We start from the raw sequence: 57671 nt of genomic DNA, 5'->3' as shown, positions 1-57671 counted from the left end.
GCCGTCCTGGGAATACGTCTTCATGGCGAAACCGCCGTCAGACTCCATATACTTCTTTAATGTCGGCGATGCGTAATCGTTGTAGGCCTCGGTCAGATCGGCAAGCATCCCCTGCTTCTTCAGCTTTTCGAAATTTTTACCGTCCAGCTCCAAAATATCCGGCAGGTCGCCAGAAGCCAAGGCAAGCGAGAACTTTTGACTAAATTGGCTGGATGGGACCGTCCATTTGTATTTCACTTCAATGTTCAGCATTTCTTTCAAATCTTTAAGATAAGCATTCTGCTCCGGCGTAATGCCCTTCGGCGTCCGGGGATCTTCGGGCGGATTGAAGCCCATTACCTCCGTTACGGTTACCGTCTCGGGATATTTCCCCAACGGATCAGGCGGAGCCGCCGCCGTGCCGCCCTCTTCTTTGGTCTCGGTTTGCGGCTGGGAACTTGCTGGCTCTTTACCTTGACCTGAACATGCAGATATGACAAATAACGACAATGTGGCAAGCAAAATCATTTTCCATGGCTTGATTCTTTTCATGTCGATGGCTTTCCCCCTTCGAATCGTTTGTAGACTGCTTTGGTCTTTACTTCTTGGGTCCAATTATATATGCCGGAAGAAAGCGCTATCAATTTTAAGATTTTTACATAGCTTTCAATTTATTTACTTGTTTTCAAGGCTGCGCGATAACCCGGCTCCGTCAACTGCGGTATTCCTGAGGAGACATGCCCATCTTCCGCTTAAAAAACGTCGTGAAATACGAATGCGAATCGAAACCGACCCGGGCAGCGATCTCCTGCAGCTTTAAGTCCGTGTTCCGCATGTAGTCGATTGCTGCTTCAAGGCGCTTGGCCTGAATATATTCCAGCAAATTCTGCCCCGTCATCTGCTTGTAGTAGCGGGACAGGTAGGATGGATTAAAATGCACCTCCTGCGCGATCGCGGTCAAGGAGACATCCCCGGCCAGATGATCCTGTATGTATTTCTGAATCTGGGCAATGACCAATGATTTCGTATCACCCTCGCGATGGCGCGCTTGTTCGCCCGTGTTCCCAATCGGTTCTCCGACTTTCGAAATGTCAGTGATCACCATGCTTTGACCCAACGCTTGCTTTTGCTTCAAGATCATCCGCAGTGTTGCGTATTGCTCCCGGATCGTCCCCCACGCTTCCTTCAGGTTCCCTGAAATTCCGAAGGATACCTGTACCCCGAGCAATTCGTCGCATTCATTTTGTATAGACTCCAGGATCCCTTTCATATAGCCCGTGACTCCGCTCCACGAAATCGTCCCCTCGCTCTCCCCTTCTTGGAAGCGGCCCAATAATTCTGCATCCGGTTGAAGAAGCCAAATGAGTGTTCGTTCATAAACCGCTTGCTCGCAGCTAAACGAGGACGGTAAATCATTCATAAATATCCCCTGTATGGATGAGATCATCTCCCTGGATGCCGAATGCGCCGATTCGTCTATGCACCCCATCACAAATAACGAAGGCAGGTCTGGACAAATGCGAAAGTCCAATCCTTCATAACGCGTATCGGTCAATAGTGCACGGATCGGCTCCCCGTCTAGGATTCGCTCCATCCGTTCGTTTTTCAGCAGGGGCCTGGCGATTTTTGCATGCTGCTTCAACTTGTCTTCCTGTACTCTGCGGCGATTCTCCTCATCAAGCCTCTGGCAAGCCTGTTGGACAGCAGTAAAGATCGGATCGATGCCTTCGGTTTTCAGGATGTAATTGTCCACATTTTTGCGCAGCGCTTCGTGCACGTATTCAAATTCGCTGTATCCCGTCAAAAAGATGATTCGGCACATCGGCCAATAATACATCAGCTCGTCCACCAGCTGAAGCCCGCTTTTTTGCGGCATCCGAATATCGCTGACAAGGATATCCAGCTTCATCTTTTTGGCAATCGCAAGCGCCTCCTTGGCCGAATACGCTTTAAGGACATCCAGCTCAAATTCCGGGTTTTCCTCAAATAACTGAACCAGACCGTTCGTGATCACCGGTTCATCATCTACGATCAACAGTCGATACATTACGAAGCCTCCTCACTTACGTCGATTATGATCAGCTCTACTTTAAGACCGCCATAGACACTGCGCGAAATGAACAGCCCGCTTTCGGGCCCGTATTTAAGGCGAAGTCGGTTATGCACATTCATTAAACCCGTCTTCTCCATTTGCTTGGAATCGTCTCCCAGCCTTTCGCCTAATTGCGCGATCAGCTCATCCGTTACCATCCTCCCATTATCCTCCACCGTTACCCGCAGCCTGCCATCCCGGTAATCCGCGTTGATATAGATCCTCCCATCGTCCATGCCGTCCACGAACGCATGCTCGAACACATTCTCCACGATCGGCTGAATGATGAGCCGAGGAACCGAAAAGGCTGGCGGAATTCCGGACGGCCCTCCATCCTCGTATGCAATCCGGTTGGAGAAACGGATGCACTGAATATCGCAATAATCAAGCGCATGGCGGTATTCCTTGACGAATGGAACATCGTCCGAACCGCTTCTCGTAATGTACTGATAATAGCTCCCCAGCTTCTGCGATAGCTCTGCTGCGCTTTCCGCGTCGTTTACTTTGCACATCATGTAAATATTAAAGAAGCTGTTGTATAGAAAATGCGGATTGATCTGGGATTGAAGCTGCTTAAGCTGGGAGAGCTGCAGCGCCATTTTTTGCTCATAATTTTCTTCGATGGAGTGTTTAAGCTTCAGGGTCATATTGTTGAAGCTGTTGAACACATAGTGGAACTCGTCCTTGGATTTGGATTCGATCGTAATATCCAAATTATCGGTCTCTATCATATGAAACGCCTTGACAAGCTTGGACAGCGGCCTGTGAATCATCAAATTGACGGAGAACGAATACAGGATCAGCACGATAAGTGCAATAATAAACAACGTGTAAAACCAAGTAATAAACTGGCTCAGCGGGCGCGTAATTTCATTCTGGTTTACGTACATGATCAGCTCCAATCCGAGGGAGCTGACGTCATTTTGAATAATAAAATAGTCAACGCCATGCATGCTGCCCTTGGTGGGCGTTTCCAGGCTATTCAAATCTCCACTGCCGGCGAGCGCCAGGATGCCTGTCGTCTGCGCTGGTTCCGCTTCGGTTGCCAGAATGGAGCCGAGCTCCTTATTTCCAAGCAGCACCTCGGATTCGGGATAGAGTTTGGCGATTTCTTTTAAAGCCTCAAGGAGCTTAGGCCTGGCTATTTCGATATAGGACCAGATCTTGCCGTTGTTCTCTGTTTCGATAAAAAAGATACGGTCGCCGCTTCGATAAAACGAAGGCTTGGATTTCACCGAAAGCAGCGATGAAATCAGCTCCATTTCAACATTCGGCGTATTGGTAACCCCGGAGAAGGTTGAGATGGTTTTTCCCACGGATTCCACATAAACGCCGGCATTCAGAACATATTCGCTCGATACCGTTAACGTGGCAAGCCGGTCCCGGATTTGGTCAATCAGCGCCACCTCTTCATAATTATCCAGGGTCCCGCCCCGAAAGCCCAGCTTCTGCAAATCTTGGTCATTGAGCAGCTCCAGCTGCAAATTCCGGATAAAATACATTTCTTTGTCCAGCTGTTTGGAGTAAAAAGAGGCCCCCGCGAATGAAGAATCCAAGATCGCATCCTTGGAAACGGACATTCCTTTGAAGTTGAGCCAGAGGCTCATGGTAATGAGAGGCAGCAATAATACGATAAATACGATCACGATTTTTTGATACACAAACCAAGTGGATGATTTCCCGGACGCCTGCAGCTTCATGAGCTCCCCCCTCTCGGCGTAAGTATAGATGGTTACTGATTCTGGAATTCATCTCCTGCTTAACCTCCCTCCACCTAATTTTTCTCTAAAGTATACATCCGGCACTTCTTGTCGTACAGCACAAAGAAAGCGCCTGACGTTGACAATGCATGTGTAGCTGTAGGCCCCCGATTGCTTTGCTGCTTGCATTCACGGATGTCCGCATCAGCTGCACCAACAAAAAAAGCTTTTATGTCCTAACGATTCCTATCATGAACCCGTATCCCTAATAAGCAGAGGAATGGCTCTTTTAGAGCCTTGCGATGATGAGCTTTACGGACCCATTATTGTATTGTGTATGGTAACAATATCTATGATTGGAAAGATTTGTAGCAAACGGACATTCAGGTGGACAAAGAGAAAACTCAATCTAAGAGGTACGGCATAATCGTTATCATCATCATTGCGATCATTGTTCTGTTTCGACTTTTTATATGGGATGTTTATCTGGTCCATTCAACGCGTGAGGCTGTTTTGGATGGGTTGAAGGAAAACCGGGTCTCGGATTATTCGTCGATGATGCTCGGAAGCAACATCTAACCGTCCGCCCTTTGGGCTATGGCCTCGCCAGCCAATTGATCCAAAGCTTATTCGGGAATTAAGTCCCGCTAATAACACGAGAAAGCCTCCCTGTCGAATGTGGGAGGCTTTCGTCATTATTGAACATTGATTTAGCGTTATTTCTCTTACACTTGGATAAAGAGGCTGAATTCCTGGCCGTTCTTGACCGGCTCTTGTGCCATGCTGTAGCCGTGCTTGACGACCTCTTCCGGCACATTCCGGAAAGCGGACGGGCAGTCGGAAATGACCTGAAGCGTCTGCCCTTTTTTCATATCGCGCAGTGTTTCGAGGGTGTAAATGACCGGGTAAGGACAAGATTCCCCCCGGAGATCCAGTGTGAAATCAACGGACATGAGTTGCATCTCCTTTCTTGAATCCAACGCCGTAGCGGTAGTTCTTCTGCCAATATGCGGCGACCGCGAACCCGGCCCCGAGTACTAGCAGTGTTACAAGTAATGCAGCCGCCGGACCCATCTCAGTGATCAGGTTGACTGGCGCGCCACTCTTCACAAGCAGGTTATATACCCCCATGTGATCCCAAGCAAACGCCAAAGCGGTAGCTCCGATAATGTTGCCGATAAACACTGGCAAAAACACGACCTGCCCTTCCATCAGGCGGTACATCATCCCGGTTTCACAGCCGCCGGCCATGACGATCCCCAGTCCGAACAGCAATCCGCCGATAAAGGTGCTAGGTGCCGCAATTTTCGTAATGGGGTCTAAACCGTATACAAGAATAATGATCAACGTAGCGACAGAGCTGACCGCCATGCCGACGGCAATCGCTTTGGTCATCGTAGCCCGGCCGCTGATCCACAGGTCGCGGAAAGCGGAAGTGAAGCAGATCTGCCCCCGCTCAATCAGGATTCCGAATGCCGCTCCGAAGAGTGCGGCTGTTCCAAGCATGGTGCGTCCAGTGGCATAGAAATATACGATGAGGGCTATGTACGCTAAACCGAGAACCGCTCCAAGAAGGGGCTGCCGGCTTTTCCCGGTCTTAGCTATCGGCGTTGTACCGCCCATCTTCAGAACTGGCTTGCCTTTCCACCACCTCGTATTGACCAGCTTGGCGCCCAGGAACGTGCCCGCAGCCGTAGCAACGATAAAGATCCAGGAATGCAGCGAAAACTGAGGTACACCGGTAAAAAATGCCGCGAGATTGCAGCCCAGCGCCAAACGGGCTCCAAAGCCCGCTATGATGCCGCCCACGAATCCCTGCACATACCGCCGCTTCTGTCTCGGCATCCGGATCTTGAAGTTGTTGCTAAGCAAAATCGTAATAAGGGCTCCAATAAACATCCCCCACACGATCCAACCATCGGTTCGGGTCCAAGTCGTTCCGTTCATATGGACAAGGTCGAAATAGGCCCAGTCCGATACGTCCACCCCGAAGAATTCAAGAATATGGCCTCCAAGACGGGTAAACTCTCCGGTTACGGCCCAAACCGTGTTGGTGATCCCAAAATAGACCGCACTGAGAATACCTGCCAAAGCCATGACCAGATAGGGGCTCCAGTAGCTTCCGAACCATGATGCATATAATTTTTTCACGTGCTTAATAACTCCTCACCCGATAGAGTCTTTGACTCTACTCTTAAATTGAACCGGCAAATTTTATTTTACTATAAAATATTCAATTCGGTAAGAAATTTGAGCACTGATCTAGACGAAGTAGGGGGAACGATCAAAATTCATTGCGATGCTTGACTAAAAACCTGGATATCTGTTCATTTACGGCATTCGGATTATCAAGATTCGTTGCATGGTGAGCTCTCGGAATGATGTGCAGCTCCGAGTTTCTTATTTTCGAGTGCATATATTTCTGCTGCCTTTTGATCATGGTGTCATGTTCGCCTTGAAGCAGTAAAACGGGACATTGTACATGGTCCAAATGCTCGCGGCTCTCCATCCGGGTGATCGCATCCCATAAGCGCAGCCATCTCTCTTGTGTCAGCATATTGAATGCTTCCTCAATGTATGCTCGGTTATCCGGATTATACTTCGAGAGCATGGCCGCCTGGATCCTACCGGTTAGCCGGATCGGGATCATCCGGGAAGACCAACGGTTAAAGGGGACAAAACATTTTTCGAACCAGTTAAATGCGTTGGTGAACGGAGTACCGATTAATACAAGAGCCTCTACCCTTTCAGGAAACCGAATCGCGGTTTGCAGGGAGATATGACCACCCATGGACAATCCGCATAGCACGGCTCGCTTTATCTCAAGGTGATCCATCAAAGCTATTAAGTCTTTGCTGAACGTTTCCGAGTCAACCTTTCCTTCCGGAAGTGAGGAGTAACCATGCCCTCTGACATCCCAAACAATCGTCTTATATCTCTCGGCAAAAAACTGAACTTGCGGCTCCCATTGCTTGTGATTCCAGGAAGCGCCATGGGTAAATATGACCGGATGACCCTCCCCGTGCACTTCGTAGTATAGATCTGCATGGTGGCTAGTCATCGTTGGCATCTTCTTTCCCCCCTATTCGTAGCGGTCCGATCACAACGCGAAAACAATCGTCGATTAGAGCGTCTAGCGACTTCCCGGCATCCCGAATCCAGATCAGGAGCGCACCGCTGATAGCGGACTGCAGCACGGTGCTGACCAGCTCGATATCGCAAGATTGAAGGAACTTGCCCTGAACAGCTTTACTCAGCAGCCTTCTCGTTCCAGCATCAATAATAGCCAGGCGCTGTTTCGACCTTTCCAGCAATTCAGGGTCGGTCGTGCTTTCCAGATAAAAACTGGTATGGCGCGCCAGGGAAACCGGGTCATTTCCTAACCGGACCGCCTCTTTATAAACGGATTTTAACGCTTCGATCGGCGGGGCGTCGCTCTGATCCGCTTCAGTAAACTTCGCTTCAGTCAATTGAATGACAAAATTGCTATAAGCGAGGAAGATGCCCTTCTTTGAGGAAAATCGTTTGATCAATGCTGCAGGAGATACACCGATCTCGTTCGCTATATCCGTGAGCGTAGTCTGTGCGAACCCCTTCTTGCATAGCGACTGATAAACGCCGTAATAGATGTTCTCATCGGTGAATTCACGTGGTCTGCCCATATTAACCCCCCCATTAGTAAATGGTCATTTACTAACAATTGTAGCATGTGCTTCTTTTAGCAACAAGCCGTCGTATTCGTGAATCCCATTTATTTTTCGATTGATGAATCAACGTGAACAGCCCTCGCTTCCTGATATAAGAAGATGGGAGGGCTATATTCCGAGAACAAAATAAAGAGCCAGCATTCTTGTTAAGGAATTCGGCTCTTTGGAGTAAGTTATAATAACTAAAAGTGCGGTGCTAGGAAATGTCTGAATCAATCGAGGTAATTGTAATATTCGACGATATCTGCTATCGCTTTCTTCTGCTTCTCGGTTAACGTGTAGTCCGTTGCTTTATTGGAAATGTCCTCAAAACGAACAATGGTCTCATCGTTTGCTGGAATGACATTGCTAATTAGATCTTCAATTTTCTTATCTACGTCAATATCTACTAGCTCGGTCATGCCGGAACCAAAAAGATCAACATCATTCAATTTGTTCATTGGATTAAACTTAAGCTCCTGTAATTGCTCTCCGGCACGTACCTTCACACTGGTAAACACAAACAATGCCTTAGAAGCATCCTCTTGAAACCCAACTCGCAGGATCATGTATTTGTTAGAATCCTTTATACCGATGTATGGATAAAATACGAGACCCTTGGTAACACCGGAGGAAGGCGAAATAAAGGTAATATTCTCGACCTTGTCTTCTTTAATCTCGAAATTGGCCTCAAGCTCGGTTTTCCGCTTTTTGATCTTAGCCTCTATATCCGCTTTCAGTTTGGTATACTCTTCTTTTGGCTCAGCTTTAATAGCATCATCCACGACCGCATTTGCTTGAACATAGTTTCCATTTTTAAATAAATCCTGTGCTTCGGCATATTTTGCTTCATGATCCTTGGACTTGCTTGCGTCCGTTCCACTCGCTGCTGTCTTGTTATCCGAATTGGATGTGGAATCGTCGGACAGTGTCCCAATTACGAATAGGACCACAATAACCCCCACAATAATAAGCAAAAATGGTTTAAACTTCGACTTTTTCTTCTCCACGTTTACACATATCCCCCTTAAAACTAGTAAGCAATCAAGATATATAGTAACATCGAACCATTCCAACATCAACCTTTTGAGAGATAATAAACCAAAAGTAATAGGAAAATACGACGATTCGTTACTAGTCTTCCAGTACTTTTTCGATACATCTTTGATTCGGATTCCAGGGATCATCAGGCTTCTAGCAGTCCCCATTTCGTTGCTTGGGTTTTAACCTGAGAAAATTACATTTAAGTGGATGTCTCTAAAATAGTTATATTTTACTAGTATTAAAATTAGGTTAAAGCGCAAAATACTAGTTCTTTATTCTTATAGTTTTTATCCAATCTTCTGCCATTCCATCCTCTAGGGCTACGGAAAATATTTCGCCATTATTTACTCCCCCTGGGTCAAAGCGTCGTCAAACGCTTCCCCCATACGATCCGCTTCTTTGGAAACCACAATGAAAACAAATGGCCCTTTCACCTTTAACACATGATTTTCAACTAAAAAATACTCGTCCGGGCGATAGTCCCTGAATTTCGCTGTCTGTTCGTTGATGCGCGCTTCCACTTTCTCTTTGACAGCTTCCGCTTCTTGCGGGTCCTTAAGCTTGATGACAGCCCATTCATCCGCTTTCACGTTCGATGTTGATGTGTAAAGAATGAAATCCTCCACGCCGTCCAGATCGAGCTTGTACAATTTTTGAAGCTTCTCCTGATCCCCTTCACGCATCGCCTCAAGGTCCACCGCTTGCATAATCTGCTCGCCTACTTCGCTGGCCGTAAGCTGAGCCGCCATTTTATCATCCTTCCCCGAGCAACCGGATAGCACGCAAATCGCAACGACAATCGCCAAGATCAGGGGGGATATCCTTCTTCTACAATTCAATTGATTTATCATATATCTCACTCCAATAGATTCTTTATAGATGGGTCTTCACGAAATGTATTCGCGTTATAAAGCATCAGCATGTCGCGGATGTCATGCTCTTGCACGAGAGCGGCCAGATCATCAGCATAATAACGCAAGTCCACCACGAAGATTTCGCTGTAATGCTCGACTAAAAAAGGAATGAAGCTGTTGGCGTACGAGTCTTTGACCACCAGCAGCTTTTTCTCGTTCGTTTGAGCTGTTGCGATGTGGACAAGTCCATGGTTGCCGTTGAGAAAGACCTCATACTTATCCTTTTTCTGCAGATTGTCCATCGCATATAGCGAATCCGTGGTTTCTCCTTCGTCGGCATAGGTAACCTTAATCTTTGGCGGATCGCTCCGCAGGAACAACTCGATGCTGTCAGGCTGCACATGTCGATAACCGCTTCTCGAATAGAGCGAACCGTAAAATTCGTCGGTGATCTTCTGAATATCAAAGCCGCTTTCTTCGTTCGGGACCAGCCCCATATGCTTGCACAGCTCCAGGTAAGCCAGATAAGCGCCTTTCGTTGTCCAGTGATGGTCCGTTTTATAAAAAACATGCTGCTCCCGCTTGCCATATAATGCAGGCAATACGTCGACGTAATGGATACCCTGAGGCAGCGAGCGCCGGACATCGCTTAAATATGCTGCCTCCACGCCAGTTCCCGCAAACCTTGGAAGCTTGTCTTGCAGCACCGTCGCTGCTGTGGGAACGATCATTACGTATTTGCGAAGATCAGGTGTGGCTTCATCGAACGCAAGAATGGCAGCCATTTTCTCTTGCAAATCCCCTTCAATCGGAGGAACAAATTTTTGAATCAGATAGCCGTCTTTTCCGAGATAAACGCCGTTGCTTTCCTTTTTCCCCTGGATGCGGTCCGCGTCCGTTTTAAGCCCGATCCATCGATCCCGAAAGACGAATTGATCGGAAACGTAAGCCTCGAAATCGGACGTAAAGGTCCCTGACAACACGGCTTTTAAGGAGAAAGGCGGCAGCTGCTTCAGCACCCGGTTCTCCGATTCCGAGAAGGTCCGGTCCGCCATTGCGAGATTCAGAGCGCCGAACACGCCGATAAACGAGAGCAGCAGAAGGGCTATGCATGTCCCGTTGATTTTGTCGTTCTTGTCCATTGCCCCCTCCTCAAAATCGAAAATATAAAAATGGATTGTACGTTTCGTTGACCAGATAGGCCGTTGTCAGCAGAAGGAACAACAAGTAGATAACCGGAACTGCAGCAGTGCTGGTTGTGCTCCATCTTGTCTTCACATACGATAGAGCTTTACGTGGCAGAGGCGTCGCACAGATGGCCAATACAACTAACAATACGGCATTGGTGGACAACCTATAGAGTGCCTGACGATCGACGAATCCTTCCCCGCCGAAACCGAAAAGGACACGAATGAAATGTCCCGCCGCACCCAAATCTTCCATTTCGAACAACACCCAGCCAACCATTACAATCATGAGCGTATACAAATGGGCAGCAACAACAGGAACGCGTCCAAGTATTTTTAGTAGAAACAGCTTCTCGAGCACAACGAACAAACCGAAATACAATCCCCACACGATAAAATTCCAGCTGGCGCCATGCCATAAACCCGTTAAACACCATACCACTAGTAAATTCCGCAACTGCTTCCGCAGCCCTGACCTGTTGCCGCCAAGCGGGATATAGATATACGCCCGAAACCAAGTACCAAGCGAGATATGCCATCTGCGCCAAAATTCCGTCACGCTTTTTGAAATATACGGGTAACGGAAATTCTCCATGAAATCGAATCCGAACATCCTGCCTAGCCCGCGAGCCATATCGGAATACCCGCTGAAATCGAAATAGATTTGCAGCGTAAATGCAATGATGCCAAGCCATGCGGATAAAACGGACAGCTCGGCGACCGGCTCCGCTTTGACGCTGGCCCACAGCAAACCGATATTGTTGGCAAGCAGCACTTTTTTGGCCAGTCCCCGGATAAACAGCTCCGCCCCTTCGCCGAAACGATGCAGACTCACCCTGCGTCCATCCAGTTGACCAGCGATATCGCCGTATTTAACAATGGGACCCGCTACAAGCTGCGGGAACATCGTCACGTATGCCCCGAAGGAGATGATATTCCTTTGCACCGCCACTTTATCCAGGTAAACGTCCACGACATAGGACATCGTTTGAAATGTATAAAAGGAGATGCCAAGCGGCAGCGGCAGATCAGCTGTTTGAAGTTGCAAATGGAATAGCTGATTGATGTTATCTATGATAAATCCGGCATATTTGAAAAATCCGAGAATTCCTAAGCTCCCGACCATCGAACCGATCAATATCGCTCTGGCGATCCGCTTTCGATGCCTGAACTTGTCGATAAGCAGTCCGTTATAATAATCGAACACCGTGGAGAACACCATTATCAGAATGTACACGGGCTCTCCCCAAGCATAAAAAATTAAACTAGCAACCAGCAAAACAGCATTGCGCAGCCTGCTCGGCGACACATAGTACATCAACAGGGTGACCGGGAGAAAAAGAAACAGAAAGATAAGACTGCTAAAAACCAAGATCCGTCACCCCCAACCTATGCCGGTGCAAGAACATCCTCTGCGCTGGGGACAAAACCGATGTTCTGCTGGCGTGCCAACGAGCGGTTCGCATGTTATTTCACGTGCTCCTTCAACAAATCCAGCATCCTTGCATAGAACTCGGGTTTGAAATGAATCCCGTCCGAATCATACATATCAGCCGCATCCTTAAAGATCGGGGCTAGATCAACGAAGCCGACTTGCTCATTGCCAGCAAGATTTTTTAGCGCCTGATTGAAATCCGGAATCGTGTTGTAACGGGGCTCCTTCTTTATTGCCTCCTCTGTCACCGGAGTAACCGTTAACAGCGTGATTTGGACCTCCGGAAGCTTATCCCTGATCATGCCGATCAGCTTGGCATAGTTGTTCATGGCGTACGTCAGCGGATCGTCCGTCGGCCATAAAATATCGTCTGAGCCCAGCTGGATAAACACCTGCTTCGGATTTCGCTTGACCAACTCTTCGATATCTTCAAGGGCGAACTCCGCCGTTTTCCCGGCGCCTGCGAGAACATTCTTCTCGTCCAGTACATCGTGGAAGGACAGTCCCTCCGTAATGGAATCCCCCAGAAACACACTGTTCTCGAATGTCTGTTGATACACCTTAACTGTGGATCCCGATGCAGCTCCCTCCCGTCCCTGTGCTTGGGACTCAGGCTGCACTGCGGATTGGTCCGCTGATTGGTTTCCGCATGCGGCTAATGCCAGCACGATGCTCCCCATTAGAATAGTCAAGGTGATTTTTGTACGCATGTCCATCTTCCCCTCATTCATGTATTTGCAGGTATTCCTTGATTCCATCCAGAATGGAACCGGCTATTCGGTACTGAACCTCATCGGTCAGCATCTGTTGCTCCTCTTGCGGATTCGTTAAATAGCCTGTCTCGATTAGTACAGCCGGCATATTCGTATCCTTCACGACAAAATAATCCTCTTGCTTGACCCCCCGATCACGAAACCCGCTGCCTTGCACCATATGCTTCTGGATGATTTCAGCCAAAGGATAGGAATTTCTATGATAATAGTAGGTTTCTACTCCAGAAACGCTAGGATCCTCAAACGTATTGCCGTGAATCGAAATAAACAAGTCCGCTCCAAGTTCATTGGCGAAATTCGGCCTTTCCCGGTCAATCGAGGATATAAATTGGTCTTCAGCTCGAGTGAGATGCACCTCGATTTGCGGCTCCTGCATCGCCAGCTCCTCAACCTTGAGCGCCAGCTGCAGCGTAAAATCCTTCTCGAAGCCTCCGCTGGCCCCGGTCGCACCATGATCCTTCCCCCCATGCCCGGGATCGATCACCACTTTGAATGGTATCCCCGGCGGATGCGATGCAGTTCCATTCTTGCCTAAGAAGCCCGTCATTTGATGCTCGGCATCGCTTTTGCCGCGGTCTCCCGAGTAAACGTTGTACAGCAGCACGAACAGCATGGCAGACAAGATGAACAGCACCATAGGTATTCTCTTTCTCATTCTCTCTCCTCCTCACGAAAAGAGTTTACGAGGGTGAGATAAAGATAGAATGCAGATGAAATCAAAATGATTTATAGATTTTATAGAGGTAGGATCAGCTAAAGCCTTTTGAACAAAAAATAAGCACAGATCTAAAGATCTGCGCTCGGATGCATGAAGCCTATGTTTTTTTATTCAAATAAAAGTAGAACATAACCCCGCCCGACGTATTCGTAACGCCATAAGGCATGCCATGCATCTCCAATATCTTTTTGGAAATGGCGAGGCCAAGGCCCGTGCCTCCGGTTGAGCGCTGGCGGGACGGCTCCCCGCGATAGAAGCGGTCCCAAATCTTCTCCAGCTGTTCGTCCGGAATATGCGCACCTTTATTTTCGATGGATATTTTAATGCTTCCCTGCTCCTCCATGGTTGTTATAAATATGGACTCCCGCTCGGGTGAATAACGAATGGCATTGGTTAGAAAGTTAATCAGCACCTGTTCGATGCGCAGTTCATTGCCCACAACCTCGACAGGTTGGACCGACGCGTGCAGCTGCAGGTTCTTGCCTTCAATGTCCGCCGCCAATTTTGTGCAGATGCGCTCGATGACGGTATCGATATAAAATGACTCCATCTTCATCTTATAGGTTCCGGATTCGTATTTTGCCAGCTCCAGCATATCCCCGATGAGAAGATTCATCCGGTGCACCTCGTCCTCCATCGCCGCAAAATAATGCTCCCGCTTATGGCTTGCAATCCCGTCCTTCAGAACGGAAATGCAGCTTTGTATGACGCTTAGCGGGGTCTTGAGCTCATGCGATACGCCGGCGATAAATTCCTTCCGTGTATGCTCAAGCTGCTTCTCCTTCTCGATGTCCTGCTCAAGCCGGTCGATATGGTCGTGCAGTCGTTCGGACAGCTCGTTAATGCTTCGTGACAGCTGGCCGATTTCATCCTTCGTCCCAACCGGGATCTTCTCCGAGAAGTCAAGCGCCGCCATTTGCTGTGCCGTTCGATTGATGCGAAGCAGAGGCCTTGCGATCTTGCGGGAATAATAAAACGAGACGAGAACGACCAGCAGTACCGCGGCTCCCATAATGTAAATGTAGTAATCGGTCATCATGTCCGTAGCTTCCGTCACCGGCTGGAGCGAGGTCATCGCAAACAGATATGCCGGTTTCCCGTCCGCATCTTGGATCGGTTCGATAAATAGCTTGTAATTCACATGGTTTTCCTCGTAATCGATAACCTGTCCCGTCTGCGGCCTCGAAATATCCCCATACAGCAGATCCGCTTGAAACGTTTGAACCCGCTGCAGAAGCAAGCGGTTCGTATAACGGGACACCGCAGCGCCTTCCGGTATGCGCAGCTTCGTGATTCTTCCGCTTACCTGGATGCTGGGGTATTTTTTAAAGTAATCTTCCGTGGCACCTTGATACCGATTGACGACTTCATACTCTTTATTCACGAGCTGCGGATTTTCGAGATGGCTTTCGTCTCGCAAATAGGAAGGGCCCCTCCCCATTCGCTGAATAATCAGCTGGTCATTCATGATGAGGCCTTCCAAGGCAATGTGTTCCCCTTCCTCGATCCATGGTTTTACAAATGGATTGTTGGTGTAAAAGTCCTCCACATTGATATAACTGTAGAGCGGAACATGGATCGTACGACCGGAATATGCGGAGTCGCCATCGTTATGATCCAGTTTGATATCCATGGAAAAATCATCGGCATCCTTCAGATTTCCTTGTTCGTCCAGCGTCGTAATCCAGGTGTTATGTTGTTCATAAAAGTCTTGTTCCCGCTTGGCCGTCTGCGCAGGACCATTCTCGCCTTGCAGCAGCTCTTGTTCGTAGGCGGTCAGCGCCGCTCTGACATCCTTGACCTTCTGATAAGCGTAAAATCGCTCGAAGAAAACGGTTTGCAGGGCAAAAATAGCGACGATCAGGAACAAGGATAAGCCGGCCGTCAACATAAACAGCTTCAGGACAATGCTCTTGTTCATGGCTCTTCCTCGAATTTGTATCCCGAACGAACCACCGTCACGATGTGCTTGGCAAGCTCGCCGAGCTTGGAACGCAGATTGCGGATATGGCTGTTGACCGTTCGATCATCCCCGGCGAAATCATAGCCCCAAATCTTGGTGATCAGCTGTTCCCGGCTAACAATAATTCCTTTGTTCTTCATCAGATAAGTCAGTATTTCAAATTCGGTATGCGTCAAGCCGCAGGCCTTGCCGTCAATCGATACGCTGCGGGATGGAAAATGGACCATAAAACCGCCGATGGTTAGCGTGTCTTGATCATGATCGTGAGCAAACCTGCGTTCCAATAACCGCTTCGCGCGTGCAAGCAAAATAGGCGGACTGTATGGCTTCGTGACATAGTCATCAGCGCCGAGCTCGAAGCCGAGGAGCGTATCGTCTTCGTCCGAGCGGGCCGTTAACATAATAATCGGGACATTCGAGGTTTTGCGGATTCGCTTGCATACGGACCAGCCGTCGAGCTCCGGCAGCATGATGTCGAGGATGATCAAATCCACTTCATGCTCCTGAAATAGGGCGATTCCAAGTTTACCATCCGCAGCCTCAAGCACCTCATATCCTTCCGCAAGCAAATAATCCTTCATGATTTCACGTAAAATATGCTCATCTTCTATAATTAGTATCGTTCTTGACATATAACATCCTCTTTAGCGTTTTCTAGTTACGTACCCTTAACGATGTGCTGGGATTTAAGGAAGCCGGATTCTAAAAATCATCCTCTTATCTCCTGATCTTGATGTTTTTCCATCGCCAATGGGATCCATCCTGCAAGCAGCGCTCCTCCTTCCGGATGATTGCTTGCAGCAAGGTCTCCTCCATGCTGCCGAATAATGCGTTGTGAGATCGTCAGCCCTAATCCGCTGCCTCCGGTTGCACGACTTCGGGAAGCTTCTCCGCGATATAGAGGTTCGAATACACGTTCCAGCTCTTCCGAAGAGAAGCCCGGTCCTGTGTCACGCACCGTAAATGTTACCTTATCGGCATGTCGATAACAATCGGCCTCAATCATACCACCCGCAGGCGTGTGTCTTACGGCATTGTCCAGCAGATTGTTCATCGCACGCTCTAATAAATGCATATCTCCGTTGATGCTGCAAGCAACTGCCGCATGAAACGAGATGGAGATGCCTTTCTGCATCGCCTGCGGTCTCAAGCTGTCTATCGAGTTCTGAAGAATATGTCTAAAATCAACCTTCTCAACGTTTAGCTCAGACTCCACGTACTCCATTTTGGTAAAGGTGAACAGATCCTCGACCAGACGGTCCAATTGCGCCGATTTATCCTTGCAAACCGCCACATACCGGGCCATCTTCTCAGGAGATTGAGCGATCCCTTGCTCCAGACCATCCAAATACCCCCGCAGCGCGAACAACGGGGTCCGTAAATCATGCGCTACGGCCGTAATGACGAATCGCCGTTCCTCCTCCAATTCGGCTTGTTTCCGGTAAGATCGCTCAAGTCCCTTCACCATCACATCGAATCCGTCGCGGACCTCAGCAATTTCAGTAACCCTGGACATCGGTAATCGAACATCCCAGTCTCCCGTTGCAATTTGTCTAGCTGCGAGTCCCATCCGCTCAAGCGGCGTAAGTACGAATCGTCTCATCCCCATGCCGACAATACAGATGGCAAGCAGCAGCCCGATGAATGCCGCCATCACTTGAACCTGATTGGATTGAGGCAGATAAAGAGTAACGCGTCCCTGTAACTGACCGTCTTGGATGACGGAAAACCGCTCGGTCGACAATGTTGTTCCGCTTCGCTCCGGATTGGACCGATAAATGTCCTGATCTGCAGCGGATTGGATCAGCACATCCATTTTCGCTTGGCGGAGGGCTGCATGCAATTGATTTTGCCAATCGGGATCCGCCCATTTGTCTGTGTCTGATTCAATACGCCGAGTCACTTCCGAGATATTGGTTTGCAGCGTCTCATTTTGCAGCCGGCCTTTTTCGAAGCTGATCGTCTTGGTCTCCATAAAATGAGCGGCAACATAGAAGTTCCATGGAAGCGCGAGGATGAAGACGAAGCAAAGCAAAGTAAATGTACGAATGCGAATTTTCCTCATCTTTACCCTCCTTCGAATCGATACCCTACTCCCCATACATTTAGCAGGTATTTCGGGTGATTCGGGTCGGATTCGATTTTCTCCCGCAGCCGACTGAGATGAACGCGAATCGTATGCCTGTCGCCGATCCCGTCCCAAAACTTCGCCAATAGCTGCTCATAGGAGAAGACATGCCTTGGATGCTCCGCAAATAATCGCAGCAGTTCATACTCCTTCGGCGTGAGCACGACATGCTTCCCATCCACGACAACTTCCCTCGCGGAGAGGTTGATCTTGATGCGGCCATAATCCAAGATTCTTTCATTCTTTTGCCAGCTGGAATCGGTACGTCGCAGTACGGCCTTCACTCTGGCTACGATCTCTCCCGGTGAAGCTGTTTTGACGATATAATCATCGCCGCCGAGCGTGAAGCCCCTGATCTTGTCCACATCATCGCTGCGGGCGCTCAAGAACAGGATCGGAACATGGCTCTCTGCCCGAATCCGTCGGCATAACTCAAACCCATTTTGCCCCGGCATCATGATGTCCAGCACGATACAGTGAATGGGAGACTGTTGAAATATCGTCCACGCTTGTTCAGCGTCACATGCGGTCATTACTTGAAAGCTGTCATTCTCTAAAAAATCCCTCAATAGATCAACGATACTCGGGTCATCGTCTACAACGAGGATCGTATGTAATCCACTCATGATTATCCCACCTTCACCACCTAGTTTATCATGATATGAGCTGGAACAGGCGGGACCCGGTATTTTGTGATGATTTGTTTATACTTTTGTGACTGTTTCGCCACTTCGTTCGAGATATTCCTTTGTTATGATTCTCCTTGCAGCACATCACGCATTCCAGCCATGCAAAAAAGGAGGTTCATGCCTATGGGCGTCGAAAACGGCACGTTTTCTTTTTTTCCCTTTGGAGCTTTATTTTGTCTCACGCTCTTTTGTTTCGCAGCCGTTCGATTCTATGCGATTTCCCGTCGCCAAAAACCTTCCGATCTAAACGATCGTGATATTGCTTTCATTCTGAAAAGACGGATGGCTAAAGGTGAGATCGATGAGAAGGAATATTACAGGCTGAAGGATCTTTTGGGAATAGAAAAACAAGGAGGATGAGAAATCACTTATGCTGCATGTTCAAATCGTGTTATTTGATGGCTTTGACCTTCTGGATGCCATTGCGCCATATGAGGTTTTCTGTGCAGCAGCCCTGTATGCTGAAGACGCGATAAACGTCGAATTGGTCACAGCCGAAGGGCCGCGTTCCGTCCCCAGCGGCATCAACGGGCTGACGATTGAGGCGAGCGCCACGCTCGACCCGAATCGCTCGGGGATCATCGTCGTTCCCGGTGCCTCCGGAAGCGTTGAAGGAGATGGCCCGGATACGGTTCCTGCTATTCTTGGCCGGGCGATGAATACAGATTTAACGGAGATGATTCGCCAGGCACTTGGCAACAAAGACATCGTTGTCGCCACGGTTTGCGGCGGTTCACTCGTGCTGGCCATGGGCGGGCTCTTGGAAGGCAGACCGGCGGTAACGAATCATCTGGGCATGGATTTACTCGCTGCAACCGGGGCTGTTCCGATCTCCGCTCGCGTGGTGGATGACGGCAATCTGGTTACCGGCGGCGGCGTGACTTCCGGGCTTGACGTTGCGCTATACCTGCTGGAACGCGAGCTCGGACCGCGGATGGCCCACGCGGTAGAGCAGCTGTTCGAATTTGAACGGAGGGGAACCGTTTGGAAGGAATCCGGCGTGGGACCTCGCAATGGAAATAAACCGAAGGTCGGCGAACCGAGCTTCGACGCAGACCAAACGTCTATCCCCTACAACAAGCCGGATACCGATGCGGTACAGACCTCTGCCTTTGACGGCGATTGGGATGCGACCATTGCCACGCCCGTCGGAAAGCTCCAGGTCAAGCTCTCCATTTCTGCGAGTGAGGATCGGATCCGAGGCACGGCTACCCAAGGTGAGGAAACGGTCGAATTTTTGAATCCTGTGCTTCGAGACGGTCAGCTTGCCTGGTCGCTTCAAATTACGAAGCCGATGCGGTTGAATTTAAAATTCGAAGTTTCCGTCGATGGTGACCAAATGTTTGGCGTCGCCAAGGCGGGAATCCTGCCGGCATCCAAACTATCAGGAAGACGGGTTACATAGCCAGGTATGCGCGTATGGGTAACGAATTTTAGAGCCTCGGGGGTTGCGGTTGATATGAAGAAACGGAACACATTATACGGATTGTTGGCTAGTGCCAGCGTTCTATTTATTCTCTACGCCTTGGTGAAAAACTATATGATCGATCCTGAAGCGACGTCCTTCTTAAGCCATAAAACCGGGCTGAAGCGCGAGTTGAATCTGCCGGTCTGGCTGAACGTGATGTATGTGCATGTTGCTTTCGCATGTATTGCGATGGCGTCGGGGCTGGTGAACTTTTCAAAATGGATATTCGAGAAAAAGCGCCGATTCCATCGCATCAACGGTTATGTTTACATCGTATCCGTGCTTGTTGTCGTGTTGACCTCCGGTTACATGGCACCCTACGCCACCGGCGGAAAAATAAGCAGTATGGGCTTCAATGCCTTGAATATCATATGGCTGATAATTACGATTACCGCTCTCGTTCAAATCCGAAGGAAGCGGATCATCCGCCACCGGAATTGGATGATCCGAAGCTACGCCTTTTGTTTCACAAATCTGTTGATTCATCTTATAACTTCCCTCTTTCATCAGGGGTTTGGGTTCGTTTATGCCACGAGCTACACCATTGGCGTTTACGGCTCTATCGCGCTGCTGCTCGTGATTCCCAGCATCTTCATCCGAACCATCGGTCAATCGAAGGATGTTTCGTTCCCCTCCTAAACGAGGTATCGCTTTCCCCTCCATTTCACTGTGGATACTGGGTTGGGTACCCCTTCATTTTAGGAATCAATCAAATACTCAATGCCTGGCGGATATCATTCGCTGACGCCTTGGGCAAAACGAAAGGATGCAGGTTTATAATGAAAAAAATCTTTGGTTTACTCATGTCGTTTACCCTGCTGCTATCGCTTGTCGTCCCAACTGCAAGTGCAAATCCTGCAGAAAATCAAGATCTAGCAGCGGACAAAAATATCCATGTTCAAATCGTATTATTCGACGGTTTCGATTTGCTTGACGTTACCGGGCCTTATGAAGTGTTTGCTGCCGCAGAAATGTATACCGGCGGAAAAGTTACGGTGGAATTGGTATCTGCCGAAGGCAAGCGAGTGGTCCCGAGCGGATTGAATGGTCCCTCCCTTGAAGCGCAGGCTGCATTAGACCCAAAACGTTCGGGAATTATTGTGGTTCCTGGGGCTTCGGGTAAGCCTGCAGGACATTCGGATGATTCGATCCCCAATATTCTTAAGCAAGCCAAGGATACCGGCTTGACCCGTTTGATGAAACAAGCATTAAACAATAAGGAAGTGACGGTCGCAACCGTCTGTGGCGGTTCTCTGCTGCTTGCCATGGATGGTTTGCTGAAAGACCGGTATGCCGTCACCAATTCAATCGGCATGCCCGCGCTCGCAACTCTTGGTGCGAAAACGGTCGAGGCAAGAGTCGTTGAAGATGGGCCTCGCTTGGTGAGCGGTGGAGGAGTGACTTCCGGGCTAGACGTCGCCCTGTATTTAGTTGAACGAGAATTAGGGCCGCAAATCGCGAATGCGATTGAAAGATTATTCGAGTACGAACGGAGAGGAACGGTGTGGAAAGCGGAAGGTACGACGCCGATGAATTTTGGATCGAATGCCGGCGATGCTCCGGAGAAGAAATAAAACACGGCATTGCCTTCAAACGTCATTGAATCACGCAGGCACGGCAATCGTGCTTGCATGATTCATGCTTTGGGCTGAGGCTTACGCTTAAAAAGCACTTCGTTCCCCTATAAGGAACGAAGTGCTTCTTCAATTGGCGTGTCTCCACTAACCATGTCGAATGCCTTGCCGATGGTATGAGGATTTTCCAATGAAGCGACAATCGTAGATGCAACATCCTCCCGCGGAATGCTGCCGCGATCCAAATCAACCGCTACGGCGACCTTCCCGGTACCCCCTTCGTTCGTCAGCCGGCCTGGACGGATAATCGTATAATCCAGTCCGCTTTGCGTTAACCAAACATCCGCGTAATGTTTGGCCGCGCTGTAGTATGGTGCGCTCTCCATCCATTTTTCACGATGATGAACACCGATGGCGCTGACCATCACGAAACGACGTACGCCGGCTAGCTTGGCGGCTTCCATGGATTTAATGGCTCCGTCCAAATCGATCATCATGGTTTTATCCGCGCCCGTATGACCGCCGGATCCTGCGGTAAATACAATCGCATCAGCCTCTTTCGCCGCACGGGCGATATCCTCTATGCTTCCTTCAAGATCGACAAGGATCGTCCGGGCACCCTGTTCTTCGAACTTCGTTCGCTGCTCTTCCTTCCGCACCATCGCAATGGCGTGATGTGCCTTCGATGACTGAAGCTTACTGAAAACATGCTGGCCGATTTGGCCATTCGCTCCGATGATTAGTACCTTCATGGTTTTCGATCCTTCCTTTCTTTGCTTATGGTCCTTTATTAACCGCTTGAGTCTCGCATGAATGATATGTAGTGTTTACTTATAAGATACACTTAAACCTCGCGTGAAGCGAATACGTTACTCTCGTTCGATTATAAGGATGAAGTTAGCCTCTATAAAAACAAGAATGCATGGAGTCCCTAGACTCCATGCATTCTTTTTATACACCTTTGCAATTTCTCGAAGTGAGTGCCTCTTTCACTTCTTTATAGCGCCTCTTGTTTACTCCGGGCGCTCAATGGCAAAGATTTCTCCGATTTTGGCATAATGGTGGCCAGCCAGCCTGCTAACCGCCCTCAGACCAACGGGATCGATTCTTCCATTTTCATAAATATGATCCTGAATATGAAACTGCACGACCCTTCCGATGATAAAATCGCATCCGTTCTCACCACTCCCGTCGAACGCCAACGCTTGCTCCAACCTGCATTCCATGCGGATCTTGGCCTCCATGATCCCCGGAACGGTAATCTTAACGCTGTCAACGGGTGAAAATCCGGCCAATTGGACTTCACTCTGATCGGGAGGAAGCTTGGCGGTTGTTAAATTAACCTGATGTACATTGTCTTCATCCACAATATGAACGACAAACTCGCCTAGCGTCTTTATATTCCGGGCAGTGTCTTTCTCCATCCCTCCGGAACGCTGGATGGACAGCGAGATGAGCGGCGGGTCCGAAGATACGATATTGAAATAACTGAAAGGAGCGCCGTTTAATACGCCATCGTTCGAGAGCGTCGTAACCAATGCGATCGGTCTCGGGATAATGCTGCCGATCAGCAGCTTATAGTTTTCCCTTTCGGTCTGATTCGATGGATCGATGGACAGCATCAAGACTCGCCTCCCGCACTGGATTCCAGCTCTCTCACTTCGAACGGAAGCAATACTTTTTCGATTTCAGATCGGTGAGGCTCGTATTGCGACGGCAGCTTCAATTCTTTCCCCATCGATTCATGCGATTCGTCGTGCGCAAATCCAGGAGGATCCGTGGCGATTTCAAAGAGAATGCTCCCATGCTCTCTGAAATAAATCGCATTAAAGTAGTTACGGTCTTGCACCGGAGTTACCTGATAGCCCTGGTCCGCAATATATTGCTGCCACCGGAGCTGTTCCTCATCATCTTTAGCCCGCCATGCAATATGGTGAACCGTACCGACACCCAGCTGGCCGTAGCCAGCTCGTGAAAGTCTCAGATCAATCGTATTCCCAATATCCGCGGAGGAACGATACCGAGCAAGCTCTCCTTCTTGGCCGACATATTCCAGTCCCATGACGTGTTCCAACAGTTCGGCGGTTCTTTCCGGTCTCATAGAAAATAAGGTTGCCCCTCCAAAACCTTTAATCGCTACATCGGAAGTAACTCCGCCAAAATTCCAGGTATTGAGCTCACCTTCTTCTCGCTCCACGAGCTCGAGATGAAGGCCATGGGGATCATCAAACTGCAAATAAGTTTCTCCAAAGCGTTCACTCATCGCAAATGAAACATCATATTTCCGAAGGCGGTTCTGCCAGAATGACATCGCCCCCTTCGGAATCGCATAGGACGTGACCCCCACCTGTCCGCTGCCGATTTTGCCCTTGTAGGCGTCCGGCCATGGAAAGAATGTAATGATTGTGCCGGGTTTGCCGCCTTCGTTGCCGAAATAAAAATGGTACGTGCCCGGATCATCGAAATTGACCGTTTGTTTTACTAAGCGGAGCCCTAATACACCGGCATAAAAATCAACATTCTCTTGCGGATGCCCTACAATTGCAGTAATGTGATGGATTCCTGTTGTTTTCATTATTTATCGCTCCTCTGTTTGGTTGAGTGCCGGCAACGAAATTTGCGAACCGGCTTTGTTAATGGATTATGGCTTCGCTTCAAACCAATTGGGTTGCAGGTCGCAATTCATTTGTCTTTATTTTAAGATATTTGTATTTGAGATTATTTTACGCACTTATCTGTATCCTGTCAATACACTTCGTGTTTTATTTATTGACATGGCTGCTGTGACCTGTTCGTTGATCACTCAACTAAGAAAGCAGCCTATGGGGCTGCTCCTTCACATTTCATGTATTCGAAAGACGTAATGAATATTGATGCGGGAACCCCGGTATTCCCTTGAACGTCAGGACACCATCGCTGGTTAACCTTAAGATTCTGTAAGTAATAAAAGAAATACTGATTCGCTGCCGTGAAACTTCAAGAACTCTGGCCATGACTTCACCTGCATGCACATAATCACCGGCTCCATGCATCCCTTGCAGATCGGTGACCGACTGGATAATCAGCGGATCCAGCTTGTCCTCCTCGCAGCCTCTTAGCTCTCCCGCCTCCCATAAACGAAGCCAATGGTTCTGTCCCGCCAACTCGATCCATTCGCCCTCATACCGCTTCCTGGTTTCCGAGTCCAGCGGGAAGCCCTCAGCATAGTCCCGAACGATTTCAACATAATTATCCCGGTCGATCAATGCCTGCGCATAAGGAGTTCCTCCTCCCTTCTGGTGAAAACCCAATTCTTGGGAAACCTTCGTCACATTAACGATACGTATCGGCTGTTTCCTGTCTTTCAACAGGTAGAGGGCGAATCGGAGCCCCGTTTGATCATGGGCATTATCGGCACACCAGATCACAACGGTTTTATGCTCGGGGATGGCCTTTAACTCCTTCATCAATTGCGCAATTTGGTGATCCCGGTTAATCGAGTCGAAGAAATAGTCATCCTGGACATGATTCATGAGCCAGCTTTGCCTGCGTTGCTGCCCTTCCGACGTGTCCAATTCCGCAATCGGGCCGACCGAAAACCAGTTATTAAATGCCAGTACTCGACTTTGTTGATGTTTACCAACCTTACTAAGGGCTACTTTCAATGAACCTGCATCCGATAGACTGAACACCACATGGACATGCGTCTGCAGCCTCTCGATTTCCATATGCTGCTCGTACGCAGCATTGATATGCTTGCCAAGCAGCCCGTATAACCGATCTGACGTCTTTTGATCATACGGCTCCTTCACTGCCGTATCATCCTGTTTCACAGAATGCAGCAAATTTCGGAGTATGGCTAGGTGTTCTCTTTTATGCAACGCCTTTAATTTTTCATCGAGCTTATCGATGGGAATCCCTCCTTTGTCAGTCACAACAAGTGTGAGCTTTCCTCAGCTGTTTTTCTATCGATGATTGCCGTCACTTTCCCTTTTAAAAATCATCTTCCCGCCAATCATCGTCCATTCGACTTCAAACTGGTCATCCAGCAATACCAGATCGGCATCCGCTCCTTCGGCGATGCGTCCTTTGTTGGTCAGCCCGAGCACATCCGCCGGCGTGGTGCTTGCCATCCTAACCGCATCTTGAAGCGGGATCCCCAATGTTACCGTATTTTTCAAAGCTTCGTTCATCGTAACGGTGCTTGAAGCCAATGTCCCATCCATTAATTGTGCAATCCCGTTTCGGACCGTTACCTGATGTCCGCCAAACACATACTCTCCATCCCCGAGCCCCATGGCCTGAAGCGCATCCGTAACGAGCACGATACCCTCTGGCCCTTTCACACGATGCATGAGCCGGACGATGGCAGGATGAAGATGCACATTGTCTACAATGGCCTGCAAGCTTACCTTCTGCTCCTCCATCGCGGCAACGATAAGTCCCGGATCGCGGTGATGAATCGGCCGCATTCCATTAAAGCAATGCGTAATATGGCTGGCCCCGAGACGGAATGCCTCTTTGGCTTCCTCATACGTTGCATCCGAGTGGGCAATCGCAATAACGATACCTTTTTTATGTAAGAAAGAAACCAACTCCATACCCCCGGGCAGCTCGGGAGCAATCGTAACCATCTTCAGTAAGGAATCGGCTCGCTCGATGATGAGTCCCATTTCTGACAAATCCGGATGCCGCAGATGCGCTTCGTTCTGCATTCCTTTTCGCTTCACGTTTAAATAGGGGCCCTCCGCATGGATACCGGCAATCATCGCTCCCTCTTCGTGCCCCGCAACCTGCTTCACCTTGTCGATCATGCGAAGAAGCGTTTCCAAATCAGATGTTACGGATGTCGCCAGGAACGAGGTGCAGCCGGTGGCCGCAGAGGTTTTGGAAACTTCTTGAATGCTTCTTGTCGTTCCGTCCATCATGTCATAGCCGTTCGCTCCGTGAATATGAACATCGATCATGCCGGGAATGAGCAGCTTTCCCTCCCCATCAATGATAATCGTCTCTCCCGTGATTTCCGGGGCTTCCCTCTTGATGGCAGTAATGCGCCCTTTATCGATAAGCACTGATCCATTCTCGATGACTTGCTTATCGGTTGCTATTCGAGCATTAATAATTTGTACCGCTTCCATGTCAAACCCTCCCCTGCTATTAGCTCAGCATCCGTCTAACCAAGAAGATACATAGCTTATATTGTTGAAAATTCGAGCGATAGGCGCGCCGAATCCCATTCTTTATCGTGATTCACTCTCCGCACTTACGCAGCAAAAGTTCTCCGCTTTCACTTCGGCTCATTCGGCTCGTCCAGACCCTCGAGTTCCGGCAGTCCAGCTTCGCGCCGCTTCTCAATAATGTAACGGACATACCATTCCGGATTCTCCGTGTTCTTCCGTACCGATGCGATCGTTCGCAGCCACACCTCGTTCCAGCTCTGCCCGTTGGACTTGATGTGCCCTCTTTTCTCCATCTCAATACTTCCGTCATAGGCAAGCGCGGCAGATTCACGCATCGCAGGTGTGTCCAGCAAGATGATGTTTCCATGCTCGTCACGCCTGCTCTGGATGCCCATATTCCCATCAAATTTGGATGCGATCCAACCCACCACCAGCACCAGGACCATGAACAAGACGACGACTCCAATAAGGACCCACAACCAAATACTCATCCCATTCCCCCCACCACGACCGGAACCATTTGTTCCCTACTACACCATTTTATACGCACTTCTGTTGTAAAAGGTATCCTCCCAACTAAAAAGACAAGAAAAAACTCCCGGAACGATATCCGGGAGTTTAAGCTGAGCGCCAGCAGCAGCGTATCATGAACTTCCTGCTGCGCCTGATCCGCATCTCCGTTCAGATGCCGGTTAACTTGCTCCATGCCTCTTTTTCGGAATAGCTGTATATCGGTTATTAAAATATGCTATCAGGAACGTAATAAATTTTCTGGGTATCCTTCTTATTTACCGGATCTGTAACGATCGTGAAATACACATTGCCGTTCTTGGTCTGGACGCCCTCGATTTCGCGGTTGCCCACATTTGTAATCTTCACCAGCGATTTATACGCCCCCGTGTTCGACATCATGGCAATTTGCGGCGTTTCCCCCTCCGCTCCGCCTGAGGTATAGATTTCGGTGCTGCCGAGCATGTCCACCCCTTGGAATGACCCGTTCGGTCTAATAATGGCACTGCCTGATTGGGTGAAGCTGGTCACGCAGGCGCTTACCGCTGCCGCGCTGTCCATTCGCACCATTTCATTGCTGTCAAGGAGCTTGTTCAATGCTACCGTGTCATAAATGGCCCAAGTCACAGTGCCTTCCTTCGTCTGTACGCGGAAGACCGTATGCGTGCTGTTTCCGCCGCCATCCACCCGGTAAGTATCACCTAATCTTGCACCCGTCTTATTGGCGTAGTTCATGTAGGTAAACCGGCGAAGATCCGTATAATCGACGGTTGTGCCTGGCGAATATTGAACTCTTGCTACCTGGAGCGACCAGTAATAGTCCGTGGATGGATCAGCTTTAGAGCTGAAATAAAAATAGTTCTCGCCATTGTACGTATACATATCCAGCGTCTGGCAATGGCCGGTATTGGTAATGGTCATTTTATCAACGAACGTAGCGTTATTTCCATCGATCAGCAATCTTGAAAGATAGCAATTTCCTCCCGACCGCTGCGTTACATAAATATATTTAGATGCGATGTAAGCTTTCTGCACCACCACATTGTGCTGCAGTCCTTTGAGATTGTAAGCGAGCGTTGCGGAGGCGTTCACGGTCTTCTCGGGGGTTGCCGCAAATGCAGGCAAAGCAGACATACTGAATATAAAAATGGCAAGCAGTGCAGAAGTGAGTGTCATTAACCGCCGTTTCAAATGGTTCCACGTTTGATTTCGTAGCATACGGATTACCTCCATCGTTATAATCTTATCCATGCACATGTCCCTACGACCGTGGTGCCTTTAATACACAAAACAACCGAAGTGCGCAATCTTCCTCCTTCCCTAATCGATAGGCAAGTGATGCCACCATTCAACCCCGACGCGATGGTCACCTCCTTTTTTAAAAGGAATGTTTGCAAGTTATTCTTCTATAATTTAACAAATATATGGGATTTTATCAAAGCTTTCATAGGAAGGCACGATATTTTCTATTTGGTCGATTCTCCCCATTTTTTTAGTAACTTCTATACCGTAAAAATCTAAAAAGCCGCGAACTTCGCGGCTTCAGACCTAACCTATGGATGAAACATCATGATGTTCAAAATTAGCGCACTATTCCCTGAGGAGCCACATTTCTTGCTGCGGTTGCGGCAGCTGCAATGCCTTTATTTTATCTTTCCCTTGATCGGTTAAACCGATCGCCCATTGGCTAAAAAACTGTGTCAGATCCTCGCCAGCTTCCCTCGAGGCAACCAATGCAAACGTGTCGACAGTATTCTGAATATCACTTTGCGGCATTTCTCTGTAAGCTTCGAAAATCCGGGTATAGAGGTCCCAGCCGTAAGAAAGCTGCAACTGCTTGAACATTACGAGTCTTTCGTAGTTTCCGATACTCCCGTATTTTTTGTCTGGATCGTCACTGCTTGCGAATGATATCGCCCGGTCGTAATAGTCCTGGCCATCGCTGCCGACCTTAAGCAATTCGGAAGGATTTCCGTATCTCTCCTGTGTATACAGGGAGAAAATATTTACGGTAACCTCACCAACATCGCCCCAAGTCCATGTCCGTTGCTGGTATTCATGCCCCAGCTCATGCCAGAACCCCCAGGCACTCGATCGGAGATAGTCAATATCAAGCAAATTGGGAGCATAGCTGAACGGAAGCATAATCGGATAACCCGCATGCATTGCACCTGAGGAAATTTGAACATCTGCCACGTATCGGCGGTTCATCTTATGAGCGGTGTGCGGCATAGCCCTCTCCGAGTGTAGTCCGACCAATTCATCATAGCTATCGTATATTTCATCCCAAGTCTGCATCAGCTCTTCAGGATTCGATACGTCACGGATCAGCTCAGAAGGAACGGTTAGCACGATTCTTTTACCCTGAAGTTCAGCAAACGGAACGCTAGGTGGCAGATTCCGTATCGCTTCCCATTGCTCCGCCGTCGTTTCTCCAAGCACGAAGCGGGGGGCTTCAACCGCACCGCTAATGCTGACTTTAACTTTTACACCTGGTTTAGACTTCAGTGGAATAAGATATATCAACCCACCATATGGACTGTTCACCTGATTTCTTCCGGGTGCCAGCTTTTGATGATTCACCACAAGAGGAGCACGTTCCCATTTGCTTGCCCCCCTCAGGTCGTCATCATGTGAACCGATTTGTACCGTCAAATGCTCGGCGCCTTCCGGCACTTCCAATGTTACGGCTTTTCCAGGAGGTGCATAAAGTCCTGTGCTAACCCAATTTTTCGAAGGGAGAGCATGTGTGTACATCATGTTGGGAAAGTCAAAATCCACCTCAACCTCCCGGTTATTCACTACGAACGCATCATCAGCGACTTTACCTGGAAATTGATCCGCATACGGTGATTTTTTATTGGATGGGTTCAACGTAAAATGGCTGAACTCGAATACGCGAAGTGCGTTCGTGTACGGAGCTTGAAATTTAGAGATTGGGAAAGTGGCCGAAGGCAATTTACTCGCCTCTAAGCTGGCCCAATCAAATAATTGTGATTCAGTCGATAATGTCTCGAGTGTTTCACTTAGAATCGTATACAGTAGCTCCCGCTTTTTGCTTTCAGTTGTTCCGGCTGGACCAATGTCGATGTCGTCATAAGTGATCGTTCCTGCTTCAACTGCTCTTCCTTGCTGAAAGCGGTTCATGAAGTGATGATTCAATGATTGTTCTGGGGTCAGCTTGGATTCATTGCCATTTGAGTCGGTGCCGCGGTTCATCAAAGTCAGGCCTGCACGGTTCATTAATTTTTGAATGGCGAAATCCCGACTCAGTCGTCCCCCTCGCAGATTGCCGACCTGCAGGACAATATGCTCAGGCGTATCGCGCGTAATTCCTTCAAGTACGCTGTTGTTTTCAGATACGATCACGCTGCCACCAAGACGTATATACTTATCCAGTGCTTCTAGATCGGAATCCTTCACCGAGCTGTCTACGTAAGCAACCGCATATTTTTGCGGGTTCAGATTCGCTGATTCCCAGCTGTCGCTTTTCACGAGCTCGATAGGAAGATCAGGAGATACCGTAAATGAATGAGAAGTAGTGATCAAGCTGATTTTCTTACCCGTTCCCCGTAAAGCATCCGCGTAGCGTCCCGTTATATCGTTGCCGCGGCCAGAATTCGTATGCGACTCGTCCGTTAGCCATAATAAAATATTTCGTGCTAGCGTGCTGCTAGTTTCATCTGCTTGCTCGGAAAGGTTAAAATATCGATCGCTCCCAGCCAGTAGAACTCGCCCTTTGCCATATCGTGATGCCGCGATTGCCGGGATGTTACCCGGAACGCTCACATTGAACGCATTGCCGCCAATTGCAGCTACCCCTCCGCCTGCAAAGTATGGAATCGCCGCCAAGTCCTTATATAACAGACTGAAGTCTTTGCGAATATCGTCTATTGAGGGCAAATCCGTCGTCAATGAAGTCGGACCACCCGAATGAAGGTGTTCCATAGTGACTCCAGACGGAGACCCGGTTACGTTAGATGAAGCCTCAGGACTTTCAGCATTTAGGGTTAACGGTGATATGGAGCTTATTACTAATGCAGAGCTGATAAGGGCTGCGATCTTCAAATTCCACTTTTTTGACAAATGATATCTTCCTTTTCAATTTTCAGGTTAATTTCCGATCATTTTGCTTGAGCTGGTAAATTTCGTGCGACCCAGTTCGGACTTGTACGTTATTCTACTTCCTTTCAGCTAAAGATATAAAATTTCGATTAAAGTTAACTTCGGATTAAATAATAAATATTCAACTCCTTCCCCTATGATTAGTTTGAAAAGGCGATCGATTACTTTGTCCAACTCCTTTTAGCTTGTAGCTGTGTCATTTCGCCCATCCTAAATATAGAACAACTTACGGGAATTGACCCACTGCCGATATTTAAGACCGGACTGTATTTTTTTCGGACAGACTTGTTTATTCTTGTTTAGTCTACAAATGAAAGGCGTATCGGCCATTGCTTCCAAGCGTTATTCGCAGCGCCTGAAGCCCCGCTCTGATATGAGCGAGGCATGGATGGAATACGGCTGGTTAAGTGGCTAAAGGTCCATCATTTCTTCGCTTTCATGACCAACCGCTAGTTGATTACATTAACCTCTGTGTAAGGCGAGTCTGTAGTCGCGAGCAGAGGCTGCGGAATGCCCTTTAAATGATAATCGAAGAACGCTGCCACATATTCCCGTTGAGCGTCAAGCGATTGCTCAGAGTCAGCGGTTCCAATGCTTTGCTGGACCGCAAGCCTGGAAAGGCTTACCTTGCTTGCAAGCTGAGGCAACAGGGACTGATAATCGGTAAAGGTAAAGTGGGCCCCGTTCGGTATGGTCACATCCATTTTCCAACCGCTTGTATGGTTCCAGAACATAGCCCGGTCCTCCGCCGTCAAATGCGAGTCCACATCTCCCTCGTCGTTGAAACCGGAGTTCAACAGCATAAATGGACGATCCAGGCCGTGCTGGGCAACGGGCAGCGGGTGATTGGGCATATGCCCCATCGTACCGTCCATATCGATCCCCGCATCGATTCGCTCGTCCTCATACATCGTTTGCGCAGCCGTCGCTCCCCCGGCAGAGTGCCCATAAATGCCTACCTTGGAAAGATTAAGACTGGCGGCCAAACCTTGAGGCAGCAACTTCTTACCTGCATCCGGATTGCTGCCTGCCCTCATTTCGATCAATTGATCCAGTACAAATCGCACATCATCAACACGGACATCGATCATCTTAAGCACCGTTTCAGCACTGAAAGCCGGCAGCGCCTCCGTTACGACCCGACCGTCGGCAAATTCGACGACTGATGCTTCATGGGTATGATCCAACGTAATGACGACATATCCTCGGCTAGCCATTTCCTGCACCAGGATCGTGCCAAAGCTTCGCGGGATGGAGCCGCCCGGGGAGAAGATGATCACCGGCCAACCTCCCTCATTATCGGCCGCAGGCGCCTCCAGCCATGCGTGGGTATCGATATCGGCCAGATTGACCGTGCCAGGGGTAAGACCGATGGATGGAAGTTCCGCTTGGTCATAATGTTTTGCTGCACCTTCCCGCATATACATGGCCTTTTGTCCGCTTTCTTCCTCGGCAGGGTACCAGATGCTGATCATAAGCTCCCTCGGTCCTTCGTTAACCCAAGGGTCCATTCTGTCCTTATCCATTAAGTGTAGCTCTGTCACGCCGACCGGATATTTCCCCATAGGTGCAGGAATGTGGAGCTGGACGCTTGGCCCCTTTGCGATTTCTTCTTCCTGCGGGACCAGGGCCAGCCATACGAAGATCCCGACAAGTATGATGGCTACTGACATGATCACCAGCACCGAAAGACGGACCCAACGCGGGGTTTCCCCGATGAGAATTTTGCTGACAGAACCTACGGTCAGCACAAAGTAGACCATATAGATCATCATAAACACGCTAATACAGACCAGGACGGGCTCCAGAAGACTGATGCCGCCCAATCCGCCGAACAGCCTCCTTAGCCAGCTGAATACGACAATATAATGTACCACCCCAACGAGCAGCGGCAGCATAAAGATCATAGCGTTCTGCTTAAAGATCGAACCGCTAATCTCGTTATTGCTCACACCGATTCTCCTCAGAACATCGTAGCGGGCCTGATCTCCCGCCGCTTCGGTCAACTGCTTGAAATAAAGGACGCTCCCCGTTGCCAAGAGGAATACAAGTCCCAAAAAGCCAAGGATAAATACATTTAGCGCAGCGCTCTCGATTCCAACGCGATATTCGGCATAATACGACGTCATCTTTGATTCCGGCGTGGCCATGGAGGCAAGCGCATTAGAAGTAGCCCTCGTTGTTTTCTGCCCCTCTACCGTGTAGCCGATATAGTCTACAGAAGGACTCTGCCGCTCGATGGCGCGGTAGGTTTCATCAGCGACCACGACCATTATATCCGGATAGCTCCAGTTCACGATACGTTCGATCGTCATATCGGTAAATGCCAGAGTCAACGGTCGTGAGGGCAGCTCCAAGGTGATCGTCTCTCCGTCATAATCCGACCACTCATGCTCCGTGTACATCGGGCGAATCGCAATCGCCCGGCCGGGCTCCGTCACATCCAGTCGGGGAATGCTGAGCGCTTCCGCAGCCCGGTTATATCCGCTCACGGAGGTGACTTTGATGGGCCGATCGTTAGATGCCATTTGTTTCTTCGATATAATCTCATCGCTCGAAGAATGTCCGTTCAGATGAATAACAGGAATCGTAACCTGCTCGGCCACAGGATGCGCCATATCGCTTCGGATCAGATGGTCGACTTGCTTGTTAAAAGCTTCCTCCTGGCTAACAAACATATAGCTGAAGGGAGCGATCAAACGCGTGGAATGCTCGTAGGTATGGTAAGTACTCAAGCCAAAGCTGAATGCGCACAACGCCAAAGCCGACAAGATGGATATGATGCCGAACGTGCGGGCGTTCCCCTTCATGCGATAGACGAGATTCGACGTAACTACCAAGTTCAACCCCTTATAGTAATAACGTTTACGGCGCTTCGCCAATCGCAGGACAAAAATAATAAGCGATGAAAACAAGAGTCCCGTCCCCGCTATGATCCCGACCGACATCACCCCAAGATTGGTCAGGATCTGCTCATTATTCGCAAACTCGCGAAGTCCGAACCCATAACTGATCGACAGGATGAGGATAGCAGCAAACGCCGAAAGGATGGAAGCCCGCGGTTCCCGCTCCCCTTCCTGTTCCGCACGAAACAGCTCGATCAGCCGGAATCGGTAGATCAGCCTATACGCCTGCACAGAAGTGATCAGAATAATCATCATGAACACGATGATCGTACTGATGACAGCCGGAAAGGAGATCGACATCCCTATATCCACGCTGATGCCGAGCAGCCGGGCCAGGATCATGGTGAAGAGCTTTGACAGAAGAGATCCGGCACCGATTGCCAATGCGAGAACGATTAAACCGATCAGAAGATTTTCATAGAATAGCAAACGGCCGATCGTTCGTTTGGGCAATCCCAGCAGGGCATACAGCCCTACTTCCTTCTTCCGTTTTCTGGAGAAGAATTGGTTGGAATACAGGATAAACACCGACACGAACAAGATTAACACGATCGAAGCAATGAAGAACGTGGACTTCATGCTGCTGGACGACTCGATCGCGTTCATGATTTCCGTACTGTACTGCAGGGAAGCGAAAATATAAAAAATGACGACACTTATAAACATGGAGATGAAATAAACAAAATAATGGCGGAAATTGCCCCGTATGTTTTTCTTAGCCAGATCAAACAGCGTCATTGGCATCTCCTCCCAGCACGTTCAGCACATCCAATATCTTTTTGAACATTTCCTTTCTGGACATGCTTCCCTTGACCAGTTCTGCAAAAATGCCGCCGTCTTTAATAAACATCACGCGGCTGCAATAGCTTGCTGCGTAAGCATCATGCGTGACCATCAGGATCGTGACGAATTCCTGCTCGTTCAGATCCTTCATCGCCTCGAGCAAGTCGGCAGCAGCGCGGGAATCCAAAGCACCCGTCGGTTCATCCGCCAAAATCAGTCTCGGATCGGTCACGATTGCACGGGAAGCAGCCGTTCTCTGCTTTTGCCCGCCGGAGATTTGATACGGGTATTTGTCCATAATATGGCCGATGCCAAAGCGCTCCCCGATCGCTGCCACCCGGCGTTCCGTTTCATCGACGCCCATCCTTGCAAGGGCGAGCGGAAGCACAATATTTTCCTTGACGGTCAGCGTATCTAAGAGATGATAGTCTTGAAAAATAAAGCCCAGCTTCGTTCGGCGAAACTCCGATAATTGTGCTTCATTCATCTGCAGCACGTTCTCCCCGTCGATCACGATGTCTCCAGAGGTCGGCTCGTCGATCGTGGATACGATATTGAGCAGTGTCGTTTTCCCGGAGCCGGATGGCCCCATTATCCCGACAAATTCTCCTTCCTGAACAGTCATATCAATGCCGTACAGCACCGGGATCACATTTCCTTTGACGCCGTACGACTTTTGTAATTGCTGTATTTTAACGAGCTCTTTCATCTGTTCTCCACCTCCAGGTAGTCATTCCCTGGTATCATAACACCGTTTTTAACGAGCAGCCTTACTCCTGACTTACGAAATTCTTGAGCAGGCTTACATTTTTGTAACCTTGTCCAAAGCGATGATGTTTGCTTTCCCTATCAAAGGTATAATGAGATGAAATGACATGAACCGCGCCGGATCGGAGGGATTATATGTGAAGATCATGATCGTGGAAGACGATGCAACGATCAGTGAAATGCTCGGGGAAACCTTGCAGAAATGGGGATTCGAGTCTGTGCTTTGTAACGATTTGGATCGGGTCCAGGAACGTTATGTGGCAGAACAGCCTCATCTGATGCTCTTAGACATCAACCTGCCTGTGTATGACGGTTTCTATTGGTGCAGCCGGATTAGGGAAGTCTCCAACGTGCCGATTATCTTCCTTTCCTCCCGCAATACGCCAATGGATATGGTGATGGCGATCAATATGGGCGGAGACGACTATATACAGAAGCCGTTCTATGATGAAGTACTGATCTCCAAAATCAAAGCGCTGCTGCGCAGAACCTACTCGTATATCGATCCTTTCCCGAATGTAATCGAACATGAAGGCGTGATCCTGAACCTTCATGATGGGAGGCTGTTATCCGGAGAGCAATCAGTGGAGCTGACGAAGAACGAGTTCCGAATCCTGAATCTGTTGATGCAGAGTAAAGGTAGCATCGTCAGCAGAGAAACCATCATGCGCCGTTTGTGGGAGGATGAAAGCTTTGTGGATGACAACACCTTGACGGTTAATATGACGCGAATCCGAAAAAAATTGGATGATCTGGGAAAAAGCCGGTTTATCACAACGATCAAGGGTGAAGGGTATATGATCAAATGAGTTTTCTGCGATATTTAGAAGATAAACGTTATGTGATATTATTGGCCGTCGCGCAGATGCTGTTTGCAACCTTAATGATGTTTGTTAGTGCATCCGGAAAATATGATGCCGGAGATATTTTTTACACGCTGCTCGGGTGCTTAATCTTAACCGCCACCTATCTGATCGTTGGATATGCTCGGCGCTATGCACATTATCAAGCACTGGATGAATTGACCGGAAACGACGATGACGATATTGTCGCTGCTGTACCAAAGCCGATCAGTCATGAGCAACAGCTCTACACAGCGTTGGCAAGAAAGCTCCATCAAGCGAAGCTGGACACTATTCGAAAGTACCATGGGGAACGGAAGGACTATCATGACTTTATCATGTCTTGGATTCACGAGGTAAAGCTTCCCATCACGGCTGCCCATCTGCTGATGAGAAACAGTGCCGGCAAATCGGCTGAGGAGCTCGTGAATAAGCTGGAGGATGAAGTGAACAAAATCGATCACTATGTTGAACAAGCGCTCTATTATTCTCGGATCGATTCATTTTCGAGGGATTATTTGATTGCCGAGGTTTCACTGAACCAGATCATGCGAGCCTGTGTCCGCAAGTACGCCAAGCTGTTCGTTGCCAAACGGCTCCGGTTCACCATGTGGGAAGAAGAACACACGGTTCACAGTGACGCCAAGTGGCTTGGATTCATCCTCGACCAAATCATCACCAACGCCTTGAAATATACAAACCAAGGAGGTGCCGTTACCTGTTCCATCGAGGATAATCCGAGCGAGAAGCGGCTTTTGATCCGGGATACCGGCATCGGCATCCTTCCGGAAGATCTCGGAAGAATTTTTGATAAAGGTTTCACCGGATCAACCGGTAGAAATGACGCAAAATCAACGGGATTGGGATTGTACCTGGCCAGCCAGATGGCCATCAAACTGGGACACCGGTTGTCTGCGCGATCCGAACCAGGCCAATATACAGAGCTTGCCATCATCTTCCCTAAATCGCGAAGCATTCATGAAATGATGTAATGTTACTTGGTTACAATAATGAAGGCATCGTCATAAACCTTTAAAGCCGCCAAGGCCTCCTGAAAGAGACAGGCGGCGTTTTTTTTAACTCTACTTTTTACCCTCCAATTGATTGCTTATCTGGAATAGCTGTTCTGTTAATTCGATTCCGGTTTGTTCTCCGATGATATTGGAGTACCGATCATAGAGGTTAAGCCAAGCTTTCTCGATATCCGGCTGCAGCTCTTTCCCCTTCTCCGTGGAGTAAATCAAGGACATTCTGCCCTTTTGTTCAGCGTACACCAGGCCTTTAGCCTGCAGCTTCTCGATAAAACGGGTCACCGTTGAAGGTGTTATATGCAAAACCTCTCCAAGCTCCTTCTGAGAAATGCCTTGCTTCTCATTCACGGCAATCATCAGGAACGCGTAGGTCGGAGACAAGCCAGTTATGCGAAATTCATCCTCGGCTAGTTTGGTCATGGAGCGGGCCAACTGATTGGCCGTGAAGTATAGACATCCCTTGAGTAAGTGGTCATGAAAGTGTTCCATCTTATACACTCCTTTTTAGTTGTGCATACAAATTATCATTCCACATGACTAGGTGTCAAGCCTTTCCACGACCGAAAACGCGCGAGATTGTCCTCTAATCGAAATTTAGATACGAAGAAGACAATAAAAAAAGCCCCCCTGACCAATGTTAGATCAAACGAGGGGCTCCTAAATTGCCAAGATTGATGAATATTGCTGCTTACGAATAAAAGGAAAATACGCTAAAAAGTTCTCGCTTTAGCCTGCAGTTTAATCGCCGCCATCTCCTCCATCGCTGCCGCTGTCGCTGCTGTCTCCGAAAAATCCGCCACCGCTGTCCCCATCCCCACCGTCTCCGCCGCTGCTGCTCCATGAAGACGAGTTGCCAGCCAACCCTTTCCATGACCGTTGAAAGGCAAAATCAAGCGCAACATGCGAAGCCGGATCAAATAGCGGAGAAGCGTGAGATCGGACATAATCCGGTTGCTTCTTTCGAATACGTGTCAAAAACCTCCGTCCTACGCCGAGCAGAAGCGCCGCTTCCATCATCCGTTCGAGATGAATAGGCTCGCGATCTTCGCTCCTGCCGCCTCTAGCCAGCATTCTGCGATATCGTTTCACCGTGCTCCGGCAGGCTTCCGATCTGCGATCTAATACGACTCCGGGCATAAGTCCGACCATTAGAATCGATAGAAGAACAAAGTCCAAGTATGTATCAACGACCGGGTCGTACATGATTTGAGCACCCATGAAGAAGCAGACGATCAAGAAGGCTATGATATATTTTTTCTGACGCCAACGAATGGAAGCCAGGGCGGCTCCGCCTCCCAAAATAAGAATCATTACGCCGATCCATCCCCATGATATAACGTCTGCGATATACAGGTAGGTCAGCAATGTAACATGCACGAGAGCAAGCACGGCGAAGATTATTTTTCTCGGCCTATATACTCCGTACTTTATCGTTTGGCGATTCTCTTGTTCCACGATCTCCCGCCAACGATTGAACCCTGTCTCCAGGCCTTTCAAGCGATTCTTGTAGATGTGCATCGAGCTTTTCTGATGACGTTCTGATTTCGTGGGCCCGGATATGCTGTCCAGTTTCAGAAATTCCGTCCCACGGAACAGCCAGCTCAGAAGATACCGCTCCGATTTCGTCAAGCCGGAACGATTCCCCGCGAATCTGAACTGCGGGCCCTCCTTCGGGGCGCTGTCATCTTGCTGAAACCGCGTTCCCAAATGCTCCATGGAAATATCGAGCATGCCCTTGCGTCGCAGAGCAAACACACTGGCGAGCACATTTTCGCGCCGAAGCTTACCTTTCCTGAAGAGGTAGACCAGACTGCTCGGATTCATATGTTCAATCTCTTCCATGGTTATTCGCCGTCCGTCCCACCATGCTGCGAGCCTGCGAATGGATAGTGCATAAAACACGACACCTGCTATTGCGGCATAAGTCAACCAGCGGCTTACATAAACACCGGCTTCAAGCAGACGATCCCGCTCCACGAATCGGCGTTGAAGCGCCGACTCTTGCTCCAGCCGTTCCGATAGTAGGGAAGAAGACGACGTCGTTTCCAACTCGGGAAGCGCCTCTAATGGAACAAACACCTTCATCCGCACATGATCCCCCTTCGGCAGAAGCTTGTTTTCGTATCGGGATACTCGTTCGGAAGTCTCCGTAACAGCCCACCGGAGCGGTCGTAAGCATAGACGATAACCGGTTCTTGCACAGGCTGCCTTATACGCAGCGTAACCGATACGTTCTGATGCTCCTTGTCGTTATCCTTAAGCAATGACCAATCCAGCTCTCCGCGATCGTCATATTTCACTGCCTCCTTATCAAGCCTGTAGCGATAGTATACCTGCCTGGATTCATCCTTTGCCTGTACATCGATGAAGTAGGAACCCCTTCTCCATCTTAAGGTGACCGGATACCGCTCTAAACTTTGATAGCCGAAATTGCCTAGTTCCCGATCGACGGGTGGAACATATGCCTCGAAGAACTCGATATTCGCATCCCCGAAATTGTCCATAAATCGCGATATCGAATCATACTCACCGCTGACAGTATAGGTAAAAAGCTCCTCCACGTACAAGTCACCGTCCGGCAGCAGATCGGCCACGATGTTAACCTGATTGACCGTCAATTTGTCGGTGCCGCCGCAGCCTACGAGAAGAACAACCAGAAGAACCACCGTTGTCAACAACATCACAGATTTCGAGCCTTTACTCATTAAGCCATCCTCCTGTTTCCTTAAAGGACAATCATGGCATACTCCTTTCGAAGGTATAGACAGATTCATTTCATGTTAATGAAAGATTTGCGATCTGGCAAGCATTTTCGATGGCTCCCAGTAACTTCCCGCGATTGCTGTGAAAGGAGTCTAAACGAGCCGGCAATGGTAAAAGTTGTCGTAAAAAAAGCGCCCTATCCCATTCGAGATAAGGCGCTTGGATCATTAGTGAGGCATTATATTGCCAGGTGTTTGCGGCTGAACCATAGCAGGAGCGTAGCTATTTTGCATTTGCGTCATATCCTGCCGCGGAAGCTGCGGTACCTGATAGTAGCCATGCTTGTTCTGATACAGGGAAATTTCATAAGCCATTTCAATACAGTTTGGCAGCGAATCTGCAAGCACCCGGCGCACGACTGGATTGGTGGATTCCAGGGCGGCATTTGTTTTTACGGTAGCACCGGCTTTAACCGCATTCAGCATGCATTGGGAAATGAACTCATCGTTTATTTCTGCTGTCGACTGCATTGGTTTCTTCGGCTGGGATGGCTTCATCCCGTAAGTAAAGTCATTCCCCTGCTTCATTTTATAGCTTTGGGTTGGTTTGGATGGGTCTTGCCCTGATTTAAAGCACTCCAAGGTGATGTTGTATTCATCAGCCATAAATTGCTTCTGGCGCTGCATAATATCCCGAAGCTCCGGATCTTGTACGTGCCCGCTCAGCATCGTATAAGTATCAATCGTATTGATGGCCCCTGCCAACACTTCGTGGACGTCGAACATTTCGTGCCCGCCATGGTTCAATTGCGGAGGAACCATACCGGTTTCAATATTTTGGTGATTTTGCGGCTGTTGGAATTGCATGCATATAACCTCCTCATATTTTAGCCTTATTTCCAATGCATCAACTTTGATAGCCGGATTATGGCTTGGGAATGGCTCCTTATCTGCAGTTCAAATATGGAGTCCAAGGTTTATTGTTATAAGAATCGACTTAAGTTATTCAGAGAAAATGCAGCGTGAGCCAAGCGAAGTCAACATGAAGTAATTGATGATTGGATTTGATTGTGCCTGCAACAAAAAAGACGACCGCCAAATGGCGGTCATTAGCAATTTGTTCGTACTTCTCGGCATCTCGTTCTTTCCTTTACCAGTACATATCCCAATCTTTTAAAACCCTCACCAGCGCTTCAAAATAGAAATAATCTCCCCATATGCAGCATTCGTCGATTCCGTTCCCGAGCGGCTTTCCATACACCGCATGCTGGAGAATGCCGTTGGATTCAGGGAGCGAAGCCGTCGTATATCGATCGGATAAAGATTCCAGGATACGAAGTGCTGCGTTCTCGTACATTCGGCGCTCCGGATGCGAGAGCGGCAAGTGCTTAGCCAGTTCCAGCATTCCGCATACCGAAATGGCGGCCGCCGAGCTGTCCCTCTCTTCTTCCGGGCCTTCGGTGAATATCAAATCCCAATAACATACATAATCCTCAGGCAGCCGATTCAAAAAGTATTTCGTGACCCGCTCAGCATGATGCAGCAGCGCTTCTTCCCTTGTATATGCATAACTGAGCGGCAAACCATAAATGGCCCAGGCCTGACCGCGCGACCAGCATGAATGATCCGCGTACCCTTGGGACGTTTGCCCAAATCTTGGCTCTCCGCTCTCGACATCCATATAATACGTATGGTACGTTGAGGAATCCTCACGAATCAAATATGCAGCGGATTGCCGGGCATGGCTTATGGCAGTACGACGATATTTCGGTTTACCGGTTTCTTCAGTCGCCCAATAGAGCAAAGGCAAATTCATGCAGCAGTCGATGATCATCCTGCCGCGCTGAGACGGTTGGTCCAGCTTCCCCCAAGCCTGAATGATGCCGGCTTTCTCGAAAAACCGCTCCATCAATAGGTCTGCGGCGGCCAAGGCAACCTGTCTTGCATCTTCGTTCCCGGTCAATTTGTATGCAGCCACGCAGGACAAGGAATACAAAAAACCCAGATCATGCGTCTCCGTTGCGATGCGCTGCTCCACACGCTCCTTGTAGCTGTGGAGTTGATGCTCCGCGGTCGAGCGGTACTTCGCATCACCTGTAACTTCATATGCCAACCACAGCATCCCGGTCCAGAATGACGAGGTCCATTCCGTGTTGCCGATTGGCTCGTAGATATGATTACGGCTTGCAGGGGACGGAAAACGGTCCGAAAATGTGTCCAAATTTTCATCGTTCTTATGCAGCACGAATTCAATGGCGGCTTCGGTCCTTTGACGCGTCCAAGTCGTGGTCTCGCCGTATTTTAATGGTTCCTGGATCGCTTCCATGTCTAATTGGCCACTCCTCTTCACGTTCAAGTTTAATGCCCGCTTGCACTCACCCGATATTTGCCGGGTGTTACCCCCTCCAATTTCTTGAATGCCCGGATGAACACGACATCGTTTGTATAGCCGACTAGTTGGGCCAGCTGCGCATTGGTCAGTTCCGATTGCTCCATCAAAGTCTTCGCTTTCTCAATCCTCGCGCGGGTAATATAGTCGGTGATATTGCATTGATTCATCTTCTTAAAGAAACTCGAGATATATTGCGGCGTCATGCCGAAATGGTCGGCAATCATGCCAAGTCCTAAATTATAGTCAGTTAAATTCCGGTCGATGAATACCATCAAATCCTGCTGCAGCTGGATGCTGTGATCGCTGTGCTCCGTATGAAAGAGACGGGACAGCTTTTCATACAACCGCTTGGTCTCGGTATGCATTTCATCGCTTGTGGAACAACCGAATATGTGTTTTACGGGATCAAAGCTCGGGCCTAGAAGGCTTTCATGATCCGTGTTGGTCAAATTCAGTATTTTCAGAAATGTGCTGATAATGTTGAAGAACAAGCATCTTCCCAGCTCAGGGGTCATTCCCGATGAATTAAAATTCATCGAATAAATATTATCCAGCAGCTTAGCGACGTTTTCCGTATCTCCGCTTCTCACATGGTTGACAAGCTGCGTCTCGAATTCGATCGGATAGTAATAATGATGCTTAATGTCCCGTACATGCCCGAAGTGAATGATTGAATTTCTACCGCTGAACATCCGGTAATCCAGGGCTGCCATTGCTTCCAGATAAGCGCTGCCGATGGTTCCGTTTCCTGTGTGTACGCTGCTGACGGCGATCGTCACGGAAATATGAAAACGGTCCTCCAAGACCCGAAGCAATCGTTCTGCGATCTCATGAAGGAAGAGTCCTGTTTCCACCTCTTCAACCGGATGGAAATTGATCAGGATCGCTACCCGATCGCGTTCCAGATCGACAGCGAATCCCTGATGTCCCGAATTTGCAATATCCGTGCCGATATTCGAGATGATAAACCGAATTTGCGTCCAGTCTTGCTCGGATGGCTCTGGCGACAGCCTTGTAATATTCACTGCTTGAACAATGATGACTGCAAACTTGTCGGACGCGAAGTGTATGCCCATCGTCGCTAATGACGGCCCCCCGTGATCGCCCGCATGTTCCGGATCAATGTATCCCCGAATGAGCCTTGACAGAAAATCGGCACGGATGACAGGCGTCTGCCTGAACAATCGCTCTCTCAGATGCCGCTGCTCAACGAGCGAGCCTTCGATCGTTTGCAAAATAAAATCATATTCGTTTGCGGCCGGTTTATCCTGAACCGGCTTTCCTTGAAGTATGGCATCAACCACCCGTTTGACGGGACTATATTGTCGGTATGCAAACCAACAAGCAATGGCCGCCCCCGCGACAAGCGATACGACTAACACCGTGAGCGCCATTCTCTTTAGCTGCGATACTCGTTCCATAACGCTGTCCATCGGCATGACGGACACATAATGCCAGCCAGCTTCCTTGGATTCCGTAAAGGTTATCATGCTGTCCGTGCCATTTAATGTAGTTTTAAACAATCCCGATGGACCAGCCAGCTTTTCCGTCACCTGTAATGACAGCTCCGAGCCAGAGGAGCTTGCGATCACGCCCTGTTCCTTGTCGAGGATATAAATCTCGCTGTCGTTCGCGGACTCGATTTGCCGGAACATCTCCTGAAGCTGCTGCCCATCGATCATGATCACAAGCGTTCCGCGGATATTGGAAACTTCATGGAACGGAAGGGACTGCGCATAAGTGATGACATCCGCCGGGTTGCCATTTGCTTGATTCGGGTCCTGCAGCAGCACATTGGAGGGCAAGAAAGCCTTGTTGTGGTAGCTGCCGAGCAACGTCCGCTTCCAAGTTTCAAATTCCATATGCTCAAACCGATAATACTTGTCGTAGAAGGTTCTTGCATCCGTCCGCATTCCCGGCTTCAGAATGACGTCTCCCGCTTGCAGATGAACATAATAGTCCTTCACGAATCCGCTTACAAAAGATTGATAGCGGTTCAAGTAATCGCGGACGAATTCTACCTGGCGATACGCCCCGGCTGGATCTTGCCTATCAAGATTCAGCAAATGAGCCAGCTTCGGGTTAAACATGATTTGTTTTGCCAAAATATCCACTTCTTTAAGCTTGCTGTCCATTGAAAGCCGCAACTGCTCCAGCATTGCCGAATTTGAACGCTCCACATTGTTTTCCATCACGTTTTCCACCCGTCCATATAGAAAAAGACCCACGGTCATAGGCAATAACAGGATGAGCATGTACGAAACGATCATGGTTTTCAAGACGCGTCCCCGGCTGCTCCTCTTTCGCTTGCCGGGAATAAAGCCGGGTATCGAGATCATGGGCATTCCTCCAAGAAAATGTATGGAAACCTATTTCTTGAATCCTTCGCCAAGCGGACTAGCAATCCCTTTAATAAGTCCGGTCATCCAATGAGAGGAACCAATCGAACCGAACGAAGCTTCACGGCTGCCGCCTGCCAAATTTCCGGTCCGAAAGGCTTCGGTTTCGCAAGCTTGGTTGATAAGGTCAACGCATACGTACCCGGATCCTCAATTACGATCCGTCCGACAGATGAATGAACCTCGGTGTACGGATGCTGACAGGATATGGAGTCGTTGACGACCTTATCCTCTTGGGGAATACATGAGATCGTCTGCCCTGCCGCCCGTACGGTGACCTCATGATCGTATTCCTTTTCCCAAACGGCACCGGATTTTTTGAAATTAACAAGCATGACTTCGTAAATGCCGGAAGATGAGGCCTTAAAGCTCCACCGTGCCTCGTTCATCTCGCTCCCGGTCGTTATCTCTGACAGTACAAGATCCAGCTTAATGGAGCCATTCGCCTGTTGGATAAACCCCCGATCTACATCGATCTTGCCCTCGACTTCCAATGCAATAACCGAAACATGGTCTTCCGGGGGATGCTTGGGCAGTCGGATCCGCATCGCGTGATGGTCCGTTTCCGGTTGATAGCTCTGGTGCACGGGAAGACTGCTTGTCGTCGGATCCGTGAGCAGATATGCATGTTTAACCGTATTTCTCACCCCGTTCAATGCCAGTTCTCCCTCTGGCCAATATCGGTTGTATACATGAAGGAAGAGAATATCTTCTTTAACCGTAACCGCTCCCCACTCCAGCTCATAAGGGAACGGGCTTGCGCTCGTACCGTAGACCGCCTCTCCATTTCGAGCAAGCCATTCGCCAACTTCCTTCAGGCGCAAAGCGGATTGTTCCGGAATTATTCCTGTTTCCGTAGGGCCGACATTGAGCAGCAGATTCCCTCCCTTGCTTACGATATGCACCAACTTTCGGATCAAAGCATCCGTCGATTTCCACACTTGATCCTTGGTGCTGTACCCCCACGATTGATTTAGGGTCATCGGCGTTTCCCATTCCCTCGTTTCCTCGCCATACATCGGGATTTCGTTATCGCCCTTGGATTGGTAATCACCAAAATCAGGCCAATGGCTCACTCTGCTGTTAATCAGGCAATCGGGCTGAAGCTCACGAATCATGTTGACCATCGCTTCGCTCTCCTTCTTCGACAATCCCCCGGATGTATCGAACCAGAGCAGTCCGACGGGGCCGTATTCCGTCAGCAGCTCGCGCACTTGCCCCTTTGCTTTATGGTTCCAATAACTGAAGAACGCCTTCTTCTCCAGCTCATAGTCCCACAGATTGTTAAATGTATCGTGAAGCGCATGCGGATGATGCCAATCAATCACATGAGAATAGTAGAAGCAGAGCCTGATTCCTTCCTCCCTGCAAGCTTCGGACAGTTCCTTCAACGGATCCCGGCCGAATGAAGAAGCATCAACAATATTGAACGGGTCCGTCCGCGAGTGGTACATGGCGAAGCCATCGTGGTGCTTGGCCGTGATGACGATATATTTCATGCCGGCCCTTTTGGCGCATTTCACCCAAGCTTTGGCATCAAACTGTGTCGGGTTGAATTCCCCGGCAAGCTTCTCATATTCCTTTACCGGAATTTTGTCGGCATACATCACCCACTCTCCTTTGCCGAGCAGCGAATACACCCCCCAGTGGATGAACATGCCGAATTTGGCATCCTTCCACCACTGCATCCGGTTCTTGCTTTCCGCTACGATATCTAATGATGAATCAGCCATCGTTCTCCTCCTATTCCTTAATGGCGCCGATCAAGACACCTTTGACGAAGTATTTTTGCAAAAACGGATACAGAAGCAGTATCGGTAATGTGGACACGATGATCGTTGCATATTTAATCGTGTCCGCGATCGCCATCCGGTCCCCGGAGGCTTCCGTCATCATGTTGTCCGTCGTATTGGTTATAAGAATTTCCCGGAGCACAAGCTGGAGCGGGAATAACTCCCGGTCCCGCAGGTAGATGAGCGCCCCGAAATATGAATTCCAGTGTCCCACGGCATACCATAGAATCATTACGGCGATAACGGGCATGGACAGGGGGATAATGATTCGGAACAGAATGATCAGGTCGTTCGCACCGTCGATTTTCGCTGATTCCTCAAGACTTATCGGTACGGACTGAAAGGCAGTCCGCATAATGATCATATTAAATGTCCCGATCATCCCTGGGATGAGCATCGCCCAGATCGTGTTCAACATTCCCAGGTTATTGATCAGAAGATAAGTCGGGATCAGGCCGCCGCCAAAAAACATGGTAATGACGATCAACATCATCAATAGATTTTTAAAGTACAAATTTCTGCGGGACAACACGTATGCGCCGATCGCCGTGGCCACCAGATTGATGGCTGTTCCCGCCGCAACGTAGATCAGCGTGTTCCGATACCCCGTCGTAATCATCGGATTGTTAAACACCGCCTTATAGGCTTCGAAGTTGATATCAAGCGGCGTGAACAGCAGCCCTCGGTGCTGGGCCAACGAAGCGGGATCGCTGAACGAAGCAAAGGCAACGTACACGAATGGATATAAGGTGACGAAGCAGAGACCGGTTAGAATCAACGCATTGAACCAGACGAATATGGTCTCTCCGGCGGTTCGTTTATTAGCCATAACCGCCCCCCTCTCTACCAGAGTTTATGTTCGCTGACCCGCTTGCTGATCGAGTTCGCGAGTACAAGCAGAATGAAGCTGACCACCGAATTAAATAAACCTACAGCCGTCGTAAAACCGTAATCCGTCTCCAGAACCCCTCGCCGATACACAAAGGTCGAGATCACGTCAGCCGTTTCATAAGTTAGCGGGCTGTACATCAGCAATACTTTTTCGCTGCCAACGCTAAGCATGGAGCCCATATTTAAAATAAAAATAATAATGATCGTCGGCAGCATCCCAGGCAGCGTTATGTGCAGCATCTGTTTCCAGCGGCCAGCGCCGTCCATCTTGGCTGCTTCGTAAAGGGTCGGATCAATGGTTGCGATGGCGGCAAGATAAATGATTGATCCCCAGCCTACGCCTTGCCAAATGCCGGACCCGACATATAGCGTACGGAACCATCCGGCCTCGCTCATGAACGGAATCGATTCGATGCCGAAAAAGCCCAGTATCTGATTCACCAAGCCATCTCTTGCGAGGAAATCGAACATGATCCCTGTAACCACGACGATGGATACGAAATGCGGCAAATACGATATCGTTTGAACTGTACGCTTAAACAGCCGGCTGCGGATTTCATTCAGCAGCAGGGCAAGGATAATCGGTGCCGGAAACGCGAAGATGAGCTCATAAACATTGATCAGCACGGTATTGCGCAGAAGGCGTTCGAAATAATAGCTGTTAAAGAAATTGCGAAAATGCTCAAATCCGATCCACTCGCTTCCCCAAATGCCGTCCGCGATACTGAAATCTTTGAAAGCCATCAATAGACCGTACATCGGTCCGTAGTGGAAGACGGCATAGTATAGAATAACGGGAAGCGCCAGTATGTAGACGTATTTGTTCCGTCTTAAATCTTTCGCAATCGTTGTCCATTTCCCTTTGCGAGACTCGAAGGGATGTTCCCGTGCAGCAGACAATCGGATTCCTCCCTCCAACTTTTATTTATTGTGCCGCACCAAGAGCGACGGGAACTGCATATTTTCCGCCGCTCTACGGCGGTTAGCCTTTAATCTTTTGCCTTATTGCTTCCTACCGCTTACCGTAACGCTCCAAGGCGTTCTGCTGGATTTCCAGGGCTTCCGCTAGACCCATGGATTCAATGGTTTTCACATACTTATCGAACTGATCCAATGGCTCGGCGCCCATGACGAATTTCAAGTACATCTCGTCCTTGTACGTGTTAATGTCTGTCATAATTGAAGCATAGCGGCTGCTCTCGGCTTGAGTCGGCGTTGTGCGCGGCATTTTCTTTTCCATGGTCGGCTCAGCCCAGATGATCTTGGACTCCAACTGATCAGGCTCGGTCGTATATTGCTCATCGAAACGAATATCGAGCATGAACGGCCCGCTGAAGGTTGCTCGGTTATGCTTGGACATGGATTGGATCACTGGCAGTCCGGAAGGATCATTTAATACTTCGGGTTTGAATTTGGGCTTGCCGTCTTCCATCGTATAGCTGACGCCCTCTTTTCCGAAGTTAAATAACAGGGTCCCTTCCTCGGAGTAGCCGTAATCCAGCCACTTTACGGTTTCGATCGGATTTTTGTTGCTGGTCGTGATCGCCGCCCCGATTCCGTTAAATGCATAGTCCTTGTAACCCCAGATTTGCTTGTCGCCTTTGTTCATCACAGGGTAGGGCGCTGCCACCAATCTGAAATTCGGATCTTTATCCTTCATGAGCGTTCCATACTTGCCGATCCCACTGCCGGTGTATAGAATCGCTGATCCGATTTGCCCGCCGGTAATTTTGGCCTCCAGCATTTTCTCATCGGTCGTCGCAAAGTCTTGATCGAGTAAGCCTTCCTTGTACCACTGGTTCATGAGTGTCAGGAACTCCTTGAACCTCGGGTCAGTCGGGCCGTATTTAACCTGTCCTTCCTCTTGATAAAATCCGGCGTTAATTCCCCACGCTCCGAGAAAAGCGGTCGTTGTATCGACATCTCCCTTCGTCAGATATAGTGGGATCTCATCCGCTTTGCCATTGCCGTTCGGGTCTTGTTCCTTAAAGGCCTTCAACACGTTGTACCATTCATCAATCGTCGTCGGCATCGAAAGCCCCAGCTTATCGAGCCAATCCTGCCGGATCGTCGGTCCGAGAAATACCTTAAGCCTGTCGTCGGTACGCAGGAACGGGAACACGTATATGCTGCCGTCATCGGTCATAATTTCCTTCTTCCACTCCGGATGCTCCTCAAGCACCTTCTTAAAGTTTGGTGCATGCTGGTCGATCAAATCATTGAGTTTGATGATTTTGCCGTCCTTGATCGCCTTCTCCGGTCCCCCAGGATAGCCGGCCCAAGAATATTCGATCACATCCGGAAGCTTATCCGAGGTCATCATGAGGTTAAACTGCTCCGTGGCTTGCTGGCCCTGCGGAGGATGCTGAAAGTCCACTTTCACTCCGGTTAAACTCTCCAATTCCTTATAAGCCTCGATTTCGTTGTAACTCTTCATCGTAGCGGACACCTGGCTAACGATTTGCACCCAATACGTCAGTTCCGATAGAACCGGAGGGGATTCCGGGTCCAACGCTGCCTCCGGTTGTCCCTTGGCAGGGCCTCCGCAGCCTGCCGCTGTCATGGACATGGTGGCGGCAAGCAAAACAATCCAGAATACTTTAAGCCTGTTGACCTTCATTATCTTTGCCTCCCTTTTCATTTGCTTGTTGTGCGGATTTCTGGTTTGTTAAGCACCACCTTACAGAACATTTTGGCGATTGAACACCGCCGTATTTTCTAATTGTGCAGTATATTTTTAAAGCAGTACATTGTCTAAATTTAATCTTGGACTGATTTATTTCATGATGGACGGTCACTACAGAAATAAAGGGCGGCCGAAACGGCCGCCCTTTGCAAATTATAAGCTGCTATGAAGCCGAGACTTGGTTTCGGATGTAGTCCATGTCTCCAAGAAGCAGCTCCGCAAAACCGGAATCGATGTGCTTGCCCCGTTGTGCTTTGATGGCGTTCTCCAGCGAAGTGAGCGCTTCATCGGCTCCTTCGCTTCCAGGAGGATGCTGCTGGAGATCTGCAATTTTGGCCAATAGGCTTAGCGTGATGCCGTGATTATCAATCCAGCCCTTTTCTTCCCCTGCTCTCACGATATCGTCGAGCTGTTCCTGATCGACAACAACTTCGATCGGATATTCACGAACCGTGACATTCCCGGCCGCATCTTCTGCCGTTATACGAAGAATATGCGGTCCGGCTGTCAGCGTTAATGGCTCTCTAACCAGCGTTTCGGAAGCTTCCTTGCCATCCAGCTCCAAGCTAAAGTCCGATACGCCGCTTAATGTGTCCGTGATTTGAGGCGAAATGGTTAAACGCTCGGTTTGGTATACGGACTGTGGCACATTTGCCTTTATTTCCGGTCCGCTCCGATCAATCCTCACTGTCTTGGAGGTTTCGTCACTTGTCACGCCAGACAAAGCGGCCATTCGGGCATATACGGTTGTCTCTCCCTCTGTTTCCAAGAGTATGGGAGCCGTATAATTCGTCCATGTGCCTTTGGATCCTAGCTTAAATTGGCTCCGCATGCCTGCAGCTTCAGCTTCAGGAGTCATCGCGATGGAGACCTGCACCGAGTCACGGTTCCATTCGGTTTCCGACTCGACCTTGATTTCTGGTGGGTCTTTAAGCGAATGCGTCTCCCTCAAGCGCCACAATTCCTGCGCAGGGGACGGTAAGTTCAACGCCTCGATGCGGGATTTAACCTCCGCTTTGGAATACGGCAGCGCCCACTTATCGAAGAACTCCGTCAGATTCTCTCCTGCCGTAATGGATGCCATCACGACAAACGTATCGATCTCTTCCTGGTTCGTCGCAGGCAGCTGCGATGCCGGCAGCTCTCGGTACGCCTTATGAAGGTCAGCGTAAAAGTCCCATCCATAAGCCAAGGAAAGCTGGCGGAACATCACGAGATAGCCGAAGAGATCCAGCTGGCCGGAAGCACCGAACGACTTACCTGGAAGATCGCTTTCCATATATTCAAACGCTAAATCATAGAAGTCCTTTCCATCGGCATTGCGAATCAATAAGTTGCTGCTGTTGCCGAATTTCTCCTGAACGTAAAGGGAGTAAATATTAACCGTGATTTCACCTGTTACGTTCCAGTTCCAGGCTCCTTGCTGATATTCATGGCCCGTCTCGTGCCAGAAGCCCCATCCTCCCTGTGTAACTCGAGATATGTCCACGGCGTGGCCCGCTGAAGGATCGATGTGAAACATGATCGGATAGCCCGCATGCATGTAACCAGCACTAATCTGTCGATCCGCAACATAACGGAACGGAAGGTCTATACTTTTGTGCGGCAGCGGTTGATCCGGGGAAAGCCCCGCAACTTCCTCGGTGTAGTCCACGATCGCATCCCACTTCTCCACTAATTGCTGTGGATCTTCTAGCTGCCTGATATACTCGGACGGCAGCGTCAAGATCACCCTGCGTCCCTGAAGCTCCGACCAGGGGGCGGGATGATGCCGAATCGTATCTTCCCATTCGGCCTTAGAGGTCTCGCCAAGGATATAATGCGGTGCGCGAACTCCGCCGCTGATTTCAATATCCTTCGCAACGCCAGGCTGAGGCTTGGTTGGAATCAAGTAAATCAGACCGCCAAAAGGACTGCGAATCCGATTCTCACCCGGAGAGAGGGTCTTTCGCTGCGTTATGACCGGCGGTCGTTCCCATTCCGTTTTACTTGTCAGATTGTCCGTGTGCGCCCCAACCTGAACGTCTAGATGCTGAGTGCCTTCGGGCACACGAACCGTTACCCATTCTCCGGCCGGCGCGTACAGCCCTGTACTAATCCAATTTTTAGGAACCGTCCCTTGACGCAAATAGTCAAAGGTTGAATAATCAAAATTCACGTGGACGGATTGTCCCGTCACACGAGGGGCCTCTGCTGGAACGGCTCCGGGGAATTGATCGGCATAAGGGGATTTGGGGGCCGTCAGGTCATTTCCGATCCGTCCCAATTGAAACGCTAATAATGCGCTCGTATAGGGCGCTTTGGAACGGTCGAGCGGAAACGTAAGATTGGATTCCAAATCGCTCGCATCCTGCTCGATCACGGCATACAGCGGACTCTGCGGAGTGATGCTGCTGACGGTTCCACCGGTCACCGAAGCGATGACCTGCAGCTTCTTATCCGCGCCGGCACCAGGCCGCCCGACGTTTACCTGATCCGGTGACAGAGTCCCGGCCTCAATTGCTTCGGCCAGTTCCAGCAGCTTTTGCGAATGATAATTGGCGGATTGCTCCGGTGTCAATTTGGGCAGGGTTTCCGTTCGAGTCGATGCCGTATTGTTCATCAGACCAAGACCCATCCGGTTCAATAGGCGCTGCACCGGGTAATCCTCACTGAGCTTGCCTGAAAGTCCCTGATATTCATTCCCAAGAAAGACATGCGGATATTGTTCCATCACCCATCCCTTTAAGGGGACAACGACATGACCTCCTTGCGCGACGTAATTCTCGACGGCGTCGACCTCGCTATCCTTCAGCGTCCCGTCAACATAAGCTACGGGGTAGCGGGACGGATCCAACTGCTCCGGCGTGAATTGGTCCAATCGGACCAAATCGATCGGTACATCGGTTTCGATGGAATAATTCTTCCACGTTGCGGACAACATGGGTAATCGACCTTTGCCTTCCAATGCCTCGTCAAATTTATCAAAGCAATGTTGAAACTAAACCTTCCTCCTTCTCACCTCACCTTCGGATCTTTTTTCGATACAACCCAACTATAAAACGGCCGCCCGCTGCTCCCAACCGTCTATTTTTAAGATCCAACTGTATTTTCTCTGATCGGCACTGATCTTTTTTAATATTGAATGGCATAAAATTAACAGGGAACCATTCGAATTTGTTCACAAACACAATAAAGAAGGCATCCCGCATAGGGATGCCTTCTCGACTACTACTAATATGAACGGATCACGAAATCCCATTATTCCAGGGTGAAATCACCAGAGCCCGTGCGTACCTTCAGCAGCACATCGCCGCTTCCGAACGTTCCTCTGAGGACGCCTTTATCCTTGTCTTTCTCCTCGTATTGGAATCCGTCCCAACTAACCTCGCCAGTGCCGGAGCCCCCTTTAAAATCAACGGTCAGGGAAGAAGGCTCCTGATCCAAATCAACGGTCACGTTGCCGCTGCCCACCCGCAGGTCGGCATCCTGAAGCAGCTCATCCGCTTCCAGTTGAATGTTGCCAGAGCTGGCCTCGCCTTGCAATTCGGCTTCTCCGTCCTGCAGATCAACGCTGCCGCTGCCTGCCTCGAACTTCATCAAGGAAGCCTTATAGCGCTCAGCCGATATATCGCCGGAGCCTGACTTCAAGCCAATTGTGACCGCATCAATATCCTCGATATGAATATCACCGCTGCCCACTTTGATGGAGATATCCTCTCCCTGCAATCCCGCAATCTCTATATCACCGCTGCCTGCTTCAATGTCGGCTCCTGCCCACATTTTCTCAGGCAGTTCCACCGTTAAATCCGTATCCATAATCCGTACGCCGATGCCGATATGATCCGGTGCGTCGATCCCCACGCTCAGCGTTTCGCCCTTCGACTCCACCTTCAATTTGACTTGGTCCGCAATCTGCTTGCTCACTTTCCCATCCAGCCTGATCATGATCTCATCCGAGCTTCCCTGGACGACCTCAATATCGCCGCTTCCTGTTCGAATATCCAACTTCTCGATTTCTTCCGGGCTGACCGCCTGTTCCTCGTGAATTTCCTTCGTAGAGAAGGAGAAGCCAAAGTTAACATTTGAGAAGATATTCATGGGATTCCACGTAAAAATCAACAGCAACACGCCCGCCACCACGATCCACACACCAGTACGTCTCTTCATTTTCGTTTACCTTCATTCCTTCCGTCATTCCAAATTCTCTCTATCTTTCCAGGTTTCCGATTCCTGTTCAGTATAGCACGCATAATCAACATGAACATTAGTCCCGCGAATGATTGAAACCCCGACTTAAGTCTAGTACCGCAAACCTCCTGGGGGTATGCCGAATAGGAGCACGGATTACCTTTGGGAATTCGTAAGATTACGAAAAAAAAGAACCGACCCCCAGCAGAAAATTGAACTGTGACCCATAAGATGGACACTTTGAAAAAAGTGACTTCTTGTGGGTCATTTGTGTTTTAATCAAGGTATGTGACGAGGAGTGATACGAGAATGGGGAAGTTGAAACGGGTGCTCTTTACCGAGGAGCAAATGAGGAAGCTGGAGGAGAATCCAAACGTACACCATGTGACCGAGGCGGCCATTACATACACACCTGCATTCAAGCTGGAGGCGCTGAAAGCCTACAAGCAGGGGCAGACACCTTCAGAAATCTTTATTCGTGCCGGCTTCGACCTGGACGTTATTGGTCATAAGAAGCCCAAGGACAGCTTAAAACGGTGGCGTGAAACCTTCGAACTGTACGGTGAGGAAGGTTTGGCTACAGAGCGGCGCGGTAAGGGCAGTACAGGGCGCAAGCCAACTGGTCAGTTGTCAGCCGAAGAAGAATTGAAACGGGCTAAGGCCCAGATCAAACTGCTTGAAGCTCAAGTGGACATGCTAAAAAAGCTCGAAGCGCTCGATCGGCAGAAGAAGAAACGCTGACGCCCTCCGAGCGCTATGAGATCATAAATCGCACCATTCGGGCATATGGCCTGAAACGAATGACACGCTATCTATGCGAGCTCGTGGAAGTAAGTCCAAGCGGCTATTACAGGTGGCTGGGGACGGAAGAAGATCGTCAACTTCGTGCTGCCGCCGACGAGCAGGACATCCTTCTCATCAAGCAGCACTTTGACGCGCTCCGCGGCAAAGCAGGTGCGCTTGTGATTAAGATGCGGCTGGAACAGATAAGCGGCGTTGTCATGAACCACAAGAAGATTCGCCGGCTTATGAAAAAGGCAGGCTTGGTAGCCGTAATCCGTCAGGCGAACCCCTACCGCAAGATGGCTAAGGCAACTCAAGAGCACAAGACGTGTCCGAACCTGCTGGAGCGAAAGTTTGACCAAGGCGAACCTGAGAAAGTGTTTCTCACTGACATCACTTATTTGCGCTATGGAAGCGGACACTGGGCATACCTTTCCTGCGTGAAGGACGGGGCGACCAGGCAGATCCTTGCCGACAGCGTGGCAGCAACACTCGAGCTTCCAATTGTCGAGCGGACGCTACAGCGTCTTTTAGAGCGATTAGATGGAAACATTCATCCAGAAGCGATTCTGCACTCCGACCAAGGGATGCACTACACGCATCCTAAAACCCGTCTTCTCATTGCTAAGGCAGGATTTAAGCAGTCGATGTCGCGCAAAGGCAATTGCTGGGACAACGCCCCGATGGAATCATTCTTCGGTCACTTGAAAGACGACGTTGATTTTAGCGATTGCCAAACTATTGATGAAGTGAGGGTGCGAGTGAAGGAGTACATAAGCTACTACAACTCAGAACGATACCAGTGGACATTAAAAAAGATGACCCCCGATGAATTCAGAGGTCATCTGCTTGCTAGCTAAGCTCTAGGCGGTTTATTTCAAACTGTCCACAAATCGGGTCACAGTTCAAATCTTTACCGGGGACAGTTCCTTCTTCGATCTAAGAATCGCTTCATTATGTACAGCATTTACTGAAGTTTTACTTTATGTAGATGCTAGTTCCTCAAAACAATTACAGGATCAATTTCGTTAGAATGCTCATCAGCAAGACGTAGGCTGACACGGATAGAATCAAATAACCGGCGGTGCGCTCCTTCACGACTCCGCTCGCTTCCATGGCGGCATGCAGCGTTAATGCAAGCAGAGACAACAGCGTAATGAGCAGCAATAAAAAGGAAATATTAAAGCTGAAGGACAGAATGCCTGCTACAACAAAACCGACAGCCCCAATGTAATGCGCCGCTCCGACACGCGTAATAAACAGCTTTAGCTCAGGCTGCTTCCCGCTTCTCCACCAGCCGATCAGCCATACAGCCGCCAGCAGCGCAACGGTCGAGAGCAGTCCGAGCAACAGCATTCTACCGAATACTTCACCATACACGGAGGATGGAAGTTCACTAAATAAGCCTCCCCCTCCAAAGCCAAACATGGCGAAAAAAAGCGATGCTATCCGCTTTCCCGTAAGCAGCGTCCATAGTAGAAATCCTACCAATGAGCTGGCAAGCCCCAGGATTCCGTAGATGAAATGTTTTTCCGTCAAATGAATGCTGTTCAGCGGATTTTTCAGCAGATTCAGGATCAAATAGCCGTCCACCTGCTTCATTGATTTTGTTACTTCATCCAATACATTTTTCTTCTCTGTCTCCATCGTTTCCTCCCATAGAAATATTCGTCATGCCTAAACCAGGTCCGATCCTTTCCTATTTTATCCGATATTTGCTAATCCGTATATTGGAAATTGACAAATTTCAGCATTATCCCAATGCAACATCCAGAATCATCATCAAAACGAAACCGAACATTAGGCTCATCGAGGCCAAGTCTCGGTTGCCCTTTTCCTGAGAGCTAGGAATAACCTCTTCGGCTACGACAAAGATCATCGCTCCGGCTGCAAAGCTTAACGCATACGGCAGCATCGGCTCAATAACGGATACGGCCACTGCGCCGATGACCGCAGCGATCGGTTCAACCATGCCGGAGAACTGCCCATAGAAAAAGCTCTTTCTCCGCGACATTCCGTCACCGCGCAGCGGCATGGATACCGCAACGCCCTCCGGGAAGTTTTGAATGCCGATCCCAAGCGCCAAAGTCATAGCGCCGACAAGAGACGCTTCCGTCCCCCCGTTGGCTAACGCGCCAAATGCGATCCCAACCGCCAGCCCCTCCGGAATGTTATGAAGGGTGATTGCAAGGACCAGCAGCGTGCTTCGTTTTCTCATTTTGGGGTTGTAACCTTCTGCTCCTCCGATAGGGGCATTGGGATGAAGATGCGGCAAAATCTTATCGATCCCCCAGATGAATACCCCTCCCAATAAAAATCCGAAGGCTGCCGGAAACCAGTTCCCGATCGGATTGCCTTCCGACATTTCGATGGCCGGAGCCAATAAAGACCAGTAGCTGGCCGCAATCATCACGCCGCCGGCAAACCCCAGCATGCTGTCC

The 57671-nt window shown here is 49.3% G+C and carries 50 protein-coding genes (2 of these 50 only partly in view); 8 read left to right on the top strand and 42 right to left on the bottom strand.

Annotated elements, in window-relative coordinates:
* The 17 genes from NST08_RS13395 to NST08_RS13315 form a co-directional block, all read right to left on the bottom strand.
* Positions 1-531, bottom strand: partial view of an extracellular solute-binding protein gene (locus NST08_RS13395; protein WP_028406640.1) — the beginning only. It extends 1197 nt beyond the left edge of the window; the window shows 531 of its 1728 coding nt (coding positions 1-531); it begins with the start codon at positions 529-531; its stop codon lies beyond the left edge, outside the window.
* 160 nt (positions 532-691) lie between these two features.
* A complete protein-coding gene (locus tag NST08_RS13390) occupies positions 692-2026 on the bottom strand; it encodes a response regulator transcription factor (protein ID WP_028406641.1) in 1335 nt (444 codons plus the stop codon).
* Complete coding sequence (locus NST08_RS13385) at positions 2026-3771, bottom strand: histidine kinase (RefSeq protein ID WP_210094888.1); 1746 nt, start codon at positions 3769-3771, stop codon at positions 2026-2028. The genes NST08_RS13390 and NST08_RS13385 overlap by 1 nt, the downstream gene beginning before the upstream one ends.
* Before the next feature lie 725 nt (positions 3772-4496).
* Complete coding sequence (yedF, locus tag NST08_RS13380; protein ID WP_007131822.1) at positions 4497-4724, bottom strand: sulfurtransferase-like selenium metabolism protein YedF; 228 nt, start codon at positions 4722-4724, stop codon at positions 4497-4499.
* The gene (yedE, locus tag NST08_RS13375; protein WP_210094887.1) at positions 4714-5922 is read right to left on the bottom strand and encodes a selenium metabolism membrane protein YedE/FdhT; all 1209 of its coding nucleotides are present in this window, start codon (positions 5920-5922) and stop codon (positions 4714-4716) included. The genes yedF and yedE overlap by 11 nt, the downstream gene beginning before the upstream one ends.
* A gap of 133 nt (positions 5923-6055) precedes the next feature.
* Positions 6056-6841 (bottom strand): alpha/beta fold hydrolase, encoded by a 786-nt coding sequence (locus NST08_RS13370; protein ID WP_213613994.1) that lies wholly within the window; start codon positions 6839-6841, stop codon positions 6056-6058.
* Positions 6825-7433 (bottom strand): TetR/AcrR family transcriptional regulator, encoded by a 609-nt coding sequence (locus NST08_RS13365; RefSeq protein WP_210094885.1) that lies wholly within the window; start codon positions 7431-7433, stop codon positions 6825-6827. The genes NST08_RS13370 and NST08_RS13365 overlap by 17 nt, the downstream gene beginning before the upstream one ends.
* A 257-nt stretch (positions 7434-7690) precedes the next feature.
* Positions 7691-8467, bottom strand: coding sequence for a hypothetical protein (locus NST08_RS13360; RefSeq protein ID WP_210094884.1), 777 nt, complete (start codon positions 8465-8467; stop codon positions 7691-7693).
* A 378-nt stretch (positions 8468-8845) separates the two neighbouring features.
* Positions 8846-9250 (bottom strand): DUF4358 domain-containing protein, encoded by a 405-nt coding sequence (locus NST08_RS13355; RefSeq protein ID WP_306436989.1) that lies wholly within the window; start codon positions 9248-9250, stop codon positions 8846-8848.
* A gap of 107 nt (positions 9251-9357) precedes the next feature.
* On the bottom strand, positions 9358-10497 hold the full coding sequence (locus NST08_RS13350) for a DHHW family protein (protein WP_210094882.1): 1140 nt from the start codon (positions 10495-10497) through the stop codon (positions 9358-9360).
* A gap of 10 nt (positions 10498-10507) precedes the next feature.
* Positions 10508-11914 carry an MBOAT family O-acyltransferase gene (locus NST08_RS13345; RefSeq protein WP_213613991.1) on the bottom strand — a complete coding sequence of 469 codons (1407 nt, stop codon included), beginning with the start codon at positions 11912-11914 and terminating at the stop codon, positions 10508-10510.
* 95 nt (positions 11915-12009) lie between these two features.
* Complete coding sequence (locus NST08_RS13340; protein WP_210094881.1) at positions 12010-12693, bottom strand: GDSL-type esterase/lipase family protein; 684 nt, start codon at positions 12691-12693, stop codon at positions 12010-12012.
* A 7-nt stretch (positions 12694-12700) separates the two neighbouring features.
* Entirely contained in the window at positions 12701-13405 is a 705-nt protein-coding gene (locus NST08_RS13335; RefSeq protein WP_210094880.1) for an N-acetylmuramoyl-L-alanine amidase family protein, read from the bottom strand.
* A 160-nt stretch (positions 13406-13565) separates the two neighbouring features.
* On the bottom strand, positions 13566-15389 hold the full coding sequence (locus NST08_RS13330; RefSeq protein ID WP_251535111.1) for a sensor histidine kinase: 1824 nt from the start codon (positions 15387-15389) through the stop codon (positions 13566-13568).
* Positions 15386-16063: a response regulator transcription factor gene (locus NST08_RS13325; RefSeq protein ID WP_251535113.1), complete on the bottom strand. Its 678-nt coding sequence runs from the start codon at positions 16061-16063 to the stop codon at positions 15386-15388. The genes NST08_RS13330 and NST08_RS13325 overlap by 4 nt, the downstream gene beginning before the upstream one ends.
* A 77-nt stretch (positions 16064-16140) precedes the next feature.
* Complete coding sequence (locus NST08_RS13320) at positions 16141-17496, bottom strand: sensor histidine kinase (protein WP_251535115.1); 1356 nt, start codon at positions 17494-17496, stop codon at positions 16141-16143.
* Between the two features lie 2 nt (positions 17497-17498).
* Positions 17499-18185 carry a response regulator transcription factor gene (locus NST08_RS13315; RefSeq protein ID WP_251535117.1) on the bottom strand — a complete coding sequence of 229 codons (687 nt, stop codon included), beginning with the start codon at positions 18183-18185 and terminating at the stop codon, positions 17499-17501.
* Between the two features lie 186 nt (positions 18186-18371).
* On the opposite strand from NST08_RS13315, the gene NST08_RS13310 reads away from it, so the two are divergent.
* The 4 genes from NST08_RS13310 (at position 18372) to NST08_RS13295 (ending at position 21290) form a co-directional block, all read left to right on the top strand.
* Positions 18372-18608 (top strand): hypothetical protein, encoded by a 237-nt coding sequence (locus NST08_RS13310; RefSeq protein WP_251535119.1) that lies wholly within the window; start codon positions 18372-18374, stop codon positions 18606-18608.
* A gap of 10 nt (positions 18609-18618) precedes the next feature.
* Complete coding sequence (locus NST08_RS13305) at positions 18619-19653, top strand: DJ-1/PfpI family protein (RefSeq protein WP_251535121.1); 1035 nt, start codon at positions 18619-18621, stop codon at positions 19651-19653.
* Positions 19654-19707: 54 nt separating this feature from the next.
* Positions 19708-20355 (top strand): DUF2306 domain-containing protein, encoded by a 648-nt coding sequence (locus NST08_RS13300; RefSeq protein WP_007131803.1) that lies wholly within the window; start codon positions 19708-19710, stop codon positions 20353-20355.
* Positions 20356-20495: 140 nt separating this feature from the next.
* Positions 20496-21290: a DJ-1/PfpI family protein gene (locus NST08_RS13295; protein WP_007131802.1), complete on the top strand. Its 795-nt coding sequence runs from the start codon at positions 20496-20498 to the stop codon at positions 21288-21290.
* Positions 21291-21397: 107 nt separating this feature from the next.
* On the opposite strand, the gene NST08_RS13290 is transcribed toward NST08_RS13295, so the two are convergent.
* The 11 genes from NST08_RS13290 to NST08_RS13240 form a co-directional block, all read right to left on the bottom strand.
* Complete coding sequence (locus NST08_RS13290; protein WP_007131801.1) at positions 21398-22042, bottom strand: SDR family oxidoreductase; 645 nt, start codon at positions 22040-22042, stop codon at positions 21398-21400.
* 261 nt (positions 22043-22303) lie between these two features.
* Entirely contained in the window at positions 22304-22912 is a 609-nt protein-coding gene (locus tag NST08_RS13285; RefSeq protein WP_007131800.1) for a flavin reductase family protein, read from the bottom strand.
* Complete coding sequence (locus tag NST08_RS13280) at positions 22912-23865, bottom strand: ring-cleaving dioxygenase (RefSeq protein WP_007131799.1); 954 nt, start codon at positions 23863-23865, stop codon at positions 22912-22914. The genes NST08_RS13285 and NST08_RS13280 overlap by 1 nt, the downstream gene beginning before the upstream one ends.
* Before the next feature lie 268 nt (positions 23866-24133).
* Positions 24134-25081, bottom strand: coding sequence for a DUF1835 domain-containing protein (locus NST08_RS13275; protein ID WP_232239409.1), 948 nt, complete (start codon positions 25079-25081; stop codon positions 24134-24136).
* Positions 25082-25234: 153 nt separating this feature from the next.
* Positions 25235-26407 carry an N-acetylglucosamine-6-phosphate deacetylase gene (nagA, locus tag NST08_RS13270; protein ID WP_341341838.1) on the bottom strand — a complete coding sequence of 391 codons (1173 nt, stop codon included), beginning with the start codon at positions 26405-26407 and terminating at the stop codon, positions 25235-25237.
* 149 nt (positions 26408-26556) lie between these two features.
* Positions 26557-26940: a hypothetical protein gene (locus NST08_RS13265; RefSeq protein WP_028406657.1), complete on the bottom strand. Its 384-nt coding sequence runs from the start codon at positions 26938-26940 to the stop codon at positions 26557-26559.
* Positions 26937-27155 carry a hypothetical protein gene (locus NST08_RS13260; protein ID WP_028406658.1) on the bottom strand — a complete coding sequence of 73 codons (219 nt, stop codon included), beginning with the start codon at positions 27153-27155 and terminating at the stop codon, positions 26937-26939. Before NST08_RS13260 ends, NST08_RS13265 begins: the two co-directional genes overlap by 4 nt.
* A 32-nt stretch (positions 27156-27187) precedes the next feature.
* On the bottom strand, positions 27188-28177 hold the full coding sequence (locus NST08_RS13255) for a phage baseplate protein (protein WP_028406659.1): 990 nt from the start codon (positions 28175-28177) through the stop codon (positions 27188-27190).
* A 372-nt stretch (positions 28178-28549) separates the two neighbouring features.
* Positions 28550-30874 carry a M60 family metallopeptidase gene (locus NST08_RS13250; protein ID WP_244152768.1) on the bottom strand — a complete coding sequence of 775 codons (2325 nt, stop codon included), beginning with the start codon at positions 30872-30874 and terminating at the stop codon, positions 28550-28552.
* A 659-nt stretch (positions 30875-31533) separates the two neighbouring features.
* The gene (locus NST08_RS13245; protein ID WP_007131793.1) at positions 31534-34728 is read right to left on the bottom strand and encodes an alpha/beta hydrolase; all 3195 of its coding nucleotides are present in this window, start codon (positions 34726-34728) and stop codon (positions 31534-31536) included.
* Positions 34715-35482, bottom strand: coding sequence for an ABC transporter ATP-binding protein (locus NST08_RS13240; RefSeq protein WP_007131792.1), 768 nt, complete (start codon positions 35480-35482; stop codon positions 34715-34717). The genes NST08_RS13245 and NST08_RS13240 overlap by 14 nt, the downstream gene beginning before the upstream one ends.
* Before the next feature lie 196 nt (positions 35483-35678).
* Between NST08_RS13240 and NST08_RS13235 the strand changes: the two genes are divergently transcribed.
* Positions 35679-36350 carry a winged helix-turn-helix domain-containing protein gene (locus tag NST08_RS13235; protein WP_040739981.1) on the top strand — a complete coding sequence of 224 codons (672 nt, stop codon included), beginning with the start codon at positions 35679-35681 and terminating at the stop codon, positions 36348-36350.
* Positions 36347-37375: a sensor histidine kinase gene (locus tag NST08_RS13230; protein WP_007131790.1), complete on the top strand. Its 1029-nt coding sequence runs from the start codon at positions 36347-36349 to the stop codon at positions 37373-37375. Before NST08_RS13235 ends, NST08_RS13230 begins: the two co-directional genes overlap by 4 nt.
* A gap of 90 nt (positions 37376-37465) precedes the next feature.
* On the opposite strand, the gene NST08_RS13225 is transcribed toward NST08_RS13230, so the two are convergent.
* From NST08_RS13225 to NST08_RS13170, 12 genes are all read right to left on the bottom strand, one after another.
* Complete coding sequence (locus NST08_RS13225; RefSeq protein WP_007133286.1) at positions 37466-37903, bottom strand: MarR family winged helix-turn-helix transcriptional regulator; 438 nt, start codon at positions 37901-37903, stop codon at positions 37466-37468.
* Between the two features lie 249 nt (positions 37904-38152).
* On the bottom strand, positions 38153-39499 hold the full coding sequence (locus NST08_RS13220; RefSeq protein WP_341341837.1) for a DUF2207 family protein: 1347 nt from the start codon (positions 39497-39499) through the stop codon (positions 38153-38155).
* Entirely contained in the window at positions 39496-40119 is a 624-nt protein-coding gene (locus tag NST08_RS13215) for a DUF2207 domain-containing protein (RefSeq protein WP_341341836.1), read from the bottom strand. Before NST08_RS13215 ends, NST08_RS13220 begins: the two co-directional genes overlap by 4 nt.
* A gap of 225 nt (positions 40120-40344) precedes the next feature.
* Positions 40345-40983 carry a spore coat protein gene (locus tag NST08_RS13210; RefSeq protein ID WP_007128308.1) on the bottom strand — a complete coding sequence of 213 codons (639 nt, stop codon included), beginning with the start codon at positions 40981-40983 and terminating at the stop codon, positions 40345-40347.
* 283 nt (positions 40984-41266) lie between these two features.
* The gene (locus NST08_RS13205; RefSeq protein WP_341341835.1) at positions 41267-42442 is read right to left on the bottom strand and encodes a glycoside hydrolase family 88 protein; all 1176 of its coding nucleotides are present in this window, start codon (positions 42440-42442) and stop codon (positions 41267-41269) included.
* 32 nt (positions 42443-42474) lie between these two features.
* Positions 42475-44847, bottom strand: coding sequence for a helix-turn-helix domain-containing protein (locus NST08_RS13200; RefSeq protein ID WP_007128310.1), 2373 nt, complete (start codon positions 44845-44847; stop codon positions 42475-42477).
* Positions 44848-44930: 83 nt separating this feature from the next.
* Positions 44931-46640, bottom strand: a complete 1710-nt coding sequence (locus NST08_RS13195; RefSeq protein ID WP_007128311.1) for an alpha-L-fucosidase — start codon at positions 46638-46640, stop codon at positions 44931-44933.
* 10 nt (positions 46641-46650) lie between these two features.
* A complete protein-coding gene (locus tag NST08_RS13190) occupies positions 46651-47529 on the bottom strand; it encodes a carbohydrate ABC transporter permease (protein ID WP_007128312.1) in 879 nt (292 codons plus the stop codon).
* A gap of 14 nt (positions 47530-47543) precedes the next feature.
* Entirely contained in the window at positions 47544-48491 is a 948-nt protein-coding gene (locus tag NST08_RS13185) for an ABC transporter permease (RefSeq protein WP_210094871.1), read from the bottom strand.
* A 112-nt stretch (positions 48492-48603) separates the two neighbouring features.
* Positions 48604-50211 carry an extracellular solute-binding protein gene (locus NST08_RS13180; RefSeq protein ID WP_213613972.1) on the bottom strand — a complete coding sequence of 536 codons (1608 nt, stop codon included), beginning with the start codon at positions 50209-50211 and terminating at the stop codon, positions 48604-48606.
* A 229-nt stretch (positions 50212-50440) separates the two neighbouring features.
* Positions 50441-53200, bottom strand: coding sequence for a M60 family metallopeptidase (locus NST08_RS13175; RefSeq protein WP_232239275.1), 2760 nt, complete (start codon positions 53198-53200; stop codon positions 50441-50443).
* A 317-nt stretch (positions 53201-53517) separates the two neighbouring features.
* Positions 53518-54426, bottom strand: coding sequence for a DUF4097 family beta strand repeat-containing protein (locus NST08_RS13170; protein ID WP_251535133.1), 909 nt, complete (start codon positions 54424-54426; stop codon positions 53518-53520).
* Positions 54427-54756: 330 nt separating this feature from the next.
* Between NST08_RS13170 and NST08_RS13165 the strand changes: the two genes are divergently transcribed.
* On the top strand, positions 54757-55188 hold the full coding sequence (locus NST08_RS13165; RefSeq protein WP_007127449.1) for an HTH domain-containing protein: 432 nt from the start codon (positions 54757-54759) through the stop codon (positions 55186-55188).
* Positions 55185-56090, top strand: coding sequence for an IS3 family transposase (locus NST08_RS13160; protein WP_341035036.1), 906 nt, complete (start codon positions 55185-55187; stop codon positions 56088-56090). Before NST08_RS13165 ends, NST08_RS13160 begins: the two co-directional genes overlap by 4 nt.
* Before the next feature lie 151 nt (positions 56091-56241).
* On the opposite strand, the gene NST08_RS13155 is transcribed toward NST08_RS13160, so the two are convergent.
* Together NST08_RS13155 and NST08_RS13150 are read right to left on the bottom strand one after the other, a co-directional pair.
* The gene (locus NST08_RS13155) at positions 56242-56877 is read right to left on the bottom strand and encodes a hypothetical protein (protein ID WP_028404592.1); all 636 of its coding nucleotides are present in this window, start codon (positions 56875-56877) and stop codon (positions 56242-56244) included.
* Between the two features lie 106 nt (positions 56878-56983).
* Positions 56984-57671, bottom strand: the 3' portion of a protein-coding gene (locus tag NST08_RS13150; protein ID WP_007128320.1) for a ZIP family metal transporter. 128 nt of this gene lie beyond the right edge of the window; the window shows 688 of its 816 coding nt (coding positions 129-816); its start codon lies off the right edge, out of view — the gene reads right to left on this strand; its stop codon occupies positions 56984-56986.

This window comes from Paenibacillus sp. FSL K6-1566 (assembly GCF_038050475.1).
In the GTDB taxonomy this organism is placed as follows: domain Bacteria; phylum Bacillota; class Bacilli; order Paenibacillales; family Paenibacillaceae; genus Paenibacillus_AQ; species Paenibacillus_AQ lactis.
Note: the sequence above shows the minus strand (reverse complement) of the source record. Positions and strands in the feature narration are given on the sequence as shown.

Excerpts from the sequence above, each read along its gene's own strand:
- NST08_RS13390 (WP_028406641.1), bottom strand. The coding sequence starts at position 2,026 with ATGTATCGACTGTTGATCGTAGATGATGAACCGGTGATCACGAACGGT.
- NST08_RS13385 (WP_210094888.1), bottom strand. The coding sequence starts at position 3,771 with ATGAAGCTGCAGGCGTCCGGGAAATCATCCACTTGGTTTGTGTATCAA.
- yedF (WP_007131822.1), bottom strand. The coding sequence starts at position 4,724 with ATGTCCGTTGATTTCACACTGGATCTCCGGGGGGAATCTTGTCCTTAC.
- NST08_RS13370 (WP_213613994.1), bottom strand. The coding sequence starts at position 6,841 with ATGCCAACGATGACTAGCCACCATGCAGATCTATACTACGAAGTGCAC.
- NST08_RS13365 (WP_210094885.1), bottom strand. The coding sequence starts at position 7,433 with ATGGGCAGACCACGTGAATTCACCGATGAGAACATCTATTACGGCGTT.
- NST08_RS13355 (WP_306436989.1), bottom strand. The coding sequence starts at position 9,250 with ATGGCGGCTCAGCTTACGGCCAGCGAAGTAGGCGAGCAGATTATGCAA.
- NST08_RS13350 (WP_210094882.1), bottom strand. The coding sequence starts at position 10,497 with ATGGACAAGAACGACAAAATCAACGGGACATGCATAGCCCTTCTGCTG.
- NST08_RS13340 (WP_210094881.1), bottom strand. The coding sequence starts at position 12,693 with ATGGACATGCGTACAAAAATCACCTTGACTATTCTAATGGGGAGCATC.
- NST08_RS13335 (WP_210094880.1), bottom strand. The coding sequence starts at position 13,405 with ATGAGAAAGAGAATACCTATGGTGCTGTTCATCTTGTCTGCCATGCTG.
- NST08_RS13330 (WP_251535111.1), bottom strand. The coding sequence starts at position 15,389 with ATGAACAAGAGCATTGTCCTGAAGCTGTTTATGTTGACGGCCGGCTTA.
- NST08_RS13325 (WP_251535113.1), bottom strand. The coding sequence starts at position 16,063 with ATGTCAAGAACGATACTAATTATAGAAGATGAGCATATTTTACGTGAA.
- NST08_RS13320 (WP_251535115.1), bottom strand. The coding sequence starts at position 17,496 with ATGAGGAAAATTCGCATTCGTACATTTACTTTGCTTTGCTTCGTCTTC.
- NST08_RS13315 (WP_251535117.1), bottom strand. The coding sequence starts at position 18,185 with ATGAGTGGATTACATACGATCCTCGTTGTAGACGATGACCCGAGTATC.
- NST08_RS13310 (WP_251535119.1), top strand. The coding sequence starts at position 18,372 with ATGGGCGTCGAAAACGGCACGTTTTCTTTTTTTCCCTTTGGAGCTTTA.
- NST08_RS13305 (WP_251535121.1), top strand. The coding sequence starts at position 18,619 with ATGCTGCATGTTCAAATCGTGTTATTTGATGGCTTTGACCTTCTGGAT.
- NST08_RS13300 (WP_007131803.1), top strand. The coding sequence starts at position 19,708 with ATGAAGAAACGGAACACATTATACGGATTGTTGGCTAGTGCCAGCGTT.
- NST08_RS13295 (WP_007131802.1), top strand. The coding sequence starts at position 20,496 with ATGAAAAAAATCTTTGGTTTACTCATGTCGTTTACCCTGCTGCTATCG.
- NST08_RS13290 (WP_007131801.1), bottom strand. The coding sequence starts at position 22,042 with ATGAAGGTACTAATCATCGGAGCGAATGGCCAAATCGGCCAGCATGTT.
- NST08_RS13285 (WP_007131800.1), bottom strand. The coding sequence starts at position 22,912 with ATGCTGTCCATCGATCCATCGAATCAGACCGAAAGGGAAAACTATAAG.
- NST08_RS13280 (WP_007131799.1), bottom strand. The coding sequence starts at position 23,865 with ATGAAAACAACAGGAATCCATCACATTACTGCAATTGTAGGGCATCCG.
- nagA (WP_341341838.1), bottom strand. The coding sequence starts at position 26,407 with ATGGAAGCGGTACAAATTATTAATGCTCGAATAGCAACCGATAAGCAA.
- NST08_RS13265 (WP_028406657.1), bottom strand. The coding sequence starts at position 26,940 with ATGAGTATTTGGTTGTGGGTCCTTATTGGAGTCGTCGTCTTGTTCATG.
- NST08_RS13260 (WP_028406658.1), bottom strand. The coding sequence starts at position 27,155 with ATGGAGCAAGTTAACCGGCATCTGAACGGAGATGCGGATCAGGCGCAG.
- NST08_RS13255 (WP_028406659.1), bottom strand. The coding sequence starts at position 28,177 with ATGCTACGAAATCAAACGTGGAACCATTTGAAACGGCGGTTAATGACA.
- NST08_RS13245 (WP_007131793.1), bottom strand. The coding sequence starts at position 34,728 with ATGACGCTGTTTGATCTGGCTAAGAAAAACATACGGGGCAATTTCCGC.
- NST08_RS13240 (WP_007131792.1), bottom strand. The coding sequence starts at position 35,482 with ATGAAAGAGCTCGTTAAAATACAGCAATTACAAAAGTCGTACGGCGTC.
- NST08_RS13230 (WP_007131790.1), top strand. The coding sequence starts at position 36,347 with ATGAGTTTTCTGCGATATTTAGAAGATAAACGTTATGTGATATTATTG.
- NST08_RS13225 (WP_007133286.1), bottom strand. The coding sequence starts at position 37,903 with ATGGAACACTTTCATGACCACTTACTCAAGGGATGTCTATACTTCACG.
- NST08_RS13220 (WP_341341837.1), bottom strand. The coding sequence starts at position 39,499 with ATGAAGGTGTTTGTTCCATTAGAGGCGCTTCCCGAGTTGGAAACGACG.
- NST08_RS13215 (WP_341341836.1), bottom strand. The coding sequence starts at position 40,119 with ATGAGTAAAGGCTCGAAATCTGTGATGTTGTTGACAACGGTGGTTCTT.
- NST08_RS13210 (WP_007128308.1), bottom strand. The coding sequence starts at position 40,983 with ATGCAATTCCAACAGCCGCAAAATCACCAAAATATTGAAACCGGTATG.
- NST08_RS13205 (WP_341341835.1), bottom strand. The coding sequence starts at position 42,442 with ATGGAAGCGATCCAGGAACCATTAAAATACGGCGAGACCACGACTTGG.
- NST08_RS13200 (WP_007128310.1), bottom strand. The coding sequence starts at position 44,847 with ATGATCTCGATACCCGGCTTTATTCCCGGCAAGCGAAAGAGGAGCAGC.
- NST08_RS13195 (WP_007128311.1), bottom strand. The coding sequence starts at position 46,640 with ATGGCTGATTCATCATTAGATATCGTAGCGGAAAGCAAGAACCGGATG.
- NST08_RS13190 (WP_007128312.1), bottom strand. The coding sequence starts at position 47,529 with ATGGCTAATAAACGAACCGCCGGAGAGACCATATTCGTCTGGTTCAAT.
- NST08_RS13180 (WP_213613972.1), bottom strand. The coding sequence starts at position 50,211 with ATGAAGGTCAACAGGCTTAAAGTATTCTGGATTGTTTTGCTTGCCGCC.
- NST08_RS13175 (WP_232239275.1), bottom strand. The coding sequence starts at position 53,200 with ATGTTGTCCGCAACGTGGAAGAATTATTCCATCGAAACCGATGTACCG.
- NST08_RS13170 (WP_251535133.1), bottom strand. The coding sequence starts at position 54,426 with ATGAAGAGACGTACTGGTGTGTGGATCGTGGTGGCGGGCGTGTTGCTG.
- NST08_RS13165 (WP_007127449.1), top strand. The coding sequence starts at position 54,757 with ATGGGGAAGTTGAAACGGGTGCTCTTTACCGAGGAGCAAATGAGGAAG.
- NST08_RS13155 (WP_028404592.1), bottom strand. The coding sequence starts at position 56,877 with ATGGAGACAGAGAAGAAAAATGTATTGGATGAAGTAACAAAATCAATG.